This is a genomic window from Pseudomonas sp. SIMBA_067, assembly GCF_046534675.1.
Lineage (GTDB): Bacteria > Pseudomonadota > Gammaproteobacteria > Pseudomonadales > Pseudomonadaceae > Aquipseudomonas > Aquipseudomonas putida.
Window position 1 is genome coordinate 280,303 of the sequence record NZ_JAWRYH010000005.1, and the last position, 57,671, is coordinate 337,973.

At 63.0% G+C, this 57,671-nt stretch carries 46 protein-coding genes (1 of these 46 running past the window's edge); 25 read left to right on the forward strand and 21 right to left on the reverse strand.

What is annotated here, in order from left to right:
• From tldD to mreB, 8 genes are all read right to left on the reverse strand, one after another.
• Positions 1–1,226, reverse strand: partial view of a metalloprotease TldD gene (gene tldD, locus SB765_RS13955; RefSeq protein WP_341797650.1) — the 5' portion only. The gene continues 214 nt to the left of window position 1, outside the view; 1,226 of the gene's 1,440 nt are visible here — the first part of the coding sequence; the start codon lies at positions 1,224–1,226; the stop codon falls past the left edge of the window.
• A gap of 2 nt (positions 1,227–1,228) precedes the next feature.
• Complete coding sequence (locus SB765_RS13960) at positions 1,229–2,080, reverse strand: carbon-nitrogen hydrolase family protein (protein WP_341797649.1); 852 nt, start codon at positions 2,078–2,080, stop codon at positions 1,229–1,231.
• Positions 2,081–2,088: 8 nt separating this feature from the next.
• On the reverse strand, positions 2,089–5,910 hold the full coding sequence (locus SB765_RS13965) for a YhdP family protein (protein ID WP_410910800.1): 3,822 nt from the start codon (positions 5,908–5,910) through the stop codon (positions 2,089–2,091).
• A gap of 82 nt (positions 5,911–5,992) precedes the next feature.
• Positions 5,993–7,450, reverse strand: coding sequence for a ribonuclease G (rng, locus tag SB765_RS13970; RefSeq protein WP_049275123.1), 1,458 nt, complete (start codon positions 7,448–7,450; stop codon positions 5,993–5,995).
• A 54-nt stretch (positions 7,451–7,504) separates the two neighbouring features.
• Positions 7,505–8,116, reverse strand: coding sequence for a Maf family protein (locus SB765_RS13975; RefSeq protein WP_341797647.1), 612 nt, complete (start codon positions 8,114–8,116; stop codon positions 7,505–7,507).
• Between the two features lie 33 nt (positions 8,117–8,149).
• Complete coding sequence (mreD, locus tag SB765_RS13980; protein WP_016485021.1) at positions 8,150–8,638, reverse strand: rod shape-determining protein MreD; 489 nt, start codon at positions 8,636–8,638, stop codon at positions 8,150–8,152.
• Entirely contained in the window at positions 8,638–9,672 is a 1,035-nt protein-coding gene (mreC, locus tag SB765_RS13985) for a rod shape-determining protein MreC (protein ID WP_410910854.1), read from the reverse strand. The genes mreD and mreC overlap by 1 nt, the downstream gene beginning before the upstream one ends.
• A 196-nt stretch (positions 9,673–9,868) precedes the next feature.
• Positions 9,869–10,906: a rod shape-determining protein MreB gene (mreB, locus tag SB765_RS13990; RefSeq protein WP_003255163.1), complete on the reverse strand. Its 1,038-nt coding sequence runs from the start codon at positions 10,904–10,906 to the stop codon at positions 9,869–9,871.
• Positions 10,907–11,111: 205 nt separating this feature from the next.
• On the opposite strand from mreB, the gene gatC reads away from it, so the two are divergent.
• From gatC to SB765_RS14015, 5 genes are all read left to right on the forward strand, one after another.
• A complete protein-coding gene (gatC, locus tag SB765_RS13995) occupies positions 11,112–11,399 on the forward strand; it encodes an Asp-tRNA(Asn)/Glu-tRNA(Gln) amidotransferase subunit GatC (protein ID WP_341797646.1) in 288 nt (95 codons plus the stop codon).
• Positions 11,400–11,414: 15 nt separating this feature from the next.
• Positions 11,415–12,866, forward strand: coding sequence for an Asp-tRNA(Asn)/Glu-tRNA(Gln) amidotransferase subunit GatA (gene gatA / locus SB765_RS14000; protein WP_410931485.1), 1,452 nt, complete (start codon positions 11,415–11,417; stop codon positions 12,864–12,866).
• An 11-nt stretch (positions 12,867–12,877) separates the two neighbouring features.
• Positions 12,878–14,323, forward strand: a complete 1,446-nt coding sequence (gatB, locus tag SB765_RS14005; RefSeq protein ID WP_341797644.1) for an Asp-tRNA(Asn)/Glu-tRNA(Gln) amidotransferase subunit GatB — start codon at positions 12,878–12,880, stop codon at positions 14,321–14,323.
• 135 nt (positions 14,324–14,458) lie between these two features.
• The gene (locus SB765_RS14010) at positions 14,459–14,833 is read left to right on the forward strand and encodes a septal ring lytic transglycosylase RlpA family protein (protein ID WP_341797643.1); all 375 of its coding nucleotides are present in this window, start codon (positions 14,459–14,461) and stop codon (positions 14,831–14,833) included.
• Positions 14,834–14,893: 60 nt separating this feature from the next.
• Positions 14,894–15,937, forward strand: coding sequence for a calcium/sodium antiporter (locus SB765_RS14015; RefSeq protein WP_341797642.1), 1,044 nt, complete (start codon positions 14,894–14,896; stop codon positions 15,935–15,937).
• 94 nt (positions 15,938–16,031) lie between these two features.
• On the opposite strand, the gene SB765_RS14020 is transcribed toward SB765_RS14015, so the two are convergent.
• The 4 genes from SB765_RS14020 to SB765_RS14035 form a co-directional block, all read right to left on the reverse strand.
• Positions 16,032–17,390 carry an amino acid permease gene (locus SB765_RS14020; protein WP_016501356.1) on the reverse strand — a complete coding sequence of 453 codons (1,359 nt, stop codon included), beginning with the start codon at positions 17,388–17,390 and terminating at the stop codon, positions 16,032–16,034.
• Between the two features lie 56 nt (positions 17,391–17,446).
• The gene (locus tag SB765_RS14025) at positions 17,447–18,388 is read right to left on the reverse strand and encodes an AEC family transporter (protein WP_019473925.1); all 942 of its coding nucleotides are present in this window, start codon (positions 18,386–18,388) and stop codon (positions 17,447–17,449) included.
• Between the two features lie 216 nt (positions 18,389–18,604).
• A complete protein-coding gene (locus tag SB765_RS14030) occupies positions 18,605–19,165 on the reverse strand; it encodes a response regulator transcription factor (RefSeq protein WP_003255244.1) in 561 nt (186 codons plus the stop codon).
• Positions 19,165–20,421: an ATP-binding protein gene (locus SB765_RS14035; RefSeq protein ID WP_016501358.1), complete on the reverse strand. Its 1,257-nt coding sequence runs from the start codon at positions 20,419–20,421 to the stop codon at positions 19,165–19,167. Before SB765_RS14035 ends, SB765_RS14030 begins: the two co-directional genes overlap by 1 nt.
• 201 nt (positions 20,422–20,622) lie before the next feature.
• Between SB765_RS14035 and SB765_RS14040 the strand changes: the two genes are divergently transcribed.
• The 9 genes from SB765_RS14040 to SB765_RS14080 all read left to right on the forward strand — a co-directional run bounded on the left by SB765_RS14040 (position 20,623) and on the right by SB765_RS14080 (position 32,342).
• Positions 20,623–21,339: an SIMPL domain-containing protein gene (locus SB765_RS14040; protein ID WP_258655388.1), complete on the forward strand. Its 717-nt coding sequence runs from the start codon at positions 20,623–20,625 to the stop codon at positions 21,337–21,339.
• Between the two features lie 353 nt (positions 21,340–21,692).
• Positions 21,693–23,318, forward strand: a complete 1,626-nt coding sequence (locus SB765_RS14045; RefSeq protein WP_341797640.1) for an ABC transporter substrate-binding protein — start codon at positions 21,693–21,695, stop codon at positions 23,316–23,318.
• Positions 23,319–23,464: 146 nt separating this feature from the next.
• On the forward strand, positions 23,465–25,057 hold the full coding sequence (locus SB765_RS14050; RefSeq protein WP_410931486.1) for an ABC transporter substrate-binding protein: 1,593 nt from the start codon (positions 23,465–23,467) through the stop codon (positions 25,055–25,057).
• Positions 25,058–25,286: 229 nt separating this feature from the next.
• The gene (locus tag SB765_RS14055) at positions 25,287–26,666 is read left to right on the forward strand and encodes an OprD family porin (RefSeq protein ID WP_016501362.1); all 1,380 of its coding nucleotides are present in this window, start codon (positions 25,287–25,289) and stop codon (positions 26,664–26,666) included.
• Between the two features lie 79 nt (positions 26,667–26,745).
• On the forward strand, positions 26,746–28,356 hold the full coding sequence (locus SB765_RS14060) for an ABC transporter substrate-binding protein (RefSeq protein ID WP_410910796.1): 1,611 nt from the start codon (positions 26,746–26,748) through the stop codon (positions 28,354–28,356).
• 91 nt (positions 28,357–28,447) lie between these two features.
• Positions 28,448–29,458: an ABC transporter permease subunit gene (locus SB765_RS14065; protein ID WP_016485006.1), complete on the forward strand. Its 1,011-nt coding sequence runs from the start codon at positions 28,448–28,450 to the stop codon at positions 29,456–29,458.
• Between the two features lie 10 nt (positions 29,459–29,468).
• Entirely contained in the window at positions 29,469–30,395 is a 927-nt protein-coding gene (locus SB765_RS14070) for an ABC transporter permease subunit (RefSeq protein WP_016485005.1), read from the forward strand.
• 10 nt (positions 30,396–30,405) lie between these two features.
• Positions 30,406–31,374 (forward strand): ABC transporter ATP-binding protein, encoded by a 969-nt coding sequence (locus SB765_RS14075; RefSeq protein ID WP_016501365.1) that lies wholly within the window; start codon positions 30,406–30,408, stop codon positions 31,372–31,374.
• Positions 31,374–32,342, forward strand: coding sequence for a peptide ABC transporter ATP-binding protein (locus SB765_RS14080; protein ID WP_341797635.1), 969 nt, complete (start codon positions 31,374–31,376; stop codon positions 32,340–32,342). The genes SB765_RS14075 and SB765_RS14080 overlap by 1 nt, the downstream gene beginning before the upstream one ends.
• Before the next feature lie 223 nt (positions 32,343–32,565).
• Here the strand turns inward: SB765_RS14080 and SB765_RS14085 are convergent, their stop codons facing one another.
• Positions 32,566–33,465 carry a hypothetical protein gene (locus tag SB765_RS14085; protein WP_132844027.1) on the reverse strand — a complete coding sequence of 300 codons (900 nt, stop codon included), beginning with the start codon at positions 33,463–33,465 and terminating at the stop codon, positions 32,566–32,568.
• A 211-nt stretch (positions 33,466–33,676) separates the two neighbouring features.
• Here SB765_RS14085 and SB765_RS14090 point away from each other — a divergent pair, with 211 nt between their 5' ends.
• From SB765_RS14090 to SB765_RS14105, 4 genes are all read left to right on the forward strand, one after another.
• A complete protein-coding gene (locus SB765_RS14090; protein ID WP_410931487.1) occupies positions 33,677–34,477 on the forward strand; it encodes a helix-turn-helix domain-containing protein in 801 nt (266 codons plus the stop codon).
• Positions 34,478–34,541: 64 nt separating this feature from the next.
• Positions 34,542–35,948, forward strand: a complete 1,407-nt coding sequence (locus SB765_RS14095) for an NAD(P)/FAD-dependent oxidoreductase (protein WP_410910794.1) — start codon at positions 34,542–34,544, stop codon at positions 35,946–35,948.
• Between the two features lie 33 nt (positions 35,949–35,981).
• Positions 35,982–36,323, forward strand: coding sequence for a cupin domain-containing protein (locus SB765_RS14100; protein ID WP_341797631.1), 342 nt, complete (start codon positions 35,982–35,984; stop codon positions 36,321–36,323).
• A gap of 52 nt (positions 36,324–36,375) precedes the next feature.
• The gene (locus tag SB765_RS14105) at positions 36,376–37,455 is read left to right on the forward strand and encodes a polyamine ABC transporter substrate-binding protein (protein ID WP_016501371.1); all 1,080 of its coding nucleotides are present in this window, start codon (positions 36,376–36,378) and stop codon (positions 37,453–37,455) included.
• A 34-nt stretch (positions 37,456–37,489) separates the two neighbouring features.
• Here the strand turns inward: SB765_RS14105 and SB765_RS14110 are convergent, their stop codons facing one another.
• The gene (locus SB765_RS14110) at positions 37,490–39,073 is read right to left on the reverse strand and encodes a peptide chain release factor 3 (RefSeq protein ID WP_016501372.1); all 1,584 of its coding nucleotides are present in this window, start codon (positions 39,071–39,073) and stop codon (positions 37,490–37,492) included.
• Between the two features lie 557 nt (positions 39,074–39,630).
• Here SB765_RS14110 and SB765_RS14115 point away from each other — a divergent pair.
• The 4 genes from SB765_RS14115 to SB765_RS14130 are packed head-to-tail and all read left to right on the forward strand — an operon-like array spanning position 39,631 to position 43,076.
• Positions 39,631–40,344 (forward strand): ABC transporter permease, encoded by a 714-nt coding sequence (locus SB765_RS14115; RefSeq protein ID WP_016501375.1) that lies wholly within the window; start codon positions 39,631–39,633, stop codon positions 40,342–40,344.
• A 13-nt stretch (positions 40,345–40,357) separates the two neighbouring features.
• Complete coding sequence (locus SB765_RS14120; RefSeq protein ID WP_410910793.1) at positions 40,358–41,272, forward strand: glycine betaine ABC transporter substrate-binding protein; 915 nt, start codon at positions 40,358–40,360, stop codon at positions 41,270–41,272.
• A complete protein-coding gene (locus SB765_RS14125; RefSeq protein WP_016501377.1) occupies positions 41,269–41,922 on the forward strand; it encodes an ABC transporter permease in 654 nt (217 codons plus the stop codon). The genes SB765_RS14120 and SB765_RS14125 overlap by 4 nt, the downstream gene beginning before the upstream one ends.
• Positions 41,919–43,076, forward strand: a complete 1,158-nt coding sequence (locus tag SB765_RS14130; RefSeq protein ID WP_341797629.1) for an ABC transporter ATP-binding protein — start codon at positions 41,919–41,921, stop codon at positions 43,074–43,076. Before SB765_RS14125 ends, SB765_RS14130 begins: the two co-directional genes overlap by 4 nt.
• 36 nt (positions 43,077–43,112) lie before the next feature.
• Here SB765_RS14130 and SB765_RS14135 read toward each other — a convergent pair whose 3' ends face one another.
• From SB765_RS14135 to SB765_RS14145, 3 genes are all read right to left on the reverse strand, one after another.
• Positions 43,113–45,542, reverse strand: a complete 2,430-nt coding sequence (locus SB765_RS14135; RefSeq protein WP_341797628.1) for a TonB-dependent siderophore receptor — start codon at positions 45,540–45,542, stop codon at positions 43,113–43,115.
• Positions 45,543–45,650: 108 nt separating this feature from the next.
• Entirely contained in the window at positions 45,651–46,613 is a 963-nt protein-coding gene (locus tag SB765_RS14140; protein WP_410931488.1) for a FecR family protein, read from the reverse strand.
• Positions 46,614–46,633: 20 nt separating this feature from the next.
• Complete coding sequence (locus SB765_RS14145; RefSeq protein ID WP_341797626.1) at positions 46,634–47,131, reverse strand: sigma-70 family RNA polymerase sigma factor; 498 nt, start codon at positions 47,129–47,131, stop codon at positions 46,634–46,636.
• Positions 47,132–47,625: 494 nt separating this feature from the next.
• Between SB765_RS14145 and SB765_RS14150 the strand changes: the two genes are divergently transcribed.
• Complete coding sequence (locus tag SB765_RS14150) at positions 47,626–48,789, forward strand: type III PLP-dependent enzyme (RefSeq protein WP_016501382.1); 1,164 nt, start codon at positions 47,626–47,628, stop codon at positions 48,787–48,789.
• 94 nt (positions 48,790–48,883) lie between these two features.
• Here the strand turns inward: SB765_RS14150 and SB765_RS14155 are convergent, their stop codons facing one another.
• The gene (locus tag SB765_RS14155) at positions 48,884–49,633 is read right to left on the reverse strand and encodes a tetratricopeptide repeat protein (RefSeq protein WP_341797625.1); all 750 of its coding nucleotides are present in this window, start codon (positions 49,631–49,633) and stop codon (positions 48,884–48,886) included.
• A gap of 3 nt (positions 49,634–49,636) precedes the next feature.
• The gene (locus SB765_RS14160) at positions 49,637–50,317 is read right to left on the reverse strand and encodes a Fe2+-dependent dioxygenase (RefSeq protein ID WP_132844052.1); all 681 of its coding nucleotides are present in this window, start codon (positions 50,315–50,317) and stop codon (positions 49,637–49,639) included.
• A gap of 221 nt (positions 50,318–50,538) precedes the next feature.
• Between SB765_RS14160 and SB765_RS14165 the strand changes: the two genes are divergently transcribed.
• Positions 50,539–52,830 carry a TonB-dependent receptor gene (locus SB765_RS14165; RefSeq protein WP_410931489.1) on the forward strand — a complete coding sequence of 764 codons (2,292 nt, stop codon included), beginning with the start codon at positions 50,539–50,541 and terminating at the stop codon, positions 52,828–52,830.
• A gap of 102 nt (positions 52,831–52,932) precedes the next feature.
• Positions 52,933–55,488, forward strand: coding sequence for a sulfite reductase flavoprotein subunit alpha (locus tag SB765_RS14170; RefSeq protein ID WP_341797623.1), 2,556 nt, complete (start codon positions 52,933–52,935; stop codon positions 55,486–55,488).
• Between the two features lie 129 nt (positions 55,489–55,617).
• On the opposite strand, the gene SB765_RS14175 is transcribed toward SB765_RS14170, so the two are convergent.
• Both SB765_RS14175 and SB765_RS14180 read right to left on the reverse strand, forming a co-directional pair.
• Positions 55,618–56,409 carry an amidohydrolase gene (locus tag SB765_RS14175; RefSeq protein WP_341797622.1) on the reverse strand — a complete coding sequence of 264 codons (792 nt, stop codon included), beginning with the start codon at positions 56,407–56,409 and terminating at the stop codon, positions 55,618–55,620.
• Positions 56,397–57,545 carry a pyridoxal phosphate-dependent aminotransferase gene (locus SB765_RS14180; RefSeq protein ID WP_341797621.1) on the reverse strand — a complete coding sequence of 383 codons (1,149 nt, stop codon included), beginning with the start codon at positions 57,543–57,545 and terminating at the stop codon, positions 56,397–56,399. The genes SB765_RS14175 and SB765_RS14180 overlap by 13 nt, the downstream gene beginning before the upstream one ends.
• Positions 57,546–57,671 lie beyond the last annotated feature (126 nt).

Genomic DNA, 57,671 nt, shown 5'->3' on the forward strand with positions numbered 1-57,671 from the left:
AGGTAGGCCTCACTGGTCGAGAACACGAACTTGCCGCTGGTGATGTCCACCTGGCCACCGCCCAGGTTGGCGCAATAGATACCCTTCTTCACCGACGCGATGATTTCCTGCGGGTCGCTTTCGCCTGCACGCATGTAGGTGTTGGTCATGCGGGGCATCGGCAGGTGCGCGTAGGACTCCCGGCGACCGTTGCCGGTCAACGCCATGCCCATCAGGCGCGCGTTGAGCTTGTCCTGCATGTAACCCTTGAGCACACCGTTCTCGATCAGCGTGGTGCATTCGGTCGGAGTGCCTTCGTCATCCACGCTCAGTGAGCCACGGCGGCCCTCGAGCGTGCCATCGTCAACGATGGTGCACAGGCTCGATGCCACCTTCTCGCCAATGCGGCCGCTGAACGCCGAACTGCCTTTGCGGTTGAAGTCACCCTCCAGGCCATGGCCTACAGCCTCGTGCAGCAACACGCCCGACCAGCCCGAGCCCAGTACAACCGGCAAGGTGCCTGCAGGTGCCGGGATCGCCTCAAGGTTTACCAGCGCCTGGCGCAATGCCTCGCGGGCATAGCCCATTACCCGTTCTTCGGTGAAGAAACGGTAGTCGGTACGCCCGCCACCGCCCTGCCCGCCGCGCTCGCGACGGCCATTCTGTTCGACGATGACGCTGACGTTGAAGCGCACCAGTGGGCGCACGTCGGCGGCCAGGCTGCCATCGGCCGCAGCGATCAGGATGCGCTCCCAGACCCCGGCCATGCTCACGCTGACTTGCTGGATGCGCGGGTCCAGGGCGCGGGTGGCGACATCGACACGCTTGAGCAGCTCGACCTTTTCGGCACGGCTGAGTACATCCAGCGGGTTGTCTGCGGCATACAGGGCGGCCACTTCCTGACTGCGGAAAGCCTGGACCTTGCCGTTTTGCCCGGCACGTGAAATCGAACGGGCGGCGCGCGCCGCCGAGGTCAATGCCTCGAGGTTGATCGCATTGCTGTAGGCGAAGCCGGTCTTTTCACCGGACTGGGCACGTACGCCCACGCCCTGGTCCAGGTTGAAGCTGCCCTCTTTGACGATGCCGTCTTCCAGCGCCCAGGTTTCCGAGATCTGACCCTGGAAATACAGGTCGGCGGCGTCGATGCCGGGGCCGGCCAACTCACCCAGTACGCTCTGCAGGCTGTCCAGGGTCAAGCCGCCTGGGGCCAGGAGCTGCTCACTGACGGTGGATAACATCTGGCTCATAGTCACTCCGAGGTGTGCGCAGGCCGCAACGCGCCCTGCGAGAAAAAGCGCCGGTGCGATACCACCGGCATGCGCGCCCGGATGGACGCTTGTTCTTCAATGTCGCGCTCGGCAAGCAGTACTGCTTCGCCTTGCGCCTGTTGTGCGACGATGCGCCCCCAAGGGTCGACGATCGCCGCATGGCCATGGGTTTCCCGAGGGCCTGGATGGGTGCCGCCCTGCGCCGCAGCCAGCAGGTAGCACTGGGTTTCGATTGCGCGGGCGCGTACCAGCACCTCCCAATGTGCCGCCCCTGTCACGGCTGTAAAGGCCGCTGGGGCAGTGATCAGTTCCGCGCCGGCAGCACGCAGTGCGCTGTACAGCTCAGGAAAGCGCAAGTCGTAGCACACACTCAGCCCCAACCGCCCAACCGGCGTGTCAGCCACCACCACCTGGGCGCCATGGGCGTAGTCATCCGACTCACGGTACCGACCGCGGTTGTCGGCAACGTCCACGTCGAACAGGTGCAGCTTGTCATAGCGTGCCGCCACCTCGCCGTGTTCGTCGATCAGCAGCGAGCAGGCATGCGCCTTGGCCTCGGGCTGGCCGACCGGAGGCAAGGGCAAGGTACCGGCCACAACCCATAACTTGAGGTCGCGGGCGGTGCGTTTCAACCATGGGAGGATCGGCCCTTCCCCCAATGCTTCGGCGCGGCCGATGGCAGCGGCGTCCTTGCGGCCCATGGCGGCGAAGTTTTCCGGCAGCACCGCCAGCCGTGCGCCGCCAGATGCGGCCTGCTCCAACAGGGCACCGGCACGTTGCAGGTTGGCCAGCACATCATCCTGGCTGACCATCTGGATTACCGCTGCCTTCATGGGCACTCCTAGCGGGTTTTCTCGAAAGGTTTCACAAATGTGATTCTAGGCTCTTTCCACGGCCCTTCGACACGGTAGTGCACGCTGGCAAAGCGCGACACGCGGTCACCGATCAACCGGTCGACCAGGAACAGCGCGCCGCCTACGGCTGGCGCACCGATAATCAGTGCCGCCAGCGGCAGGTTGTTGGTCACCGGCAGGCTCACTTGCAGGTTGGCATCGACCCGGTCGCGCACCATGTCCAGGGTGCCCTCCAGCTCAAAGTTGCTCGACGGGCCAGTGACACTGATCGGCTCGCGGGTGACATAGACACCATTACTGGCCACGAGCAGGCCTTTGACCCGGTCATAGGCGAGGCCCTTTTCGAACAGGTCGGAGAAGTCCAGGCGCAGGCGCCGGCCAATGGAGTTGAAGTTGAGCAGGCCGAACACGCGCAGTGCCTGTGCACTGCCTTCGACTTCGACGAACTGGCCGGTGCGCAGCGCCGCGTCCATGCTGCCAGAGAAGCGCTTCAGGCCCACCGCAGCGGGCGAACCCGGCCAGCGGCCGTCCACATCCAGGCGGAAGTCACGGCTGGTCACAGTCGGAGCGAAGCCCCAGGCCTTGAGCACATCGGCCAGGTTCTTGCCGTCCAGGCGCCCTTTGTACCAGCTGCTGGTGCTGCCCTGCTGACCCTCCCAGCCGCCACCGCCGTCGATGCGCAGCCCTTTGAAGTCGAGGTCGATATCGCTGGCGGTCACGCCCCGCGCTGTCGGTCGCAATTTGATCGCCGCGCTGCCGAACAGGTCGTCGCCGCGGTAAAGCTTGTCGATGCTCAAGTCCAGCGCCGGTACCTTGCGCGGGTCGAACGAGGCCAACGGGTCCGGGCCCTCTTCGGCCTGAGCCTGGGCAGGGTCGGCAGCGGGCAGGCGCAGGGTCTGCATACGCACGACCATTGGCGCACCCTTGGCATCCGGCACACGGGCGTTGCCAATCACTTCCTTGCTGTCCAGGCGCAGGTCCCAGGCCGGGCCGCCACGGGCCATACGCACCACGGCCTGGTTCAGGTCCATGCCGAAGGCTTTCAGCTGGCCGATGCTCAGGTCGACACTTTGCAGGTTCTGTCGCGCGCTGCCACCTGGGTCGTCACCGGCAAGCCGGGCCGCCTGTTCTTGCCAGGGCGCCAGGTCCAGCGACTCCAGGCGCCCGCGTACCCGCAAACCCTGGCCAGCCGGGAGTTGGGCGTCACCAGTGCCCAACAGCAATTCACCACGCCCCTGCATGAGCTTGTCGGCCGGTGCGGCGTAGGCAAAGCGTGCAAGGTCGGTGTAAGCGGCATCGAACCGCCGCTCCTGGCCTTGCAGGCTCATGCTGAAACGGCTGTCGCGGGTGTCTGCTGCGGCTTTGCCGAAGGGCGCCGGCAGGTCGATGGCCAAGCCCTTCAGGTTCGAATTGACGCTCAGCCGGTTGTCCCGGCTACCCAGGCTGAGTTGCAACTGGTAAGGCAGGTCACCGGACGCTGGCAAAGCCTGTTTGAACTGCAGCCAGTCGGTCAGTGCCTTGAGCGATACCTGGCCATTGGCGTCGATGCGCGTCTGCATCTGCCCCGGCTGGCCTTCGGCAGTAATTTGCGCCGTCACCGGCTTGCCGAACGCCTGCAGGCTGATGCCCTTGCCACTCAGGCCTTTGTCAAAATCGAAGCTGAAATCACCCTTCAAGCGGCTCAACTCCAGGCTCGGCGGGGCAACTTTCAGGCGCGCATCGCTGGTGGCGAAATCCACCTGCACTTTCGGCCGTTCCCCACGAGCCAGCGGGATGTCGAGCTTGACCTTGCCCTTCAACGGCCCTTCGCCCTCCCAGCCGGCGAAGATCTCGCCCGTGCCGATCGGCGCTTCCTTGAGTATTTTCAGGCCATCGCCCAGGCTGCCGTCGAAGTCGCCATCCAGGTACAGGCGACTGTGCTGCTCACCCTCGACATGCGGGATATCAACGCTGACATCGCTCACCTTGGTGTCGAGCAACAGGCCACGCTGGGCCTTGATGCGCACACCGCTGTCCTCGATGAACACATCGCCATCTACGTGCTGAACCTGCGGCCAGCCAGGCTGGAAGTCCAGCGCCGCGTCCCGCACCTTGAAAAACAGGCTGATGCTGCGGGCTTGCGGTGCGGCGCCATGATTCAGCGAGCCCTGGTACTGGAAGTAGCCCTCATCCACCGTGCCTTTGACGATGGCGCTGCGCAGCCATTCGTCGAGGGCCGGGCTGAGCACCTCGGGCAGGTACTTGGCGGTGTAGCGGCCATCGCCCTCGGTGAGGCCGACACGCAGGTCCATGTAGTCCTCGCGGCCTTCTTCGAACAACAGGCGAATAAGGAAGTCACCAGCAATCTTGCCCTCCTCGCCCAACACCTTGAGGTAAGGCGCAACCAGGGTGAAGCCTTCCTTGTCCAGCGCCCAGGTGAGGCGCGCGTTGGCTTTCTGGTAGTGCCAGGGTTTAGCGAAGATCGGGTACAGGTGCAGCATGAATGCATCGGTATCCAGGCGCAGTTCACCATGCCCCAGGTCGCCGCTGATGCTGCCGCTGACGTTACCGGCAGCCGGGGCACCGTGATAGGCATCGAAACCGACCTTCTCCAGGTTGGCGTCGAATTGCAGGCGCTGGTCACCCTCGGCCTTGGGCCGGGCCTCCAGCCGTACATTGCGCAACGCGCCGGTTACCTTGAGGCCATCGACTACGGCCATGACATTGTCAGGCAGCGGTGCCAGGGCTTCGATCAGCGGGGTAAGGGGCGTAAGGTGCAGCCGGTCAGCCTGCAGCTTCCAGCTTTCATCAGCAGCGCTCTGGCCGGGACGCTGCTGCAACTGCAGGTGCGACTCCCAACGGGTCTTGCCGATGTCCATGGCCAGGGAGTCGACCACTACATCAAAGCCTTGGGCCTGGCGCTGGAACCAGGCGCCCACAGCCAGGTTGTTCAGTGTCGCGGACTTGCGCCCGGCATAACCGCCCTGCAGCTCGGGTGCATTGAGCCGCACCACTGCCTGCTGCAATTGCCCTTCGCGCCAGTCGACCCACAACTCGCCGCCCGCTCGCAGCGCCTCGGCATGCCACTGGCCCAGCAGGCGTGGGGGCAACCATCGCGCCCAGTCACTTTGCGGCAGGCTCAGGTAGGCATCTACCTGGGCGTCACGCCAGGCCTTTGCCGACGCACGGCTACGCAGGTTCAGCGCCAGGGGCTGGCCATCGGGCAGGGTCGCACTCAAGTCCAGGGCCTGGCGCGAAGCACCCGCCTGCAGGCCGGCGCTCACATACGTCAGGGTGAGCGGGTCTCGCTGCCACGGGTGCAAGGTGACCTGGCTGTTGAACACATCAATGCGGCCCAGCTGGCGCAGGCGCTGCAGCAGTTCGGCGGGGTCAAGCGGCGCATCGTCCTTCTTCGGCAGGCCTTCAAGGTCCCAGGCCCCCTGCTCGTTCTCACGCAGGATCAGTTGCAGGCCACCCAACTGTATACGCGCCAGGCGCACTTCGCGGGCACTGAGGCTGGCCCAGACATCGGGCACAACCTTGACGTCGTCCAGGCGCAGCGCCGTCGCGCCTTCACCCAGTTGCAGGTCACGCACACGCAGCACCGGTGCCAGGCCGCTCCAGCGCCCCTCAAGGGCACCGACATGCACCGGCAGCCCCAGCGCCTGCTCGGCTTTGCGTTCCACATCGGCACGGTATTCGGCCACCAGCGGTACCAGCTCGCGGCCGAGGCTGACATACAACGCCACCAATACCGCCAGCAGGGCGCAAAAGCCCAGCCCCCAGCGGGTCAAGGCGACAAGAACGCGGGTCAGACGTCCCATGGCCATGGCCCTCCAAGTCGTTTATCCATGATGGCCGGTAGTGGCGGTTTTGCCAGCCCGACCATCCAGTGGCGCGTTCGAGAAGACCTCAGAGCAGCACCACGTCGTATTGTTCCTGCGAATACATCGACTCGACCTGGAAGCGAATGGTTCGACCGATGAACGCCTCCAGCTCTGCCACGTTGCCCGATTCTTCATCCAGCAGGCGGTCGACCACCTTCTGGTTGGCCAGCACACGGTAGCCCTCGGCCTGATAGGCACGTGCCTCGCGCAGGATCTCGCGGAAGATTTCGTAGCAGATGGTCTCGGGGGTTTTCAGCTTGCCGCGGCCCTGACAGGCCAGGCACGGCTCGCACAGCACCTGCTCCAGGCTTTCACGGGTGCGCTTGCGGGTCATCTGCACCAGCCCCAGCTCGGTGATGCCGATGATGTTGGTCTTCGCGTGATCCCGTTCCAGCTGTTTTTCCAGTGTGCGCAGCACCTGGCGCTGGTGTTCTTCATCTTCCATGTCGATGAAGTCGATGATGATGATGCCGCCGATATTGCGCAGGCGCAGTTGCCGGGCGATGGCGGTGGCAGCCTCCAGGTTGGTCTTGAAGATGGTCTCTTCAAGGTTGCGATGGCCGACGAATGCACCGGTATTCACATCAATGGTGGTCATCGCTTCGGCCGGGTCGACCACCAGGTAGCCACCGGACTTGAGCGGCACCTTGCGCTCGAGGGCGCGCTGGATTTCGTCTTCGACACCGTACAGGTCAAAGATTGGCCGTTCGCCCGGGTAGTGTTCGAGGCGGTCGGCGATTTCCGGCATCAGTTCACCGACGAACTGCGTGGTCTTCTGGAACGTTTCACGCGAGTCGATGCGGATCTTCTCGATCTTCGGGTTGACCAGGTCACGCAGGGTACGCAGGGCCAGGCCCAGATCCTCGTAGATGACCATCGGCGCGCCGCAGGTCTTGATCTGGGCGCCGATCTGCTCCCACAGGCGGCGCAGGTAGCGGATGTCCTGCAAGATCTCTTCGGCACGAGCGCCTTCGGCGGCGGTGCGCAGGATGAAACCACCGGCATCCTTGATGTTTTCGCTTTCCATGCAGTTGCTGACCACCTGCTTGAGGCGGTCTCGCTCGGCTTCGTCTTCGATCTTCAGCGAAATGCCGACATGGCTGCTGCGCGGCATGTACACCAGGTAGCGGGAAGGGATCGACAGCTGGGTGGTCAGGCGTGCGCCCTTGGTGCCAATCGGGTCCTTGGTCACCTGCACCACAAGGGCCTGGCCTTCGTGCACCAGCGCCGTGATGGTCTCGACCGCCGAGCCTTCACGCTGAGAAATTTCCGACGCATGGATGAACGCAGCGCGCTCCAGGCCGATGTCGACGAAGGCCGCCTGCATGCCTGGCAGCACACGCACCACCTTGCCCTTGTAGATATTGCCGACGATGCCACGGCGCTGGGTGCGCTCGACGTGCACTTCCTGCAGTACCCCGTTTTCCACCACCGCCACGCGTGACTCCATCGGGGTGATGTTGATCAGGATCTCTTCACTCATGGCCGGCTCTCGTCAAAGGTCTTTTGTAATGATGGATGGCGTATGCCGTGCTGGCTACTGCGGGTTTGTTACCTCTGGCGTATGCACGGGCGATTGCCAACAGGCGATACCAAACGTGCCAAGCAACTCGGCCGTCTCACTGAGGGGCAGGCCTACCACGGCCGAATAACTGCCGGACAGACCGGTGACGAACACTGCGCCCAGGCCCTGGATGGCGTAGCCACCGGCCTTGTCCACAGGCTCGCCGCTGGCCCAGTAGCGTTGTGCTTCATCGGCGCTGATCGCCCGGAAGCGCACCTTGCTGGTGACGCACAGGCTTTGCGTATGCAGGCCGTCGCTGAGAGCAACCGCAGTCAATACCTGGTGCTCGCGGCCCGACAGGCCAGCCAGCATGGCCATGGCATCTTCGCGGTTTTCCGGTTTGCCCAGAATACGACCATCGAGCACCACGGCAGTGTCCGCCCCCAGCACCACAGCCGGGCCCTCGACACGGGCCAGACCAGCCGCAGCCTTGGCCCGAGCCAGGCGCTCAACGTAGGCCGGGGCGCTTTCGTCAGGCAGCGGGGATTCATCGATGGGTGCACTGACAACGGTGAAAGGCACACCGATCTGGGTCAGCAGTTCACGACGACGGGGAGAGCCAGAGGCCAGGTATAACGGGTTCATGCAGACATCTCCCTGTCAGTTGCGGCATCGCCGTCAGTTGATATGCAAGCGTCGGCGCAGGTCGCGCAGGGCGAAACTGATCCATGGCCAAAGCAAGGCACTGATGACCGCCGACCAGACCAGCGCCAGGGTAGGCAACCGGTTGCCGGTCAGGGCGCTGAGCCATAGCTGGATGAGCTGGGCGATGCCGAAAATGACCAGGATCACCAGGCTCTGCTGCCACATGGGGAACATGCGCAAGCGCTGCTGCAGGGACAACACCAGGAAGGTGATGAGGGTGAGGATCAACGCGTTCTGGCCCAGCAGGGTGCCGTACAACACGTCCTCGGCAAGGCCCAGCACGAACGCCGTGGTCATGCCGACCTTGCCCGGCACCGCCAGGGTCCAGAATGACACCAGCAAAGCCAGCCACATGGGCCGGAACACTTCCATGAACTGCGGCATGGGCGAGACGCTGAGCAGCAGGCCGATGGCGAAAGTCAGCCAGATGACCCAGCCGTTGTTGCGGCGCGAAGCAGCCATCATTGTCTCCGGGTGTGAGCGGGTGCGGCAGGCGCTGCGGCAGGCGTGGCAGGGTTAGCCGCCGGGGCTGCAGGCTGTACGGCCGGTGCTGTCGGCGCTGCGGGTGTGACTGGGGTTACAGGCGTAGTGCTGGCAGGTGTGCCCTGCTCGCCCGTACCCGCCGGTTGGCCGGGGACCGTGGTGCCCTTGCGGTCAGCCTCTTCCTGGGCGATGGCAGCATCAGTGGCGCGCTGCTCCGGGGTACGCCGGTCGCTGAACACCAGCAGCATGTAACGGCTGCGATTGAGCGCGGCGGTGGGGATGGCGCGCACGATGGCGAACGGCTGCCCGGAATCGTGGATCACCTCGTTGACCGTCGCCACCGGGTAGCCAGCCGGGAAGCGCTGGCCCATGCCGGAGCTGACCAGCAGGTCGCCTTCCTTGACGTCGGCGGTATCGGCCACGTGACGCAGTTCAAGGCGCTCCGGGTTGCCGGTGCCACTGGCAATGGCGCGCAGGCCGTTGCGGTTGACCTGCACCGGAATGCTATGGGTGGTATCGGTCAGCAACAGTACCCGCGAGGTGTAGGGCATCAGCTCGACCACCTGGCCCATCAGACCGCGCGCATCGAGCACCGGCTGACCAAGGAACACACCATCACGCTCGCCCTTGTTGATCAGGATGCGGTGGGTGAACGGGTTGGGGTCGACACCGATCAGCTCGGCCACTTCGACCTTTTCGTTGACCAGCGCCGAAGAGTTCAGCAACTCGCGCAGGCGCACGTTCTGCTCTGTCAGGGCTGCCAGTTTCTGCAGACGCCCCTGCAACAGCAGGGCTTCGGTCTTGAGCTTTTCGTTTTCGGCGATCAGTTCAGTGCGGCTGCCGAACTGGCCGGCCACGCCTTGCCACGCACGTTGCGGCAGGTCGGTGATCCAGTACGACTCCATCAGCACCATGCCCATCTGGCTGCGCACGGGTTTGAGCACGTCAAAGCGCGCGTCGACAACCATCAACGCGACCGACATCACCACCAGAACGAGCAGGCGAACGCCCAGCGAAGGGCCCTTGGAGAAAAGCGGTTTAATGGGCCGTTCCTCGTGGACGACTCAGGAGGTCATTGGACATGGAACTACGCACCAGCCTGGTTGCGGGTTGACGGATACGGCGCCCTTGACGGGCGCCAGCCCAGCACATACAGGTAGCACTGTGCGTGCTACCTGTAAACCGGGCGCTCGTGAACAGCGAGTGTGATCACTCGCTGGAGAGCAGGTCCATCGCGTGCTTGTCCATCATCTCCAGGGCGCGACCGCCGCCACGGGCGACACAGGTCAGCGGGTCCTCGGCGACGATCACCGGCAGGCCGGTTTCCTGGGCCAGCAGCTTGTCGAGGTCACGCAGCAGCGCGCCACCACCGGTCAGCACCAGGCCACGCTCGGCGATGTCCGAAGCCAGCTCGGGCGGCGATTGCTCCAGGGCGCTCTTCACGGCCTGGACGATGGTCGCCAGCGATTCCTGCAGCGCTTCGAGCACTTCGTTGGAGTTCAGGGTGAAGGCACGCGGTACGCCTTCGGCCAGGTTGCGGCCACGCACATCGACTTCGCGCACTTCGCCGCCCGGGTAAGCGGTACCGATTTCCTGCTTGATGCGCTCGGCGGTGGACTCGCCGATCAGGCTGCCGTAGTTGCGGCGCACGTAGGTGACGATGGCTTCATCGAAGCGGTCGCCGCCAACACGTACGGATTCGGCATAGACCACGCCGTTCAGGGAGATCAGTGCGATTTCAGTGGTACCACCACCGATATCGACGACCATCGAACCGCGAGCCTCTTCAACCGGCAAGCCGGCACCGATGGCAGCCGCCATTGGCTCTTCGATCAGGAACACTTCACGGGCACCGGCACCCAGGGCCGACTCGCGAATGGCGCGGCGCTCTACCTGGGTCGACTTGCACGGCACGCAGATCAGCACGCGCGGGCTTGGCTGCAGGAAGCTGTTCTCGTGAACCTTGTTGATAAAATATTGCAACATTTTTTCGCAAACGCTGAAGTCGGCGATAACGCCGTCCTTCATCGGACGAATGGCAGCAATGTTGCCAGGCGTACGGCCCAGCATGCGTTTGGCTTCGGTACCGACGGCGACAACGCTTTTCTGATTGCCATGGGTACGGATGGCAACAACCGAGGGCTCATTCAGGACGATACCGCGCTCACGCACGTAAATAAGGGTGTTGGCAGTACCCAGGTCGATGGAGAGATCGCTGGAAAACATGCCACGCAGTTTCTTGAACATGGGAAAGTGACCCTGGGGAAAGCGTGGGTAAAAAAGTGCGGCAAACTCTAACAATGGCAGGGATTTTGGGCAAGGAGCCAATATGTTAAATTGGCTGTTTTTCCGAGCATGCCAGCCGATGATCGCGGCCGTTGGACCGCCAGAAAGCTGACATGTTCCTCATCGCGGACCCAAATTCCGTTCTTTGTTTCCCTTGGAGATCTTCATGGCGCTTGAACGCTGCGACGTGGAAAAGATCGCCCATCTGGCCCGTCTGGGGCTGAATGATGGCGAACTGCCACGCATTACCGATGCCCTGAACAGCATCCTCGGGCTGGTCGACGAGATGCAAGCGGTCGATACCACTGGCATCGAGCCCCTGGCCCACCCGCTGGAGGCCAGCCAGCGCCTGCGCCCCGACCAGGTCACCGAAAGCAACCAGCGCGACGCCTACCAGGCTATCGCGCCGTCGACCGAAAGCGGTCTGTACCTGGTTCCCAAAGTCATCGAGTAAGGGATAGAGCCTGCCATGCATCAATTGACCCTGGCCGAGATCGCCCGCGGACTCGCCGACAAGTCGTTTTCCTCCGAAGAGCTGACCGGCGCCCTGTTGGCGCGCATCAAGCAACTCGACCCTCAAATCAACAGCTTCATCAGCGTCACCGAAGAGCTGGCCCTGGGCCAGGCGCGTGCCGCCGACGCCCGTCGCGCCGCAGGCGAAACCGGCACGCTGCTGGGTGCCCCCATCGCCCACAAGGACCTGTTCTGCACCAACGGCGTACGCACCAGTTGCGGCTCGAAGATGCTCGACAACTTCAAGGCGCCGTACGACGCCACCGTGGTCGCCAAGCTGGCTGAAGCCGGCATGGTCACCCTGGGCAAGACCAACCTGGACGAGTTCGCCATGGGTTCGGCCAACGAATCCAGCCACTACGGCGCGGTGAAGAACCCGTGGAACCTCGAACACGTCCCAGGCGGTTCGTCGGGCGGGTCGGCCGCTGCCGTGGCCGCGCGCCTGCTGCCGGCCACCACTGGCACCGACACCGGCGGTTCGATCCGCCAGCCGGCGGCACTGACCAACCTCACCGGCCTCAAACCGACGTACGGTCGTGTTTCGCGCTGGGGCATGATCGCCTACGCCTCCAGCCTCGACCAGGGCGGCCCGCTGGCCCGCACTGCCGAGGACTGCGCCCTGCTGCTGCAAGGCATGGCCGGTTTCGACGCCAAGGACTCCACCAGCATCGAAGAGCCGGTGCCGGACTACAGCGCCAACCTCAATGTTTCGCTGCAGGGCCTGCGCATCGGCCTGCCGAAAGAGTACTTCGGTGCAGGCCTCGACCCGCGTATCGCCGACCTGGTCCAGGCCAGTGTCAAAGAGCTGGAAAAGCTCGGCGCAGTGGTCAAGGAAATCAGCCTGCCGAACATGCAGCACGCCATCCCGGCCTACTACGTGATCGCCCCGGCTGAAGCCTCTTCCAACCTGTCGCGCTTCGACGGCGTGCGCTTCGGCTACCGCTGCGAAGCCCCGAAAGACCTCACCGACCTGTACAAGCGTTCCCGTGGCGAAGGCTTCGGCGTTGAAGTGCAGCGCCGCATCATGGTCGGCACCTACGCCCTGTCGGCCGGCTACTACGACGCGTACTACGTGAAGGCGCAGCAGATCCGCCGCCTGATCAAGAACGACTTCATGGCCGCCTTCAACGATGTCGACCTGATCCTCGGCCCTACCACGCCGAACCCGGCCTGGAAGCTTGGCGCCAAGAGCAGCGACCCGGTCGCCGCCTACCTGGAAGACGTCTACACCATCACCGCCAACCTGGCGGGCCTGCCGGGCCTGTCGATGCCGGCCGGCTTCGTCGACGGCCTGCCGGTCGGTGTGCAGCTGCTGGCGCCGTACTTCCAGGAAGGCCGCCTGCTCAACGTCGCGCACCGCTACCAGCAAGTGACCGACTGGCACACCCGTGCCCCCAACGGCTTCTGAGGAGTTCACACATGCAATGGGAAGTTGTGATCGGGCTGGAAATCCACACTCAGCTCGCCACCCAGTCGAAGATCTTTTCCGGCAGCGCCACCACCTTCGGTTCCGAGCCGAACACCCAGGCCAGCCTGGTTGACCTGGGGATGCCCGGCGTACTGCCGGTGCTGAACCAGGAAGCCGTGCGCATGGCGTGCATGTTCGGCCTGGCCATCGATGCCGAAATCGGCAAGCGCAACGTGTTCGCGCGCAAGAACTACTTCTACCCGGACCTGCCCAAGGGCTACCAGATCAGCCAGATGGACCTGCCGATCGTCGGCAAGGGTCACCTGGATATCGCCCTGGAAGACGGCACCATCAAGCGCATCGGGGTAACCCGCGCGCACCTGGAAGAAGATGCCGGCAAGAGCCTGCACGAAGACTTCAGCGGCTCCACCGGCATCGACCTCAACCGTGCCGGCACCCCGCTGCTGGAAATCGTCTCCGAGCCTGACATGCGCAGTGCCAAGGAAGCCGTGGCTTACGTCAAGGCGATCCACGCGCTGGTGCGCTACCTGGGCATCTGCGACGGCAACATGGCCGAAGGCTCGCTACGCTGCGACTGCAACGTGTCGATCCGCCCGAAAGGCCAGGTCGAGTTCGGCACCCGCTGCGAGATCAAGAACGTCAACTCGTTCCGCTTCATCGAGCGCGCGATCAACAGCGAAATCCAGCGCCAGATCGACCTGATCGAAGACGGCGGCAAGGTCGTGCAGGAAACCCGCCTGTACGACCCGAACAAAGACGAAACCCGCTCCATGCGCAGCAAGGAAGAAGCCAACGACTACCGTTACTTCCCCGACCCGGACCTGCTGCCGGTGGTGATCGAGGACAGCTTCCTCGAAACCATCCGCGCCGGCCTGCCGGAGCTGCCGCCGCAGAAGGTCGAACGCTTCCAGAGCCAGTACGGCCTGTCGGCCTACGACGCCAATGTGCTGGCATCCAGCCGCGAACAGGCGGACTACTTCGAAGAAGTAGTGAAAATTGGTGGCGACGCCAAGCTGGCGGCCAACTGGGTCATGGTCGAGCTGGGCAGCCTGCTTAACAAGCTGGGCATCGAGATCGACCAGTCACCGGTCAGCGCCGCGCACCTGGGTGGCATGCTGCTGCGCATCCGCGACAACACCATCAGCGGCAAGATCGCCAAGACCGTGTTCGAGGCCATGGCTGCCGGTGAAGGCGATGCTGACAGCATCATCGAAAGCAAAGGCCTGAAGCAGGTTACCGACACCGGTGCGATCGACAAGATGCTCGACGAAATGCTGGCAGCCAATGCCGAGCAGGTCGAACAGTACCGCGCCGCCGACGAGGCCAAGCGTGGCAAGATGTTCGGCTTCTTTGTCGGCCAGGCGATGAAAGCTTCCAAAGGCAAGGCCAACCCGGGGCAGGTGAACCAATTGCTCAAGGCCAAGCTCGAAGGCTGACCTGAATATGCTGCGAGGGCTCTGCCCTCGTTCGCGGGCTTGCCCGCTCCCACAGTACTGGACCGCTCTCACAGGCGGTGATATGCCTGTGGGAGCGGGCAAGCCCGCGAATGGCCGCACTGGAGCGCATCTGACTTGCTGAAAAGATCCCTGGGTACTCTCGCCCTCTTCTCCCTGCTGGCCGGCTGCGCCAGCCACGACATCGACCCGCGCGGTTACGACCAGACGGGCACCGCTTCCTATTACGGCTCGCGCCACCACGGTAAACGCACCGCCAGCGGCGAACCGTTCAACCAGCACGGCCTTACCGCCGCCCATCGCAGCCTGCCGTTCGGCACTCGCGTACTGGTAACCAACACGACCAACCAGCGCAGTGTGGTGGTGCGCATCAACGACCGTGGCCCGCACACCCGCGGCCGCCTGATCGACCTGTCTCGCGCCGCAGCAGAAAAAATCGGCATGCTCCGTAGCGGAACAGCGCGCGTGCGAGTACAAGGGCTTAGCGACTGACGCGACAGGAGTCCGACCATTTTCGACCTGGCCACCCTTCCCACCTTCAGCCTGCTGCAATTGGGCATTGCCCTGCTGTTGCTGGTCGGCGGCGCCGAATTGCTGGTGCGCGCAGCGCTGCGCCTGGCACAACGCCTTCATGTTCGCCCGTTGATCATCGGCCTGAGCCTGGTGGCTTTCGGCAGTACCGCGCCACAACTCACCGTCAGCCTGCAGGCCACCTACCAGGGTGCGCCGGATGTGGCGGTCGGCAGCGTGATCGGCAGCAACATATTCAACGTACTGGTCATTCTCGGCCTGGCCGCGCTGATCATCCCCTTGCGCGTGTCGCGCCAGCTGGTGCGCCTGGACATTCCGCTGATGATCGTCGCCAGCGGCCTGGTCTATGCCCTGTGCGCCAACGGTTACCTGGGCCGGGTTGAAGGAGGGCTGCTGCTGCTTGGCCTGGTCGGCTACCTGGTAATGCTCTGGCACCAGTCGCGCCACTACGCACGCACCTTCCCCGCGCCGGACACCGCCAAATCCAGCGCCAGGCGCTTCTGGTCAGGCACGCTGCTGCTGGTGTTGGCCGGCCTTGCCCTGCTGAGCCTGGCGGGGCACCTGCTGCTGGAGGCCGCCGTGGAGGTTGCCACCGACCTGGGGCTGTCCGAGCGCATCATCGGCCTGACCGTCGTCGCCATCTGCACATCCCTGCCAGAGCTCGCCGCCGCATTGATCGCTGCCCTGCGCGGTGAACGGGAAATTGCCGTGGGCACGGTCATCGGCAGCAACCTGTTCAACCTGCTGGCCGTGCTGGGCCTGACCGCCCTGATCACCCCTGAGCCGCTGTCGATCTCGCCCAACGCCCTGGCGTTCGACCTGCCAGTAATGCTCGGGGTTGCCGTGCTGAGCCTGCCGGTGTTCTATTCCGGTTACCGGATCACCCGCGCCGAAGGCTTGGTATTCCTCTGCCTGTACCTGGCGTACGGGCTGCACGTGGCGGCATTCACAATGGGCATGCCGCTGGCCGGGCGCCTGGAGCGGTTGATGCTGTTCTATGTACTGCCTGTGCTCGGCGTGGTGCTGCTGTATACCACTGTGCGTGCCTGGCGCCGGCAGCATTGATCGGGCCATGTCATCTGGCGCATGCCTTAAGCCTTGTGTCGCCCTTTAGATCGAGCGCCGCGCGGGCGGCGCTCGATCTCACAGGCGATACAATCTAACGGCGAACCTGCCGAGCCTTCTTCAGCTTGAAGGCCACCCACAGCACGGCAATCCATGCCGGGATCAGCATCACCGAGATGCGAATCGGCGGGGTCAGGTACATCACCACCAGAATCAGCACAATGAACGCCAGGCACAGGTAGTTGGTCAGCGGGTGCCCCAGGCTCTTGTAGAACGGGGTAATCCCGGCCGCCAGCTTGGCCTTGCGGAACTTCAGGTGGGTAATGCTGATGCTCGCCCAGTTGATCACCAGCGCCGACACCGCCAGGGCCATCAGCAAGCCAAAGGCCTCACCCGGCATCAGGTAGTTGATCACCACGCACAGCCCGGTAGCGAAGGCCGACACGCCCAGCGCAGTCAGCGGCACACCGCTGCGGCTGACTTTCAGCAACTGGCGCGGTGCATCGCCCTGGCTGGCAAGACCAAACAGCATGCGGCTGTTGGCGTATACGCAGCTGTTGTAGACCGACAGCGCGGCCGTCAGCACCACGATGTTGAGAATGGTCGCCACCAGGTCGCTGTCCAGTTCGTGGAAGATCATCACGAACGGGCTACCGCCCTGCACCACCTTCTGCCACGGGTACAGCGACAGCAGCACCGCCAGGGCACCGATGTAGAAGATCAGGATGCGATACACCACCTGGTTGGTGGCCTTGGGGATGCTTTCGCGCGGGTTGTCGGCCTCGGCAGCGGTGATACCCACCAGCTCCAGGCCACCGAACGAGAACATGATCACCGCCAGCGCCATCACCAGGCCGCTAACACCGTTAGGGAAGAAGCCGCCGTATTGCCAGAGGTTGGCCACGCTGGCATCCGGGCCGCCATGGCCACTGCTCAGCAACCAGGCGCCGAAGCCGATCATGCTGACGATGGCCACTACCTTGATCAGGGCGAACCAGAATTCCATTTCGCCGTAGACCTTGACCTGGGTCAGGTTGATCAGGTTGATCACCACGAAGAAGATCGCCGCCGTGGCCCAGGTGGGGAAATCCGGCCACCAGTACTGCACGTAGATACCCACAGCCGTCAGCTCGGCCATGCCCACCAGCACATACACCACCCAATAGTTCCAGCCCGACACAAAGCCTGCAAACTCGCTCCAGTACTGGTGGGCAAAGTGGCTGAAGCTACCGGCTACCGGCTCTTCCACCACCATTTCGCCCAGCTGGCGCATGATCAGGAAGGCCATCAGGCCCGCGATGGCATACCCCAGCAACACGGAGGGGCCGGCCAGCTGGATGGTCTGGGCGATGCCCAGGAACAAGCCGGTACCGATGGCCCCGCCCAGCGCGATCAGCTGGATATGGCGATTCTTCAGCCCGCGCTGTAGCTCGGGCGTGCTCTGGTCTTGCATGAAGTGTCCTTTAGCTCAGTGAGGCTGTGTTTTTTGTGTTGTTTGCAGTCAAGGATCTAGATCCATCCGCCCCACTGCAAGATGAAAATGCCGATATTGGTGGTGATTGCCGCCATTAGCGTAGTAATGACGATGATCGACGCAGCCAGCTCATGGTTGCCATTGGCTGCTCGCGCCATGACGTAACTGGCTGCTGCGGTAGGGCTGCCGATGTACAGGAACAGGATGCCTAGTTCGGCCCCGCGAAAGCCGCACAGCCAGGCCCCGAGGGTGCCGACCAGCGGTAGCCAGACCATCTTCACCAGGCTGGCGTCGATGGCCAGCCTGCCGCTGTCGCGCAATGCCGCCAGCGACAGGGTGCCGCCAATACACATCAGCGCCAACGGCAGGGTCATTTGCGCCAGGTAATCCCCCGAAGTCAGCAGCCAGTTGGGTAGCGGCACCTGGCCGTAAGCCATGGGTGTCGCGACCAGCACACTGATGATCAGGGGGTTGCTGAAGATGCTCTTGCAGATGCTCCACGGGTCGGACTTCAGGTCCGGGCTGTACACCGCCAGTACTACGGCCGACAGCGAGTTGTACATGAGGATGACCAGGCCGGCGAGCACCGCCCCCAGCGAAATACCGTAGTCGCCGTACAGGCTGGCAGCCAGGGCCAGGCCGATCACGCCGTTGTTGCCGCGGAACGCGCCCTGGGTATAGATGCCCCGGTCGGCCAGCGGGCTGCGCCAGATGGCCATGCCCCAGGCGACGGCGAAGCCAACCAGGGTGGCGGCAATGAAGTAGAGGATGACGCCGGGCTTTACCGCTGCAGCCAGGTCGGCGTGGTAGATACCGAGGAACAGCAGCGCCGGCATGCAGACGTTGAACACCAACTGCGAGGCGACACGGTTGAAATTGTCGTCGATCAGGTGGATGCGCTTGAGCAGCACGCCCATGAACAGCATGGCGAAGACAGGTGCCGTGATGTTCAGCGTCTGGATGAGAAGGGCGAGCATGCGCAAGCGATCCTGGAGAGGGTTGCCGTTAGGTGGCTAATGATACGCCAACGGCCGCTAGTTGCGGGGATCAGGTGCGATAAAGAGACGTTTCCGACAGTGCCGCCCCTATCGCCGGCAACCCGGCTCCCCTCAGGTATTGCATGCAGGCCGGAACCCGCGGGGTCCCTGTGGGAGCTGGCTTGCCGGCGATGAGGCCGGTACAGGCGAAAGGGATCAGCGCCGGACCGGGCGCTTCTGCAGCTTGCGCTGCAAGGTCCGCCGGTGCATGCCCAGTGCCCGTGCGGTGGCCGAAATGTTGCCCTCGTGCTCGTTCAGCACGCGCTGGATGTGTTCCCACTGCAGGCGGTCGACCGACATGGGGTTTTCCGGCACCAGGGTATCCAGGTCGGTGTGCTCCGACAGCAGCGCTGCCAGCACATCATCGGCGTCGGCCGGCTTGCACAGGTAGTTGCAGGCGCCGCGCTTGACCGCTTCCACCGCAGTCGCAATGCTCGAGTAGCCGGTCAGGATCACCACGCGCATTTCCGGGTCCAGCTCCAGCAGCTTGGGCAGCAGCACGAGGCCGGAATCACCGTCCATCTTCAGGTCCAGCGTGGCGTAGTCCGGCAAGTCCTGCTGCGCCAGGATCAAGCCTTCTTCGGCAGAACTGGCGGTGCTCACGCGGAAACCGCGACGGCTCATTGCCCGGGCCATGACCCGGGTGAAGGTGGCATCGTCATCCACCAACAGCAGGTGCGGCAGCTCTTCGCTTTCGACCTGGTTTTCTTCGCTCATCATTCATCTCCTCGCTTGCCATAGGGCAGGCGCAATTCGGTCAGGGTGCCACCCTGTTCATGACTATAGAGTTTTACCGAACCGCCCGCACGGGTCACGCTGGCCTTGCTCAAGAACAGGCCCAGGCCGAAGCCTTTGCCTTTGGTGGTAATGAAGGGTTTGCCGATGGCTTCGGCAATGGCCGGCGGCACGCCAGGGCCATGGTCGCGGATACTGATGACGATGTCCTGGGCATCCCAGTCCAGGTGCACCTCCAGGTCATCGGGGCAGGCATCGGCAGCATTGTTCAGCAGGTTCAGCAACGCCTGGGTCAGGTCTGGCGGCGGTGTCAGCCGCGGCACCTTGCCATCGCGCAGGCGCTGGAAGCGGTAGCTGGCTTCGGGGCGCATCAGGTGCCAACGGTTCAGCGCCTCGTCCAGCCAGGCGGTCACATCCTGCTCCACGATCGCCAGGCGGCGGTTGGCTTCGGCAGCGCGCACTAGCTGTTGCAAGGTCTCTTTGCACAGCTTTACCTGGTCCTGGAGGATCTGCAGGTCTTCCTGCAGCAGCGGGTCGGTATGGTCCTGGCGCATTTCGTTGATCAGCACACTCATGGTCGCCAGCGGCGTGCCCAGCTCATGGGCGGCACCGGCGGCCTGGGTGGCCACGGCCAGCAATTGCTCGTCGCGCAGGCTTTCTTCACGCCGTTCGGAGCGCAGCTGCTCCTGGCGGCGCAGCTCTTCGGCCATGCGCGCGGCAAAGAAGGTAATCACCGCCGCGGCGAGGGCAATGCTCAGCCACATGCCGTAGACCTGCATCTTGTCCCGCGCCATGGGCAGGCCTTCGAGCGGGTAGAACTGCACCAGCAGCAGGCTGTAGGCGGTCAGGGCGATACCCGAAAGTATCAGCGAATACAGCCACGGCAAGGTCACCGCGGCAATCGCCAGCGGTACCAGGTAATACGACACGAACGGGTTGGTCGAGCCGCCGGAGTAGTACAGCAAGGCACTGTGGATCAGCAGGTCGCAGGCCAGCTGCAGGGCGTACTCCATTTCGGTGACTGGCAGCGACAGGCGCAAGCGCAGCGCCGTAAAGGCACACAGCAGCGAGGACAACGCCAAGGTGCCAGCCAGCGACAGCCAGGGCAACGGCAGCAATTCGGTCCAGTAGGCGACGCCCACGGAGCCGGCCTGGGCAGCCAGGACCAGGACCCGAATGACGGTCAGGCGCCACAGGTTCTGGCGGGTAGCGGACAGCGGTTGTACGGCAGCGAGCATGAGCTCTCCTGATGAGTGCTCCAGAAAATCGGCTGGAGTATACCGAAGCCGGGCGCCTCACTGCAGCGATGCGGCAAAGCGCCACACTTTGTCACAGGTTGATGATGGCACTTTTGAACCCACTACACTGTTGCCGGTCTGATGGGCCATGCGTGGAATGGATGACCAGACCCCACGCCTTTTATTGCCAAGGAGTACCACATGCAAATCCCACGTCGCGGCGCCGCCCTGATCCTGTCTTGCGGCTTGCTCGCCAGCCTGCCGGCGCTGGCTGCCGATGAGCCACGTTACAACCAGGTATCGCTGCGTGCCGAAGTGAGCAAGGAAGTGGCGCGCGACCTGATGGTCGTGACCCTGTACAGCGAAGCGCAGAACACCGACCCGGGCAAGCTCGCCAAGCAGATCACCGAAACCATGAACAAGGCCGTGCAGCAGTCGCGCCAGGTCAAGGACGTGAAGATCAGCCAGGGCAGCCGCAACAGCTACCCGGTGTATGACAGCAAGGGCCAGAAGATTACCGGCTGGCGCGAGCGCGCCGAGCTGCGCCTGGAAAGCGACAACTTCCCGGCCTTGTCCCAGCTTACCGCCGACCTGCTGCAAGAGCTGAAAATGGGCGGCATGGACTTCTCCATCGCCCCGGCCACGCGCAAGGCAAGCGAGGATGCACTGCTCAAGGACGCGGTCGATGCCTTCAAGGCACGCGCGCAACTGGCCACCGAAGCCCTGGGCGGCAAGGGCTATAAAGTGGTCAGCCTGAACCTCAACAGCAGCGGTTACCCGCGCCCGTACCTGCGCAGTGCGCCGATGGCAATGAAAGCCATGGGGGCTGATGAAGCCGCGCCAGCGCCGGACATCGAGGCGGGTACCAGCGAAGTGAGCATGAATGCCGATGGCCTGATCGAAGTGCAGATGCCCTGACAGCCACAAGCTTCAAGCGGCAAGTTTCAAGTTGACGGTGAACCCGGTCTGCTTTGTCTTGTTGCTTGAAGCCTGCCGCTTGAACCTGCTTTTCAGACGTTTCCTACGCACCACCAAGGTGCATCCTACGCATACCCCCGCCTCGAAACATCCCGCAAAATGCCATCATTTTGCCTGCGCAAACGTTTAACTTCGTCGAAAGTTATAGCGATGCGACATCCATGTACGGTCGTACCACTTTTCCGGCGCCAACTATCCTTCTACCTGTTGCATTGGGAACATCCCCTGCATAAGTATCCGCAGGTCGGCTCACGAGGCCACCTCATCCAAAAAATGACAACAATGAGGCCACCATGCTCAAACACGCAGTCATTCCGTTCCTGCTTGGCGCAGGCTTACTCACCGGTGCACCGTCGGCCCTGGCCGCGTCCAACCTGGTGTTCTGCTCCGAAGGCAGCCCGGCCGGTTTCGACCCGGGGCAGTACACCACCGGGACCGACTTCGACGCCTCGGCAGAGACCGTGTTCAACCGCCTGACCCAGTTTGAACGGGGCGGCACTGCGGTCATCCCGGGCCTGGCGACCAAATGGGAAGTGTCCGACGACGGCAAGACCTACACCTTCCACCTGCGCGAAGGGGTCAAGTTCCATACCACCGACTACTTCAAGCCCAGCCGCCCCTTCAACGCCGACGACGTGCTGTTCACCTTCAACCGCATGCTCGACAAGGACAACCCGTTCCGTAAGGCCTACCCCACCGAGTTCCCGTACTTCACCGACATGGGCATGGACAAGAACATCGCCAAGGTGGAGAAACTCGACGAGAAGACGGTGAAGTTCACCCTCAACGAAGTCGACGCAGCGTTCATCCAGAACCTGGCCATGAGCTTTGCTTCCATCCAGTCGGCCGAATACGCCGACCAGTTGCTCAAGAATGGCAAGGCTGCCGACATCAACCAGAAACCGATCGGCACCGGCCCGTTCGTGTTCAGCAAGTACCAGAAGGACGCGCAGATCCGCTTCAAGGGCAACAAGGACTACTGGAAGCCCGATGACGTGAAGATCGATAACCTGATCTTCGCCATCACCACCGATGCCTCGGTGCGCATGCAGAAGCTGAAGAAGAACGAGTGCCAGGTCACCCTGTTCCCGCGCCCGGCCGACATCGAGCCGCTAAAGGCCGACCAAAATCTGCAAATGCCGCAGCAAGCCGGGTTCAACCTCGGCTACATCGCCTACAACGTGATGGGCAAGATCAAGGGCAGCAACGAGCCCAACCCCATGGCCCAGCTGAAAGTGCGCCAGGCGCTGGACATGGCCGTGGACAAGAAGAAGATCATCGAGTCGGTCTACCAGGGTGCCGGCCAGTTGGCAGTCAATGGCATGCCGCCAACGCAATGGTCCTATGACGACAGCATCAAGGACGCCGCCTTCGACCCCGAAAAGGCCAAACAACTGCTGAAGGAAGCCGGTATCAAGGAAGGCACCGAGATCACCCTGTGGGCCATGCCCGTACAACGGCCGTACAACCCCAACGCCAAGCTGATGGCCGAAATGCTGCAATCCGACTGGGCCAAGATCGGCATCAAGGCAAAGATCGTCAGCTATGAATGGGGCGAGTACATCAAACGCTCCAAGGGTGGCGAACAGGGCGCCATGCTGATTGGCTGGAGCGGCGACAACGGTGACCCGGACAACTGGCTGGGCACCCTCTACGGCTGCGATGCCGTCGACGGCAACAACTTCTCCAAGTGGTGCTACAAGCCCTACGACGACCTGATCAAGCAGGCCAAGGCCACCTCCGACCAGGCCAAGCGCACCGAGCTGTACCAAAAGGCGCAGCACATCCTCAAGGAGCAGGTGCCGATCACCCCGATCGCCCACTCCACCGTGTACCAGCCCATGAGCGCCAAGGTGAAGGACTTCAAGATCAGCCCATTCGCGCTGAACTCCTTCTACGGCGTCAGCGTGGACAAATAGGCTGACTGAGGCACCCGCTGAATCGCGGGTGCCCTTCACCCCCGCCACCTCTTCATGTTGTCCTGCGGCCAAACGCTGCGGGGTCGGCAAACTGTTGCCGCCATTCGTACCCGGAGGCGGCGCGAACAGATGAAAAAGGATTTGCCATGCGCCACGTTACCCGCCTTTCTGCGCTGCTGGCCCTGGGCCTGCTCAGCCAATCCCCTGTCGTGCTGGCCAATAACCTGGTGTTCTGCTCCGAAGGCAGCCCCGCCGGTTTCGACACCGCACAGTACACCAGCGCCACCGACAACGACGCCGCCGAACCGGTCTACAACCGCCTGGTCGAGTTCGAGCGCGGCGGTACTGCCGTGCACCCTGCCCTGGCGACCCGCTGGGAAGTCTCCGACGATGGCTTGCGCTACACCTTCCACCTGCGTGAAGGGGTGAAGTTCCACAGCAACAAGGCCTTCGAACCTGGCCGTGACTTCAATGCCGACGACGTGCTGTTCACTTTCAACCGCATGCTCGACAAGAGCCACCCGTTCCGCCAGGCCTACCCCACCGAGTTCCCTTACTTCATCAGCATGGGCCTGGACAAGAACATCGCCCACGTCGAGAAAATCGACCCACTCACCGTGGCATTCACCCTGAACACGGTCGATGCCGCGTTCATCCAGAATCTGGCCATGAGCTTCGCTTCCATCCTCTCCGCCGAATACGCCGAACACCTGATGGCCAGCGCAAGGCCGAGCGACATCAACCAGCAGCCCATTGGCACCGGGCCGTTCGTGTTCCAGCGTTACCAGAAGGATTCGCAGATCCGCTACAAGGGCAACAAGGATTACTGGGCACCGGATGAAGTGAAGATCGACAACCTGGTGTTCTCGATCAACATCGACCCTTCGGTACGCATTCAGAAGCTGCGCCGCAACGAATGCCAGGTCACCCTGCACCCACGCCCCGCCGACCTGCCGGCGCTCAAGGCCGACCGTTCGCTGCAGGTGCTGCAGCAACCGGGCTTCAACCTCGGCTACATCGCTTACAACACACAGCACCCACCCTTCGACCGGCTGGAGGTGCGCCAGGCGATGGATATGGCTGTGAACAAGAAAGCCATCCTGCAGGCGGTTTATCAGGACTCCGGCCAACTGGCGGTCAACGCCATGCCGCCCACCCAGTGGTCCTATGACGAAAGCCTCAAGGACGAGCCCTACGACCCCGAAAAGGCCAGGCAGCTGCTGCAGCAGGCGGGCGTCAAACCGGGCACCGAAGTCACCCTGTGGGCCATGCCGGTGCAACGCCCGTACAACCCCAACGCCAAGCTGATGGCCGAAATGCTCCAGGCCGACTGGAACAAGCTTGGTTTCAAGGTGCGCATCGTCAGTTACGAATGGGGCGAGTACCTCAAGCGCATGAAAAGCGGCGAACACGACATCGCCCTGATTGGCTGGACCGGCGACAACGGCGACCCGGACAACTGGCTGGGCACCCTCTACAGCTGCGATGCCATCGGCAGCAACAACTACTCGCTGTGGTGCGACCCGCAGTACGACAGCCTGGTCAAGCAGGCCAAGCAGGTCACCGACCAGGCGCAGCGCAGCGCCCTGTACCAGCAGGCCCAGCAGCGGCTCAAGCAGCAGGTGCCGATTACCCCGGTGGCGCACTCCACCGTGAACCAGCCGCTCAGCGTCAAGGTTTCCGGGTTCAAGGTCAGCCCGTTTGGGCGCAATGATTTCTCCGGCGTGAGTGTTGACTGACTTTTAGCCTTCAAGGGCCTCTTCGCGGGTAAACCCGCTCCCACAAGTACCCCCATCAGCCAGGGCCTGCACAGGTCCCTGTGGGAGCGGGTTTACCCGCGAAAAGGCCGGTACAGGTAGCACAACGCCCCCGATTTAGCCCGGCGACCCCGGGCAACCCTGGCAACACCGCAACAACCATCCGGCCCACAAGGCCGGCAATGACTAGAAAAAAATGGGAGCTTCAACCTTGAGAGTATTCACCCTGACCGCACTGGCCTTATCCATCAGTGCCTTTTCCACCGTGGCCCAGGCCGATCCGCAAAGCCAGGCCTTCATCCCGCTCACCCTCAAAGCCAGCAGCGAGCAGGCGCAAGCCAGCGGCTTCATCGACGGCCAGAGCCTGTCCGGCACCACCCGCAACTGGTACGCCCGTGAACGCGCCGCACGCGCGCCGCTGTGGCGCTACTACAAGAGCGACGGCACCCGCCACCCCACCCACAGCCGGGAAAACTGGCTGCAAGGCACCATCCTCAACTACAGCTCCGGTTTCACCCAAGGCACCGTGGGCATCGCCGTCGAGGCCGCAGCCTACAACGCCATTGCCCTGCAACAGAACCGCCAGGCCGTCGCCGGCCCCAACAACCGCACCCTGACCCACAGCGATGGCGACCCCATCGGCCAGTGGAGCAAGCTGGGCCTGGGCAATATCAAGGCGCGTGTGTCCAACACCACCCTTACCCTCGGCCGTCAGTCGGTGGACACGCCGATGATCGCCTACATCGGCAACCGCGCCTTGCCATCGAGCTTCCAGGGCGCGTTCCTGCACAGCGCCGAGTTCGACAACCTGAGCTTCGACCTGGGCACCTTCGACCGTGTCTCGCCACGTACCGAACAGAGCCTGAGCAAGTTCCGCAGCGAATACAGCGCCACGGGTGTGGAAACCGACCGCGCCAGCACCGCCGGCATCAACTACCAGCCGTTCAGGAGCCTGAGCACCAGCCTGTACGCCACCCAGGTCGACGACTTCTGGAACCAGTACTACTTCGGCGCCAACCACGTGCTCGGCGACAGCGCAGTGCTCAGCCTGAGCACCGGCCTGAACTACTACAAGACCGTGGATGCCGGCAGCCAGAAAATGGGCAAGATCGACAACGACACCTACAGCCTGTCGCTCGACCTGACCCACCAGGCCCACACCCTCGGTGCCTCCTGGCAGCAGGTGAACGGCAACGAGTACTTCGACTACCTGCACGAAACCAACGGCATCTACCTGGCCAACTCGCTGCTGTCGGACTTCAACGGCCCCAACGAAAAATCGCTGAAGATCTCCTACGTACTGAACATGGCGCCCTACGGCGTGCCCGGCCTGAAGTTCAACCTGTACAACGCCCGCGGCTGGGGCATCGACGGCACCCACTACCGCGGCACCGCCTACGACGTGAATGGCCTGAACGGCGAAACCCACTACGAGTGGGGCATCGGCACCAGCTACGCGGTGCAGAGCGGGCCGCTGAAAGACACCAGCGTCCGCGCCACCTACACCACCCACCGTGCCAGCAAGGCCCAGGGTGACGGCAGCCTGGACGAGTTCCGCGTGGTCACCACCATTCCATTCAACATTCTTTGACCGCTGGCGCCACGGCCCCTTCGTGACGGGCCGTGGCGGCTACGCTGGAATCAATGCAAAAGCAGGGAGTCTTCAACCCATGCAGAGAGCTTTCATCAAATCGCTACCGCTACGCCTGGCCCTGGCCGCGCTGGTGCTGGGCAGCGCCGCGCAGCTTGCAGCCAAACCGCTGGTGGTGTGTACCGAGGCCAGCCCGGAAGGATTCGACGTTGTCCAGTACACCACCGCCGTCACCTTTGATGCTTCGGCCGAGACGCTCTTCAACCGCCTGGTCGACTTCAAGCCCGGCACCACTGACATCCAGCCAGCCCTGGCCGAGCGCTGGGATATCTCGCCAGACGGCCTGACCTACACCTTCCATCTGCGCCAAGGGGTGAAGTTTCACACCACCGACTACTTCAAGCCAACCCGCGACTTCAACGCCGACGACGTGTTGTGGAGCCTCAACCGCCAACTGGATCCGAACCATCCGTGGCACGACAAGACCAGTGTCGGTTACCCGTATTTTGAAAGCATGGCCTTCAAAGAGCTGCTCAAGTCGGTGAAAAAGGCCGACGAGCGCACCGTGGTGATCACCCTAGCCCGCCCGGAAGCGCCCTTCCTGCATGACATGGCCATGGGTTTCACCTCGATCTACTCCGCCGAGTACGGCGACCAGTTACTCAAGGCTGGTAAAACCGCTGAGCTGAACAGCAAGCCGATCGGCACCGGCGCGTTCATTTTCCAGCGCTACAACAAGGACGCGCAGGTGCGCTTCAAACCCAACCCGGACTACTTCCGCGGTAAACCGCCGGCCGACGCCCTGGTGTTCGCCATTACCTCCGACAGCAACGTGCGCCTGCAAAAGCTGCGCGCCAATGAATGCCAGGTCGCCCTGTATCCCAAGCCGGATGACGTGCCATCGATCAAGACCGACCCAAAGCTCAAGGTCGCCGAAATCGAAGCCCTGGTCACCGGCTACATCGCCATGAATACCGAGCACAAATACCTCAGCGATGTACGCGTGCGCAAAGCCATCAATATGGCTTTCGACCGCCAGACCCATGTTGACCAGCTGTTTGGCAAAGGCAACGCGCTGGTGGGTGTGAACCCCTACCCGCCGACCATGCCTGGCTACAACACTGCAAACCAGAACCCGCCCCGTGACCTCGCAAGAGCACGCGCCCTGCTCAAGGAAGCTGGCGTGCCGGACGGCACGGTGATGACGCTATTCACCCGCAACGGCGGCGGTATGACCAATCCCAACCCTCGCTTATCTGCCGAAATGCTGCAGGCCGACCTGAAACAGATCGGCCTGAAGCTGGATATCCGCGTGATGGAGTGGGCCGAAATGCTGCGCCGCGCCAAGAAGGGCGAAGCCGACATGGTGTCCACCGGCTGGGCGGGCGACAACGGCGATCCAGACAACTTCCTCACCCCACTGCTTAGCTGCGACGCGGCCAAGACCGGCGAGAACTATGCCCGCTGGTGCAACTCGAAATTCCAGGAACTGATCACCCGTGCCCGCGAGGTGGTCGACAACGAGGAGCGTGCAAGGCTCTATAGCGAGGCATTGAAGGTGTACGATGACGACCAACCCTGGATCAGCATGGCCCATCCAAAGATGTTCACCGCCATGCGTGACAACGTGGAGGGCTACGTGATCAGCCCTCTGACCAACAATAACTTCGCCACCACCAAGGTGAAGTAGAACAACAACGACCGCCGGCAGCCCATACGGGAACCGGCGGCACTGCCGTAGCGGGCGGATCGCCCCACGGCCTGATGAGGTAACCCCGACAATGTTGAGTTTTATTGCCCGGCGCCTTGGCCTGTTGATACCGACCTTTTTCGGCATCACCTTGCTCACCTTCGCGCTCATACGCCTGATCCCCGGGGACCCGGTGGAAGTGATGATGGGCGAGCGCAGGGTCGACCCCGAAATGCACGCCCAGGCCATGGAACGCCTGGGCCTTAACAAGCCGCTGCCGGTCCAGTACCTGGACTACGTCGGCAAGCTCGCCCAGGGTGACCTCGGGGAATCGCTGCGCACCCGCGAAAGCGTGTGGACCGAATTCCTCACGCTGTTCCCGGCCACCCTCGAACTGGCCTTCGCCGCCCTGCTGTTCGCCGGCATCGTCGGCCTGCTGGCCGGGGTGATTGCCGCGCTCAAGCGCGGCTCACTGTTCGACCACGGGGTGATGGGCATATCCCTGGCCGGCTACTCGATGCCGATCTTCTGGTGGGGCCTGATCCTGATCATGTTCTTCTCGGTAAGCCTGGGCTGGACCCCGGTGTCCGGGCGTATCGACCTGCTTTACGACATCGAGCCGAAGACCGGCTTCATGCTCATCGATACCCTGCTCAGCGACGAAGAAGGCGCGTTCAAGGACGCGGTGATGCACCTGATTTTGCCAGCCATCGTGCTGGGCACCATCCCGCTGGCGGTAATCGCCCGCATGACCCGTTCGTCGATGCTTGAAGTGCTGCGCGAAGACTACATCCGCACCGCTCGCGCCAAGGGCCTTTCGCCCGCCCGGGTGGTGTTCGTGCATGGTCTGCGCAACGCCCTGATTCCGGTGCTCACGGTGTTCGGCCTGCAGGTCGGCACACTACTGGCCGGTGCAGTGCTGACCGAAACCATCTTTTCCTGGCCGGGCATCGGCAAGTGGCTGATCGAAGCCATCGGTGCCCGTGACTACCCCGTGGTCCAGAACGGCATCCTGTTGATTGCCTGCCTGGTGATCCTGGTCAACTTCGTCGTGGACATCCTCTACGGCCTGGCCAACCCACGCATCCGTCATCAGCGCTGAGGCCTTTGCCATGACTAGCCCGATTGCAAAATCCGTGTCGCCGGCCAGCCCGGTGGACCAGAGCCTGCTCTACCCCTCGCCGTACAAAGAATTCTGGCAAGCCTTTGCGCGCAACAAAGGCGCAGTGATGGGCCTGGCCTTCATGTGTCTGGTGGTGTTCTGCGCACTGTTCGCGCCATGGGTTGCCCCCCATGACCCGAGCGAGCAGTACCGCGACTTCCTGCTGACCCCGCCGGTATGGCTCGAAGGCGGCACCTGGCAGTTCATCCTCGGCACCGACGAACTGGGCCGCGACCTGCTTTCGCGCTTGATCCAGGGGGCGCGGCTGTCGCTGCTGATCGGCCTGTCGTCGGTGGTGATGTCGCTGATCCCGGGCATCCTGCTGGGCCTGCTGGCAGGCTTCTTCCCGCACATCCTCGGCCCGTCGATCATGCGCCTGATGGACGTGATGCTGGCCCTGCCCTCCCTGCTGCTGGCCGTGGCCATCGTTGCCATCCTCGGCCCAGGGCTGATCAATACGGTGATCGCCATCGCCATCGTCTCCCTGCCCTCCTACGTGCGCCTTACCCGGGCTGCGGTGATGGTCGAGCTGAACCGCGACTACGTCACCGCCGCACGCCTGGCAGGTGCCGGGCTGCCACGGCTGATGTTCGTCACCGTGCTGCCCAACTGCATGGCGCCGCTGATCGTGCAGGCCACCCTCAGCTTCTCCTCGGCGATCCTCGACGCTGCCGCCCTGGGCTTCCTCGGCCTGGGCGTGCAACCGCCGACCCCGGAGTGGGGCACCATGCTGGCTTCGGCCCGTGACTACATCGAGCGTGCCTGGTGGGTGGTGAGCCTGCCCGGCCTGACCATTCTGCTCAGTGTGCTGGCAATCAACCTGATGGGCGACGGCCTGCGCGATGCGCTGGACCCGAAACTCAAGAACGCCGCCTGAGGAGAACGCCATGTCACTGTTGCAAATCAAAAACCTGAACGTGCGCTTCGGCGATGCCAATGCGGTACCCGTGGTCGATGGCCTGGACCTGTCGGTGGACGCCGGGGAAATCCTGGCCATCGTCGGCGAATCCGGCTCGGGCAAATCCGTGACCATGATGGCCTTGATGGGCCTGATCGACGCCCCCGGGCGCATCACCGCCGACACCCTCAGCTTCGACGGCACCGACATGCTCAAGCTCAGCGGCCGCCAGCGGCGCAAGGTGGTGGGCAAGGACATCGCCATGGTCTTCCAGGACCCGATGACCGCGCTCAACCCCAGCTATACCGTGGGCTACCAGATCGAAGAAGTGCTGCGCCAGCACCTGGGCCTGAAGGGCAAGGCCGCGCGCCAGCGTGCCCTTGAACTGTTGAAAAAGGTCGAGATCCCGGCAGCGGAAAGCCGCCTGGACGCCTACCCGCACCAGCTGTCTGGCGGCATGAGCCAGCGCGTGGCGATTGCCATGGCCATTGCCGGCGAGCCCAAGCTGCTGATCGCAGACGAGCCGACCACCGCGCTGGACGTGACCATCCAGGCGCAGATCATGGAGCTGCTGGTCAACCTGCAGAAGGAGCGCAACATGGCGCTCATCCTGATCACCCACGACCTTGCCGTGGTCGCCGAAACGGCCAGGCGGGTATGCGTGATGTACGCAGGCGAAGCCGTCGAAGTGGGCCAGGTGCCGACGCTGTTCGACGTGCCCGCCCACCCTTACAGCGAAGCCTTGCTGGCGGCGATCCCCGAGCACAGCATCGGCGCCGAGCGCCTGGCCACCCTGCCCGGCATCGTCCCCGGCCGCTACGACCGCCCGGTCGGCTGCCTGTTGTCGCCGCGCTGCCCCTACGTGCAGGACAACTGCCGGCGCCAGCGCCCGCCTCTCGATCCTCAGGCCCACAGCCTGGTGCGTTGCTTCTATCCGCTGAACCAGGAGGTGGCGTGATGGCCGTCGTTTTATCTGCACGGGACCTGACCCGGCATTACGAAGTCTCCCGCGGGCTGTTCAAAGGCCACGCCCTGGTCCGCGCACTGAATGGCGTGTCGTTCGAACTGGAAGCCGGCAAGACCTTGGCGGTGGTCGGCGAGTCCGGCTGCGGCAAGTCGACCCTGGCCCGTGCCCTGACCCTCATCGAAGAACCGTCGTCCGGTTCGCTGCAAATCGCCGGTACCGAGGTGACAGGCGCCAGCAAGGCGCAGCGCAAGCAACTGCGCCGCGATGTGCAAATGGTGTTCCAGAGCCCTTACGCCTCGCTTAACCCACGGCAGAAAATTGGTGACCAGCTGGCCGAGCCACTGCTGATCAACACCTCTCTGAGCAAGGCCGAGCGGCGCGAGAAAGTGCAAAAAATGATGGAGCAGGTGGGCCTGCGCCCGGAACACTACCAGCGCTACCCGCACATGTTCTCCGGGGGCCAGCGCCAGCGCATTGCCTTGGCCCGGGCGATGATGCTGCAACCCAAAGTGCTGGTGGCGGACGAGCCGACCTCGGCGCTGGACGTGTCGATCCAGGCACAGGTGCTGAACCTGTTCATGGACTTGCAGAAGGAGTTCGACACCGCCTACGTGTTCATCTCGCACAACCTGGCGGTGGTGCGACATGTGGCCGATCACGTGCTGGTGATGTACCTGGGGCGCCCGGTGGAAATGGGGGCCAAGGATGATATCTACGAGAAACCGCTGCATCCCTACACCCAGGCGCTGCTGTCGGCGACGCCAGCCATTCATCCCGACCCGCTGAAGCCGAAGATCCGCATTGTCGGGGAGCTGCCCAACCCGCTGAATCCACCGGATGGGTGCGCGTTTCACAAGCGTTGCCCGTATGCGACCGAGCGGTGTGCCAAGGAGGTGCCGGCGTTACGGCAGGTGAGTAGCCGGCAGGTGGCTTGCCACTATGCCGAGCAGTTCCTGTAGATGACCGGGGGCGCTTTGCGCCCCATCCGCAGCACAAGGCTGCTCCTGCAAGGGATCGCGATAACAGGGGATATCGCGGTCGTCTGTAGGAGCAGCCTTTTGCTGCGAAAGGGCCGCAAAGCGGCCCTCTCGGTCAATGCATGAAAATGGCGATGAGGATGATGACCGGGATCGGTACACCAAGCATCCAGAGCAGTATCGAGCGCATGTCGGTTCTCCTTGCTTAACGTTGAATGGTGCGATGTGCGACGTACTCACCTTCCAGCCACTGCACCTGGTCACGACGGCGACCACCGTAAAGCGCTGCAAGGCTGGCGAAGAAGGCGCCACACAGCAGCGCGACGAAGGTCCACAATGCTGTCCAGGCAGCTACTTTGGCGGCGGTATCAGCGGCTTGCTTGGCCTGCACTTTCAACTGTTGCACCTGGGCCATCACCTGATCGACACGGGCTTCGGCCTCGGCTTGGGTCAGACGGGTGCGCTGGGCCACCAGCTGCGCCAGGTAGGTGCGGTCCTCGGCAGGTAGCGCACCATCGCTGGCAATGCCTTTGGCCAGGATGCGTGCGGCCACGCCGTTTGCTGCATCGTCGCTCACGGGTGCAGGGCCATCGCCACGGAACAGGCTATCGACGAAATAGCCCATCGAATCGTTGTTGTCACCGGACGCCGCCGCACCACCGGCAGCCGCCGATACTGTGGCCGCCTGCGAAGCCGCGCTGGCACCAGCGCCCACCAGGTTGCCCGCAGCGCCCAGCACCAGCATGGCCGTAACCAGGGTAGCTACAGCCCAGGACAGGAAGCCATGCGCGGTGTCGCGGAAATACACTTCATCGCCATGCAAGTTGGCCCATTTCACCCGCAACCGACCGGCAATGTAGCCGCCCAGGCCCGAAGCGATGATCTGCGTCAGCAGCAACCATACGATGGTGGAAATGCCCAGGGCCTTGGCACTGGCCCCCTCGTCTGCCCAAGGGGAAGTAGCTGCGAAGCCAAGCCCTGCACCAAGGACCACCAGGATCAGGGACAAGGCAGCTGCGGTAGCGGCACCAGCGAAAATCGCAGCCCAGGAAACACCTGAGCGGCTTTGTGAATCGACAGCGGGATAGTCGGCAGGGGTGATCATGATGTTTTCGCCTTAAGTGGTTAGCGACAAGTCCATTCGCGCAGTAACCACTGCAGCGGCTGTGCCATTTGCGAAAAAAAATTACACCCTTATAAAACAATGAGTTAGAAATAGCGGCTTGTTCATAATCGTGCAAATTGCGCGACTTGGCGCTGTGCATCAGGTGTTCTGCATTCTTGTAGCAAGCTTTGCGCCGAGGCATCATTCCCCCATGACGCTCCCTGATGGCCCTGCCCAGACCCCGATTACCGCCGACACGGTGCTGCGCTACCACCTGTGCTGGAAGCATCGCAACCTCGACGGCGTCATTGCGCTGTACCACCCCGACATCCAGTACCAGGACTTCTTCCAGAACCGCGTGCTTGGCTACGTTGAGTTGCGCGACTACGTGCGCGCCTGCCTGCCCCATGAAGCCGGCGAAGATATCGTTCACAGCGACCGAATCCGCGTAGATGGCTGCACCGCATTCATCCAGTACCAAGTCACCGTCCAGGGCGGTGACGGCCTGGTGGCGTTCCAGTCCAGTGAGGCGATCACCGTCAAGGACGGGCTGATCTGGCGGGTCAACGAATACGCCACGCTGGTTCGCCAGAACGGCAGCGGGCACGGCCGCAGCGGCCCGCGCCCGGCCACCAGCCGCCTGGGCCTGTCGCCGCGGCAGCTGTCGACCATGGCCCAGGACCTGGAGCACTACTTCCAGCGCCAGCGCCCCTACCTGGACCCGGAGCTGGACCTGCAGCAGGTGGCCGACGCCAGCGGCTACAGCCGCAACCAGATTTCCTACCTGCTGAACCAGGTGCTCGGGCAAAGCTTCTACCGCTACGTCAACCAGGCCCGCCTGCAGCACCTGATGGCCAGCCTCGACGACGACAGCGTCGAGGCGACGATCGACGAGCTGGCGTTCAGCGCCGGTTTCAACTCGCTGTCGGCGTTCTACAAGTGCTTCCGCGAGCACACCAGGCTCACGCCCAAGGCCTACCTCAAGCAAATTTCTCTGCGTGCACGCACGTAAGACAGCCACTGGCTGACAGCACTAGGATCGCCCACAGACCTTGACCGATGTGGAGCCGAACCCGATGCAACCCCTGCGCACGCTCAGCCTGTGGATGGACCAGCTCGAAGAGCCATTGTGCGCCCGCCCGGCCCTGCACGAAGACCTGGCAGTGGATGTGTGCATCATCGGTGCCGGCTACACCGGCCTGTGGACCGCCTACTACCTCAAGCGCCAGGCGCCACAACTGAGCATCGCCGTGATCGACGCCAACATCGCCGGCTTCGGCGCGTCCGGGCGCAATGGCGGCTGGCTGATGGGCAACCTGCTGGGCGAAGACCGCCTGCTCGCCACCCTGTCGCCACAACAGCGCCGCGCCAGCATCGACCTGCTGCACGGCATTCCCGATGAAGTGCAGGGTGTGTTGCAACGCGAAGGCATCGACTGCGACTACCGCAAGGGCGGCGTGCTGTACTGCGCCGCGCGCTACCCGGAGCAAGAACGCAGCCTGCGTGCCTACCTCGATGACTTGTATCGCCAAGGCATGACCGAGGACGACTACCGCTGGCTACGCCCCGAGCAACTGGAAAACCAGCTGCGGGTCAGTAATGCATTTGGTGCCATCTACAGCCCGCACACAGCGACCATCCAGCCGGCCAAGCTGGTGCGTGGCCTGGCGCGGGCCGTGGAAGCGCTGGGGGTGCCAATCTACGAAAACGCCCCGGCCATCGACTGGCAACCCGGCGAGGTGCGCACCCCGCTGGCGCGGATTCGCTGCCAGTGGATGGTGCCGGCCGTCGAAGGCTACGCCGCCAGCCTGCCGCCGCTGGGCAAGCACCAGTTACCGGTACAGAGTTTGCTGATAGCCACCGAACCGCTGCCGGAATCGACCTGGGAGCAGATCGGCCTGAGCCAGGGCCAAGCCTTCAGCGAGAGCAGCCGCCAGGTCACCTATGGCCAGCGCACTGCCGACAACCGCCTGGTATTCGGCGCACGCGGTGGTTATCGCTTCGGTGGCCGCCTGCGCGAAAACTTCAACCTCCAAGAGCACGAAATCGAACTGCGCCGCTACCTGTTCAGCGAGCTGTTCCCGCAGCTCAAGCATGTGCGCATCACCCACTCCTGGGGCGGCAACCTGGGCATGGCGCGGCGCTTCCGCCCGCACATGCTCTGCGACCGTCAGCGCGGCATTGCCCTGGCCGGTGGCTACGGTGGCGAAGGCGTCGGTGCCACCAACCTGGGCGGACGCACCCTGGCGGCGCTAATCCTTGACCAGCACAACGAACTGACTGCGCAACCTTGGGTACTGGACAACCGCCCGGTATCGAGTCTGGCCAGCTGGCCGCCAGAGCCCTGCCGCTGGCTGGGCTACAACGCGATCATCCAAAGCTTCGTCCACGAGGACCGGACCCTCGCCAACCCCGCCAGCGCGCCGTGGAGGCGGCGCCTGGCCAGCTCGCTTGCGGACTTCATGGAAGGCTTCATGCACTGACTTCCCTTATCAACTGCACAGGATCCACCGGTCATGAGCATTACCCAGTTCAAGAACACCGACAGCGCTGTGCTCGACAGCTCCAACCCGGTCGCGGTGCCGCTTGGCGAACCCGTGGCGGTGACATCTGTCACCTGCGTGGAACGCAGTGATGGCGTCGAAACCGGCATCTGGGAGTGCACCCCGGGGCGCTGGCGGCGGCAGATCGTGCAACAGGAGTTCTGCCATTTCATCAAGGGCCGCTGCACCTTCACCCCCGACGGTGGCGAGCCCCTGGTTATAGAAGCCGGAGACGCATTGATGCTACCGGCCAACAGCACCGGCATCTGGGACATCCAGGAGACCGTGCGCAAGACCTACGTACTCATTTTCTGATCCGCTGATCGCCTGCCTTCGATAACAACAGACAAAGCAAGGTAAACCCGACATGCGCACGCTCCTTCTCGCCCCCCTGATGCTGGCCGCCAGTGTGGCCGGCGCCGCCGAAACGGTGAAAATCTACAACTGGTCCAGCTACGTCGCCCCCGACACGCTGAAGAACTTCCAGCAAGCCAGCGGCATCGTGCCCACCTACGACGTGTACGACAGCAACGAAACCCTCGACGGCAAGCTGATGACCGGCAACTCCGGCTACGATGTGGTGTTCCCTTCCAACCACTTCATGGCCCGGCAGATCCAGGGCAAGGCCCTGAAGAAGCTGGACAAGTCGCAGCTGCCCAACTGGCAAAACCTCAACCCGGTGCTGCTCAAGGCACTGGAGGTGAACGACCCGGGCAACCAGTACGGCTTCCCGTACCTGTGGGGCAGTACCGGCATCGGCTACAACATCGACAAGGTCAAGGCGGTGCTCGGCGACAACGCGCCGGTGGACTCGTGGGACCTGATCTTCAAGCCCGAGTACATGAGCAAGCTGAAAAGCTGTGGCGTCGCCGTACTGGACAACGGCCCCGAACTGCTGCCGATTGCCCTGCACTACCTGGGCCTGCCGCACCACAGCCAGAACCCGGCGGACTACGACAAGGCCAAGGCGTTGTTGATGCAGGTGCGGCCTTACATCAGCTACTTCCATTCATCGAAGTACACCGGCGACCTGGCCAATGGCGATATCTGTGTGGTGGTGGGCTTCTCGGGGGATGTGCTGCAAGCGAAAAACCGTGCCGAAGAAGCGAAGAACGGGGTGAAGGTGGGCTATTCGATACCCAAGGAAGGCGCGCCCATGTGGTTTGACATGGTGGCCATGCCGGCCGATGCTCCGGACGAAAAAGCCGGGTATGCCTACATGAACTACCTGCTGCAGCCAGAGGTGATGGCCAACATCAGCAACCATGTGCAATACGCTAACGGCAACCTGAAAGCGGACGGGCTGGTGGAGCCGGCCATGAAGGGCAATACGATGATTTACCCGAGCGAAGACATGATGGGTAAATTGTATGCGCTGGAAGCGATGCCGGCGAAGATCGACCGCATTCGCACCCGGATCTGGACCAGTATCAAAGCCGGAAATTGAAATGGGGCCGCCTAGCGGCCCCCGATTTCAGGCCTTAATGGTGTTCGCGGGTCGCGCGGAACTTGACGTCCGGCCAGCGCTCTTCCATCAGTGCCAGGTTGACCCGGGTCGGCGCCAGGTAGGTCAGGTGCCCGCCACCGTCGATGGCCAGGTTCTCCATGGCCTTGGTCTGGAATTCCTCGAGCTTCTTCTTGTCATCGCAGCTGATCCAGCGCGCCGACCACACGGTGATTGGCTCGTAGGCGCATTCGACCTTGTACTCTTCCTTCAGGCGGCTGGCGACCACATCGAACTGCAGCACACCGACCGCCCCGAGGATGATGTCGTTGCTGCGCTCCGGGAAGAACACCTGGGTTGCACCCTCTTCGGCCAGCTGCTGCAGGCCCTGGCGCAGCTGCTTGGACTTGAGCGGGTCCTTCAGGCGCACGCGGCGGAACAGCTCCGGGGCGAAGTGCGGAATACCCGTGAAGCCCAGCGCCTCACCTTCGGTGAAGGTGTCGCCAATCTGGATGGTGCCGTGGTTGTGCAGGCCGATGATGTCACCGGCAAAGGCCTCGTCCAGTTGCTCGCGCTCGGAGGAGAAGAAGGTCAGCGCGTCACCGATGCGCAGGTCCTTGCCGGTACGCACGTGGCGCATCTTCATGCCCTTCTCGTACTTGCCCGAGCAGATGCGCATGAAGGCGATACGATCGCGGTGTTTCGGGTCCATGTTCGCCTGGATCTTGAACACGAAGCCTGTGAACTTCTCTTCCACCGGCTCCACGGTACGCTCGTGGGCGACACGGGCCAGCGGGCGCGGCGCCCAGTCGACAACGGCATCGAGCACATGGTCGACACCGAAGTTGCCCAGCGCCGTACCGAAGAACACCGGGGTCAGTTGGCCATTGATGAACTCGTCCTGATCGAACTCGTGGCATGCGCCCTGTACCAGCTCAAGCTGTTCGAGGAAGCGATCATATTCGTCACCCAGGTGCGCGCGGGCTTCATCGGAGTCGAGCTTCTCGATGATCTTCACCTCGGTACGCTCATGGCCGTGGCCCGGGGTGTAGACGATGATGTAGTCACCTTGCAGGTGGTACACACCCTTGAAGTCACGGTAGCAGCCAATCGGCCAGGTGATCGGCGCAGCCTTGATCTTCAGAACGGCTTCGATCTCGTCGAGCAGTTCGATCGGGTCGCGGATGTCACGGTCGAGTTTGTTGATGAAGCTGACGATTGGCGTATCGCGCAGGCGGCACACGTCCATCAGGGCGATGGTACGCGGCTCTACACCTTTACCGCCGTCGAGCACCATCAGCGCCGAGTCCACCGCGGTCAGGGTGCGGTAGGTGTCTTCCGAGAAGTCTTCGTGGCCGGGGGTGTCGAGCAGGTTGATCATGTGCTCGCGGTACGGGAACTGCATCACCGAGGTGGTGATGGAGATGCCGCGCTGCTTCTCCATTTCCATCCAGTCGGAGGTGGCGTGGCGGTCGGACTTGCGCGACTTCACGGTACCGGCGACGGCAATGGCCTTGCCCATCAGCAGCAGCTTCTCGGTGATGGTGGTCTTACCGGCGTCGGGGTGGGAAATGATTGCGAAAGTGCGGCGCTTCGCGACTTCGGCGGCCTGGTTGGTCATGGGAAATCGCCTGACTGGGGGATTCAAAAAGGGGCGATATCATACCTGAAGTTGGGCTGGGACCAAAATCTGCTGAACCAGCGGCACTTGTTCCAGCCTCTTCGCGGGTGAACCCGCTCCCACAATGACTGCGCTGTTTTCAAGCCTTGAGCAGTACCTGTGGGAGCTGGCTTGCCGGCGACAGGGCCAGCCCGACAGCAAAAAATCATCAGGCAATCGCTTTATCACGACAAATGGCCAAAGCGCAGTTATTTCAACGCCTGCAGCGCATTACGCTGCTGTTTTTTCTCGCCAAAATTCCTGAGACCCAGTGATTAACGCTGGCCAAATGCCGCCTCAGATGGGAACCTTTGCGCCCACGGAGGCGTCCATTCCCCTGCAACCCGCTTCGGTTGGGGACTGGTTTCATCAGCATTTTCGGGCCCGACGGGGTTCGGCTCATGGCCTGATCGCAGCCTTCGGCGTGCGTCACGCTGCTACTCGCGAACACACCAACCGCCGCCAGGACTGGCCGGCAAAAAAGAAGTGTGCTCGCCGACAACACAAGGAGTCCGCCTGTGGCTAAACGCTACGGAAAAGGGCTGTTGGGATGCGCCACCGTGCTCGTCATCCTGGCCCTGCTGGTCCACTGGATCGGCATCGACACGATCGCGCGTTACCGCGACGATCTTGGGTTCTACCTGCAAGCGCACCTGGTTCTGGTGCTGGCTTCGATGGCGGCGGCGTTGGCCGTGGGCATCCCGGCTGGCATTGCCCTCAGTCGACCGCACCGGGTCGACAAAGCCGAGCGCTTCATGCAGTTTTTCAACGTTGGCAACACCATTCCTCCCCTGGCCGTTCTGGCCATCGCGCTCAGTATCCTGGGCATCGGCGCCGGGCCTGCGATCTTCGCGCTGTTCCTCGCCTCCCTCCTGCCCATCGTGCGCAACACCTACGAGGGCCTGAAAAATGTCCCCGCCTCGCTCAAGGAAGCCGCCACCGGCATCGGCATGACCCCGCGCCAGCAGCTCTGGCAGGTGGAGCTACCGAATGCCGTGCCGATCATCGTCGGTGGTGTCCGTGTGGCCTTGGCATTGAACGTGGGCACCGCACCGCTGGCCTTCCTGATCGGCGCCAACAGCCTGGGTAGCCTGATCTTCCCCGGCATCGCCCTGAACAACCAGCCACAGCTGCTGCTGGGTGCCGCCTGCACCGCACTGCTGGCACTGGTGCTGGACGCGGCGGTGAGTTTCTCCAGCAAGCGCTGGCTGGAACGTGGCCTGGCCCAATAAGGATAGGGAACGTATGAACAAGAGAATCGCCTTGCTGCTGGGCGCGGCCCTGCTGTTCGCAGGATTTGCCCAGGCAGTGGAAAAACCGCTGGTGCGCATCGGCGCGCGGGTGTTCACCGAGCAGACCGTGCTCGCCGAAATCACTGCGCAATACCTGCGCGCCAATGGCTTTGACGTGCGTGTCACCAGCGGCCTTGGCAGCAACATCGCGCGGCAGGCCCAGGAGACCGGCCAGCTCGACCTGATGTGGGAATACACCGGGGTTTCGCTGGTGTCGTACAACCACATCGACGAGCGCATGCCCAGTGCCGAAGCCACCTTCGCCAAGGTCAAGGAGCTGGATGCAAAGAAGGACCTGATCTGGCTGACCCCGTCGAAGTTCAGTAACACCTACGCGCTGGGCCTGCCCAAGCAAGTGGCCGAGGCCTACCCGCAGGTCAACACCATCAGTGACCTCAACCAGGTACTGCGTGACGAAAGCCAGCACAACCACCTGGTGGCGCTGGACACCGAGTTCGCCAACCGCCCCGACGGCCTCGTTGGCCTGCGCGAGATGTACGGCCTGCCGCTGGACCGGCGCAACATCCGCCAGATGGACGGTGGCCTGGTGTACACCGCCATGCGCAACAACCAGGTATTCGCCGGGCTGGTGTACACCACCGACGGCCGCCTGAGTGCGTTCAACCTCAAGCTGCTGGAAGACGACAAGCACTACTTCCCCGATTACACCGCAGCGCCCGTGGTGCGCAAAGCCGTGCTCGACGCAAACCCGCAACTGGCCGCACTGCTCAAGCCACTGGCCGAGCAGCTGGATGACGAAACCATGCGCCAGCTCAACGCCAAGGTCGACGTGGAGCACCAGAACCCGACTGCCGTGGCCGCCACCTTCCTGCGCGAGCACCCACTGAACAGCGAGGGCCAGCCATGAACCTGATCGATACCTTCAGCCACCTGGACTGGGCCCAGGTGCTGCAACTGACCTGGCAGCACATCATGCTGGTGGGCGTTGCGGTGAGCCTGGCCATTCTCGTCGGCGTGCCGCTGGGCATCCTCATGACCCGCTTCCCGGCCGTTGCCGGGCCGCTGCAAGCCAGCGCCACGGTGCTGCTGACCATCCCGTCGATTGCCCTGTTCGGCCTGCTGCTGCCGTTCTATTCCAAGTTCGGCCAGGGGCTGGGGCCATTGCCAGCGATCACTGCGGTGTTCCTCTATTCGCTGCTGCCGATCCTGCGCAACACCTACCTGGCCCTGACCAACGTAGAGCCCGGTATCCGTGAAGCTGCGCGCGGCATCGGCATGACCTTCGGCCAGCGCCTGCGCATGGTCGAGCTGCCCATCGCCGTGCCGGTGATCCTCGCCGGTGTGCGCACTGCCGTGGTCATGAACATCGGCGTCATGACCATTGCCGCCACCATCGGCGCCGGCGGCCTGGGCGTGCTCATTCTTACCTCCATCAGCCGCAGCGACATGTCGATGCTGCTGGTCGGTGCCGTACTGGTCAGCCTGCTGGCCATCATTGCCGACCTGCTGCTGCAAACCCTGCAACGTGCCCTGACTCCAGAAGGACTGCGCCCATGATCGAACTGAAGAACCTCAGCAAAACCTTCAACGTCAACGGCAAGGACGTCAAAGCCGTCGACGCGGTAAGCCTCACTGTCAACGAAGGGGAAATCTGCGTGTTCCTCGGCCCCTCGGGCTGCGGCAAGAGCACCACGCTGAAAATGATCAACCGGCTGATCACGCCTACTTCGGGCCAGGTGTTCATCAATGGCGAGGACACCACCGGGCTGGACGAAGTCACCCTGCGCCGCCATATCGGCTATGTGATACAGCAGATCGGCCTGTTCCCCAACATGACCATCGAAGAAAACATCACCGTGGTCCCGCGCCTGCTCGGCTGGGACAAGCAAAAGTGCCATGAACGCGCCCGCGAGCTGATGCACATGATCAAGCTCGAACCCAAGCAGTACCTGCAGCGCTACCCGCGCGAGCTGTCCGGTGGCCAGCAGCAGCGCATCGGCGTGATCCGCGCGCTTGCCGCCGACGCACCGGTATTGCTGATGGACGAGCCATTCGGCGCAGTCGACCCGATCAACCGCGAGATGATCCAGAACGAGTTCTTCGAGATGCAGCGGGCGCTGAACAAGACCGTGATCATGGTCAGCCACGACATCGACGAAGCGATCAAGCTGGGCGACAAGATTGCCATCTTCCGTGCCGGCAAACTGTTGCAGCTGGACCACCCGGACACGCTGCTGGCGCACCCGGCGGATGACTTTGTCAGCAACTTCGTTGGCCAGGACAGCACGCTCAAGCGCCTGCTGCTGGTGCGTGCCGAGGATGCAGCGGACAACGCGCCGTCGGTGAGCCCGGAGACCCCCGTGAGCGATGCACTGGAGCTGCTGGATGAGCACGACCGCCGCTACGTGGTGGTGACCGATGCACAGAACAAGGCACTGGGCTATGTACGCCGACGTGACATGCACCGCCAGCAAGGGACGTGTGGCGACTTCCTGCGGCCGTTCAATGCCACGGCCTCGCACGATGAGCATTTGCGCATCCTGCTGTCGCGCATGTACGAGTTCAACCGGGCGTGGTTGCCGGTGCTGGACGCTGAGCAGGTGTTTTTGGGCGAGGTGACGCAGGAGTCGATTGCGGCGTACCTGAGCTCGGGCAGATCGCGCGGGGGCAAGACCAGCATTGTTTCGCCGGCTGACGCGGTGGTTTCCTAGAAAGCCGGGGGCGCTTCGCGCCCCAGCAATCTCGAGTCAGAACCCTACGCTGGCCTGCACATAAAAGGTCCGCGGCTCACCTACATAGATGCCGGCATTGTTGTCGCTGGAGCGGGTGAAGTACTGCTTGTCGAACAGGTTCTTCACCCCCGCCGCCAGCTTCAGGTTGGACATCTCGGGCCCGAATTCATACCCGCCACGGGCATGCCAGGTCACGTAACCCGGAATATCGCCATACTGCCCATCCGCACTTGGCTCGGTGATGTAGTCGCCGTTGAAGCTGCCATCGGCGTTGATCCCGGTCCCCGGCGCGCGCTGTTTGGATTGGGCGTAGGCGTCCAGGTTCCAGGTCCAGCGGTTGACCGCGTAACGCACGCCGGCGGTGGCCACCTGACGTGAATAGAACGGCAAGTCACGGCCCTTGAAACCCGGGATCTCACCTTCATATGTGGCGCGGGTAAAGGTGTACCCACCGCTCACCGAAAGCCCTTCCAGGCGCGGGTCCAGCCCGGCCAGGTCGTAGCGCACCGACGCCTCGATACCCTGGTGCTTGGTCGCCCCGAGGTTGGTCCAGCCCACATCGTTGCTGATGTACTGCAGCTCGTCATCGAAGTCGATGTAGAACGCCGTCAGCTCGCCGGCAAAGCCACCATTGTCATAGCGCGTGCCGATTTCGTAGGTCTTGGCCTTTTCCGGCTCCAGGCCATTGGCCGTGCTGTTGCCGGTACCGCCCTGGCCCAGCTGGAAGTACTGCAGGCTACCGAACGAGGTTTCGTAGTTGGCAAACACTTTCCATGCGTCGGAGATGTGGTACATCACGCTCAGCGCCGGCAGCGGCTCGTTGCTGGTGATGCTGCGCTTCTTCTCCGCCACCGGGCGGTTGTTGGCATCCAGCACCGGGCGGTCGCGCCAGTCGGTATTGATGTGCTCGAAGCGCACGCCCGGGGTGATGGTCCAGTTGCCCACATCGATCTTGTCGTCGATGTAGTAGGCGCTGGCCTCGGTACCCCCGCTGCGGTCCTGGAACACGTGGCCGTCAGAGGTCGGCGTCACGGTCGGCACGTTGTCGATCAGCGCCAGGCGGGTCGACTGTTCGCGCATCGCTTCCTTCAGGTAGCGATAACCCACGCTGACTTCCTGGGTGGTCGGGCCGGCAAAGAAGATGCGCGACACCCGTGGCTCGATGGCGAAGGTGTGATAGTTGCGCGGGTACGACGACAGGGTCTTCATGTCACGCGAGGCGATGGCGCTGCCGCGGAAGCTGTCGGTGTAGTAGGTCAGCACTTCGAACTGGGTGGCATCGTCAAGCTGGCGCTGCCACTTGAACGACACATCCTTGCGCCGACCGGCGAAGTAGTCATAGTCGCGCAGCGACTGGTACGGGTTGCTGTCGTACTGGGCCTGGGTCAGGCCGCCGGGCATGTCGGCACGGCCATCGTAGTAATGGAAGTTGAGCCAGAACTCATCGACATCGGTGGGCGCCCAGTGGGTCTTGAGGATGACGTCGTCGATGTCGTTGCCATTGTTGCTTTCACGGTAACCGTTGCCGTTCACCCCGGTGTACAGCAGCGCCACGCCCATGCCGTTGTCAGCCGTGCCGCCGACGAAAGCCGACTCGGTGTGCTTCCAGCCGCCGTGCTGGGAGGTTTCCAGGGTGGTGGACAGTTCCGCTGATGCCTTTTCCGGAATCGCCCGGGTGACGAAGTTGATCACCCCTCCCACGTTCTGCGGGCCATAGCGTACCGAGCCGGCTCCACGCACCACGTCGATGCTGTCGAGGTTGCCCGAGGAGATCGGCGCCATCGACAGCTGTGGCTGGCCATACGGCGCGAAGGCGGCGGGGATGCCGTCGATCAATACGGTGGAGCGCGGCGACAGGCGCGAGGTCAGGCCGCGTACGCCCACGTTCAGCGACAGGTCGCTGCCGCCGGTGCCGTTGGAGTCCTGCACCTGCACACCCGGGATGCCGCGCAGTACGTCGCGCACGTTCATAGCGCCCTTCTCCACCATCGCCTCGCGGCGCACCACGGTGCGCGCACCGGGGTGGTTCTGCACCACGCTCTGCTGGGCATCGCCCAACCAGTCACCGACCACCTTGATGTCGGTGGGCGCCAGCTCCAGGCTGCCGCTGCCCAGGTCGAGGGTAGTCGGCAGCGGCTTTACCACGACGGTGTCCTGGGACATCTCGAAGGTCAGCCCGCTGCCTTGCAGCAACTGTTGCAGCGCCTGCACCGGCGCCAGGTTGCCGGACACCGCCGGGGCCTGTTTGCCGGCCACCAGCTCGGGGCTGAAGAACAGCTGCAGGTTGGTTTGCTGACCCAGCTGATTCAGGGCCGAGGCGAGCGGTTGGGCCTGGATCTGGATGGTGTTGCCCGCCTCAGCAGCCTGGCTGTTGACGGCCACGGCGCTGACCGCCAGGGCCAGCGCCAGGGCGCGGAAGCGTGGGAAGGGTTTGTTGTTGTTCACGTCGTCGAAACATCCTGGAGTGCGGAATAAACGCCAACCGCGTGCAAATGGAAATGCTTGGCAGTTGCAGCTGGCGAGGAAGACGAACGAGCGAAAAAAAACCTGAATCTATTTCGCAATTATTTCGCGAGAGCCGTCTTCATGGGCCTTGATGGCCACCGGCAGGATGCTCGGCAAGGCCCGCAACAGTGCGTCGGTGTCGTCGGTGCTGAAGGTGCTCGAAAGGCGCATCTGGGCGACTTTACCGGGGGCGACCCGCAGCGGTTGGCTACGATAGCGCGAGGCTTCGGCCACCACCTCGGCGAGGGTGGCGTTGTCGAACACCAGCTTGCCCTGGCGCCAGGCTGTCACGGCAGCGGTGTTGACGGCGTAGGGCGCAGCCACCCCGCCCTGTGCATCTATATGTGAACCCTGGCCGGCCGTAAGCTGCGCCAGCGCGTCGCCCTTGCCCTGCACACGCACCGAACCCTGCTCCACCGCCACCCGGGTGCTGACAGGGTCCTGGCGCACGTCAAAGCGGGTACCGGTTACCGTCACGCTGCCCTGGGCGGTGTCGACCACAAACGGCCGGGCACTGTCGTGGGCGACGTTGAACATCACCTCGCCGGCACTTAGGCGGATATGCCGCTGGCCGGCGCTGAAGTCGACCTGCAGCTGTGTGCTGCCATTGAGATCCAGCAAGGAGCCATCCGGCAGTTTGACCTGGCGGCGTTCATTGAAGGCGGTCTGCAAGCTACCCTGGTGATTCAGTTGCTGGTAGTGCCAGCCGCCCCAACCCAGGCCCAACGCCAACACCGCGACACTGGCGGCCAGGGCCTGACGCACGAAGCGCCGACGCGGCAGTTGCTGCACCGGGTCCGGCTGGCACAACGCTTCAAGGCGCTGGCGTGGAATGAAGTCGGCGGCCTGCCACACGCGGCACAGGTGCTGGTACTCCTCCCGGTGACGCTCGTCGCTGGCCAACCAGGCGCGCAACTGTTTCTGCAGCCCGGCATCCCGAGGCGCATCCTGCACGCGGGCAAACCATGCGGCCGCCTGCTCGCGGACGGTATCGGTACCGTGCTGTTTCATCGAAAAGGTCTCCTGACTCATCATGCCGACACATCCAGGTGCTCACGCAAATGCCGGAGCGTGCGGATCATATACTTTTCGACCATGTTCTTGCTCAACCCCATCCGCTCGGCGATCTCGGCCTGGGTCAGGCCTTCGAGCTTCTGCCAGATGAACACCTGCCGGCAGTTGAGCGGCAACTCGGCCAGCGCCCGCTCGACGCTGTCGGCCAATTCCAGCGCATGCACGTAGGCCTCCGGGTCATCGCTGCCACCAGTGCCCTCGTCGAACGCTTCCAGCGCCAGGGCCTGGCGGCGGTCTTCGCGGCGCAAGCCATCCACGGCAATGTTACGTGCGGTCTGGTGCAGGTAGGCGCGGGGCTGCTCGACCTGGTCGCGCGGGTTTTCCAGTACCCGGACGAAGGCATCGTGGGTGAGGTCTTCAGCCTGCTGGCGATTACGCAGTTTGCGCGTCCAGGTGCCGATCAGCTCATGGTAATGGTCGAGGAAGCCTTTGTGTCCGGACACGGTCTGGGTCATCAGGGAGGCGGATAAGGGTGCGAATAGTAATGTTTCTCATCAAAACCAGCAAATCCGCCAGTCGGTAACAAAAAATTTATGGGCCATTTCCTGCACGTGGGTACCAGGAAAATGTGGCCATAAATATGAACACCTCTGGCCCCTTCCCGGGGGACCCCGCCCACCCGAGAATTGCGAAAAGCCTATGGGAGCGGGTTTACCTACAAAGGGACCAACACGGTCTATTCCACAATATTTAACGCTTGAAACATCGCGGGGAACATCAGCCGGTCACATGAGTCGGTTATTCAAATGGCTGGTCGTCGATCCACGCCGATCACGCCCGGATTGCCTGTTGATTCTGCATTCTTCACGCCCTAAAGTGCGCGCCGAACGTCCATGCTGGAAACGATCCATCCGGCTCAAGTACTGAGTAGGCGAACCAAAGTGGGGATACGGAGGACGTTCAGTTTGCAGCCACTTATTCTTTTTGTTTGCCCATGGAGTCCCTGAGCATGTCGATCCAGGTCGAAGACTATTTCGCGCGTGACACCTTCCAGAAAATGAAGGCGTTCGCCGACAAGCAGGAAACCCCGTTCGTACTCATCGATACCCAGATGATCAGCCAGGCCTATGACGACCTGCGCGCCGGTTTCGAATTCGCCAAGGTCTACTACGCGGTCAAGGCCAACCCTGCCGTCGAAATCATCGACCTGCTCAAAGAGAAAGGTTCGAGCTTCGACATCGCCTCGATCTACGAACTGGACAAGGTGATGGACCGCGGTGTCAGCGCCGACCGCATCAGCTACGGCAACACCATCAAGAAGTCCAAGGACATCCGCTACTTCTACGAGAAGGGCGTGCGCCTGTTCGCCACCGACTCGGAAGCCGACCTGCGCAACATCGCCAAGGCCGCACCGGGTTCGAAAGTGTATGTGCGTATCCTGACTGAGGGCTCCACCACTGCCGACTGGCCGCTGTCGCGTAAATTCGGCTGCCAGACCGACATGGCCATGGACCTGCTGATCCTCGCCCGTGACCTGGGCCTGGTGCCTTACGGCATCTCCTTCCACGTGGGCTCGCAGCAGCGCGACATCAGTGTGTGGGACGCCGCCATCGCCAAGGTCAAAGTGATCTTCGAGCGCCTGAAGGAAGAAGACGGCATCGAGCTGAAGCTGATCAACATGGGTGGCGGCTTCCCGGCCAACTACATCACCCGTACCAACAGCCTGGAAACCTACGCCGAAGAAATCATCCGCTTCCTCAAGGAAGACTTCGGTGACGAGCTGCCGGAAATCATCCTGGAGCCAGGCCGTTCGCTGATTGCCAACGCCGGCATCCTGGTCAGCGAAGTGGTGCTGGTTGCGCGCAAGTCGCGCACTGCCGTCGAGCGCTGGATCTACACCGACGTGGGCAAATTCTCCGGCCTGATCGAAACCATGGACGAAGCCATCAAGTTCCCGATCTGGACCGAGAAGAAAGGCGAAACCGAAGAAGTCGTCATCGCCGGCCCGACCTGCGACAGCGCCGACATCATGTACGAAAACTACAAGTACGGCCTGCCGCTGAACCTGGCCATCGGTGACCGCCTGTACTGGCTGTCGACCGGTGCCTACACCACCAGCTACAGCGCAGTCGAATTCAACGGCTTCCCGCCGCTGAAGGCTTACTACCTGTAACGCAAAACGGGGCCGCAAGGCCCCGTTTTCATGTGTGCTCCGCTGTACCGGCCCCTTCGCGGGCTTGCCCGCGAAGAGGCCAGCACAGGCAACTTCAATCCCCGCGCCGTTCGATCTCTTCGGCATACCGCGCCGCAAAGGCCATCAACACCGGCCCTGCACCCTGCAAGGTTACCAACGCAGCACGCAGGAAATTCATGTTCCCCTCAACCCGCGCCTGCTCCAGCCATTGCCCTGCTTCGGCCAGCTGCCCGCGCTCGACCAGCACCAGCCCCAGGCTGAACATCCCACGGAAATCCCCCGCCTCGGCCGAGCGCCGATACCAGCGCACCGCCCGCGCCGGGCTGGGCGCCGTGGCAATGCCCTGCTCCAGGTAACGCCCATACAGGTTCATCGACTTGGCATGCCCCAGCTGCGCAGCCTTCTCGTAACACTGCAGCGCCTGTGCCTGGTTGGCCGGCACCCCGCGCCCGGTGGCCAGCAGGTTGCCCAGGTTGTAAAGGCCCCAGTCCAGCCCGGCGTCGGCCGCACGCGCATAATGAATGGCCGCCTGCGTCAGGCTTGGCTCACCGCCCCAGCCATGCTCCAGGCAACGCCCGAGCATGTTGTGCGCCATGGCACTGCCGCCCTGTGCGGCGATGCCGAACCAACGCCGGGCCACGGTGGCATCTTCTTCGATACCGCGCCCATCCAGCAGGATCTGCCCCAGCAGCAACTGCGCCTCGACCGCGCCCTGCCCCGCCGCTGCCAGGATTGCCTGGGCAGCTTTGCCGGGGCTCTCCTCTAGCATGGACTGCAAGCCAGCCACATCCACCACTTCCTCACGTCGCAACTGATAGGACACGGTTCAGACCTCGGCCCAGCGGCGTAGCAGGTTGTGGTAGGTGCCGGTCAGCTGCAGCAACGAGGGGTGCTCGGGTACATCGGCAGTCAGTTGCTGGATGGCATTGTCCATCTCGAACAGCAGCGCCCGCTGGCTGTCCTCGCGCACCAGGCTCTGGGTCCAGAAGAACGCGGCGTAACGCTGGCCTCGGGTCACCGGGTTGACCTTGTGCAGGCTGGTACCGGGGTACAGCACCAGATCACCGGCCGCCAGCTTCACCTGCCGCTCACCATAGGTGTCCTGAATCACCAGTTCACCGCCGTCGTAGCTGTCCGGGTCGCTGAGGAACAACGTCGATGACAGGTCGGTACGCACCCGCTCCGGGCTGCCCTTGGGCTGACGCAAGGCGTTATCGATGTGAAAGCCGAAATTGCCGCCCTCGCGGTAGCAGTTGATCAACGGCGGGAACACCTTGTGCGGCAGGGCCGCCGACATGAAGCGCGGGGTTTTCCACAGGCGGTCGATCAGCGCAGTGCCGATCTCCTTGGCCAACGGGTGCCCTTCCGGCAACTGCAGGTTGTGTTTGGCCTTGGCCGACTGATAACCGGCAGTCACCTTGCCATCAGCCCAGTCGGCCTGCTCCAGCGCCTCGCGGATACGGGCCAGTTCGTCAGCGTCAAACAGGCCTGGGATGTGAAGCAACATGGCGACAGCACCGTTAGGAAATGTAAAGGTGGCAATGATATTGATTCCCTTTTGCGCTGCACAAGCCTTTTCGCCGCTTAAGACGTTTCAGCTTGATGAAACCGTAAAGGCCAAATGTAAAGATTGTAAATTCTTCACGAATGGTAACTACTCTCAATTGTTAGTCACAATTGCTTACATTAAGATCCGCCGCCTCAACACCTTGGGGAAGGTCCTTAGCAATGCGCCAGTACGTACCATCTGCAGTGAGTTCGCCACGCCTGATCGTATCCGCCATCGGCGTCGCGCTTAGCGCCACATCGGTGTATGCCGCCGACCCGGCCGCCAATAGCGCGATCACCCTCGACGCTACCAGCGTCAACGGCAAGGCTGAACAGGCCAGCACCGATTACAAAGTCGAGAAGGCCGCCTCGCAGAAGTACACCGCGCCGCTGGTAGACACCCCGCGCTCGGTCACCGTCATCCCGCAGCAAGTGATCAAGGACACCAACGCCTTGACCCTGCAGGACGCCCTGCGCACCGTGCCAGGCATCACCTTCGGCGCCGGCGAAGGCGGCAACCCGCAAGGCGACCGCCCGTTCATCCGCGGCTTCGACGCCCAAGGCGATACTTACCTGGACGGCGTGCGTGACACTGGCGCGCAAACCCGCGAAATCTTCGCCATCGAGTCGGTAGAAGTGGCCAAGGGCCCGAACTCGGCCATCGGTGGCCGTGGTGCTGCCGGCGGTACCATCAACCTGGTGAGCAAGCGTGCGCACCTGGGCAACTCGCTGGACGGCGCCTGGACTTGGGGCAGTGACCAGACCCAGCGCTACACCTTCGATGGTAACTACCAGTTCAGCGATACCGTTGCCGGCCGCCTGAACCTGATGACCCACGAAAGCAACGTCGCCGGCCGCGACAAGGTCAACTACGACCGTTGGGGCATCGCCCCGTCGCTGGCCTTCGGCCTGGGCACACCGACGCGCGTCAACCTCGACTACTACCACCTGGAAAGCGACGACCTGCCGGATTCGGGCATCCCGTACACCATCCCGACCAACGGCAGCGGCGGGCGCACCTCGGCACACCCGAGCAAGCCGAATGACGGCGGCGACAGCGACAACTTCTATGGCCTGACCGGCCGTGACTTCCGCAAGAGCCGTGTAGACATCGCCACCTTCGCGATCGAGCACGACCTGACCGACTCGCTGACCATCAAGAACACCCTGCGTCACGGCAACAGCATGCAGGACTACATCCTGACCCAGCCTGACGACAGCAAGGGCAACGTTAACAACGGCAGCGTCTGGCGCCGTGCCAACACCCGTGTTGGCAACACCGCCACCACCACCAACCAGACCGACCTGTTCGGCGAGTTCTACGTCGGTGGTCTGAAAAACAGCTTCTCCACCGGTATCGAGCTGAGCCGTGAAGAGAGCGACCGTTCGTCCTACACCGTCGACACCGACACCGTGCCAGGCGGCGCCGCCAACACCAACTGCACCCCCGGCATGATCGGCGCCACCAGTGGCTACAACTGCACCTCACTGAGCAACCCGAACCCGGATGACCCGTGGAACGGTACCATCTCGCGCAACTACGCCGGCACCACCACCAATAGCAAGACCCGGGCGATCTACGTGTTCGACACTCTGGAGCTTACCCCCGAGTGGCTGGTCAACTTGGGCCTGCGCTACGACCACTTCGATACCGACTACAAGACCTACAACGCCGCTGGCACCACCACCGCCAAAGGCAAGGATGTCAGCGAGTTCGTAACCGGCCAACTGGGCCTGGTGTGGAAACCGGCCGAAAACGGCAGTATCTATGTTTCCTACGCCACTTCTGCAACGCCACCAGGCTCGATGCTCGGCGAAGGTACAGAAGGCAACCCGCTGGGTGGCACCCCGGATCGTAACGGCAACCTGTTGGCCAGTGACATGGAGCCAGAGGAAACCACCAACTACGAGATCGGCACCAAGTGGGACCTGCTCGACCAGCGCCTGTCGCTGACCGCAGCGCTGTTCCGGACCGAGAAGGAAAACGCCCGCGTCCAGGTGGACACCACCACCTACGAAAACGTCGGCGAAACCCGCGTACAGGGCATCGAGCTGTCGGCCAGCGGCAAGATCACCGACAAGTGGCAGGTGTTTGCCGGCTACACCTACATGCAGGCTCGCCAGATCGACGGCGGCCCGCTGGGCAAAGCCAACGATGGCAACCAGTTGCCGAACACCCCGAACAACAGCGCCAGCCTGTGGACGACCTACTCGATCACGCCAAAGCTGACCGTGGGTGGTGGTGCGTTCTACGTGGATGACGTGTATGGCAGCGTGGCCAACACCACCATGGTCGACAGCTACGTACGCTACGACGCCATGGCCGCCTACAAGCTGACCAAAAACGTCGACCTGCAGCTGAACGTGCAGAACCTGACCAACGAGGTGTACTACGACAAGGCCTTCTCCACCCACTTTGCCAATCAGGCGGCCGGGCGGACTGCACTGTTGACCACCAGCGTCCACTTCTAAAGCAACAACCAAGGGCCCCGTTCATTCCAGTGAGCGGGGCTTTTGCGTATCAAGGCATAATGCACGCCGCGCAGTCTGCGGCAGCAACACAAGGTGATCGATGTGGTGAAGAAGACGCTGTTCCAATTGCACTGGTTCTTTGGCATCACCGCTGGCCTGGTGCTGGCCTTGATGGGCATCACCGGGGCCCTGTATTCGTTCCAGGAAGAACTGCTGCGCGCGTTCAATGCCGATGTGCTCAAGGTAGAAGTGCGCGCCGAAGGCGTACTGCCGCCGGCCGAGCTGGTGCAACGGGTCGAGGCCCAGCAACACGACAAGGTGTCGATGCTGTGGGTGGACGTGCGTGAAGGCAATGCCGCACGCATCTTCTTCATGCCGGCACCGGGCGAGCGCCGTGGCGAGCTGCGCTATGCCGACCCGTATACGGGCGAACTCAAAGGTGAAGTGGCCGGGCAAGGCTTCTTCAACCTCATGCTCAACCTGCACCGTTTTCTGGCCATTGGCGACACCGGCCGGCAAATCACCGGCGCCTGCACCCTGATGCTGGTGTTCTTCTGCCTGTCCGGCCTGTACCTGCGCTGGCCGCGCAAGGCGCTGGACTGGCGTACCTGGCTGACCTTCGACTGGGCCAAGAAAGGCCGAGCCTTCAACTGGGACCTGCACGCCGTGGCTGGTACATGGTGCCTGCTGTTCTATCTTCTGTTCGCCCTGACCGGCCTGTTCTGGTCCTATGAGTGGTACCGCGAAGGCCTGAACAAGCTGCTGGCCGACGCGCCGGCAGCCGGCCAGCAACAAAAACGCGGCGAAGGCCGTGGCCGTCACGGGCCACAGAAGGTCGACAAGAACGCCCCGCCGCTGGTGGTCGACTACGACGCCATCTGGGCCAACCTCAAAGACGCCGCAGGCCCAGGCCTTGCCGCCTACAACCTGCGCCTGCCACCGGTTGGCGGCCAGCCGGCCAACCTCTTCTACCTGCTGGAGAGCGCCGATCACCCGCGCGCCTTCAACACCCTGGAACTGGACCCGGCAACCGGCCAGGTGAAAAGACACGACCGCTACTCCGACAAATCCTTCAAGGCCCAGCTGCTGCAGAGCGTCTACGCGCTGCACGTGGGCGAATACTTCGGCCTGCCGGGGCGCATCATCGTCACCATCGCCAGCTTGACCATGCCACTGTTCTTCGTCACGGGCTGGCTGCTATACCTCGACCGCCGCCGCAAGAAGCGCCAAGTCCGCGCAGCCCGTGGCAACGTCGCCACCGGCACCGGCAGCGGCGACAGCTGGCTGATCGGCTTTGCCAGCCAAAGCGGCTTTGCCGAACAACTGGCCTGGCAAAGTGCCGGCCAGTTGCAGGCAGCCGGCCTACCGGTGCAGGTTCGCGCACTGGCCGAACTGCGTGAAGACGACCTGCGCCAGGCCCGCCGCGCGTTGTTCGTGGTCAGTACTTTCGGCGACGGCGAAGCACCCGACAGCGCCCGCGGGTTCGAGCGCAAGGTGCTCGGCCAGCCTTGGGCGCTGAACAACCTCAACTACGCCCTGCTCGCCCTCGGCGACCGCCAGTACCCGCACTTCTGCGGCTTCGCCCGTCGCCTGCAGGCGTGGCTGGGGGAGCGCGGTGCCAGCAGCGCGTTCAGCCCGGTGGAAGTGGACAACGCCGACCAGGCCGCCCTGCAGCAGTGGCAGCAGGAGCTGGCGCAACTGACCGGCGCCCAGCCAGTGGCCGCCTGGCAGCCGCCAAGCTTTGGCAACTGGTCACTGGTGCGTCGCGAACTGCTCAACCCGGGCAGCCAGGGCCAGCCGGTGTACTTGCTTGGCCTGCTGGCTGAAGAGCCTGCCAGTTGGGAAGCCGGCGACCTGGTTGAAATACTGCCGCTCAATGGGCAGCCACGGATCGACGCGTTCCTCAAGGGCATGGCGCTGGACGCCAGCGCCCCGGTACAGGTGAATGGCCTGGGCGAAACACTTGCCCAAGCCCTCGCTGGCCGCCAGTTGCCGGCGCGCCGTGATCACCTGATCGGCTTGCAGCCGCAAGCGCTGGTAGACGCCCTGGTGCCGATCGGCAGCCGCGAATACTCCATCGCCTCAATCGCCAGTGACGGCGCGCTGGAGCTGATCGTGCGCCAGGAGCGCCATACCGATGGCAACCTGGGCCTGGGCTCCGGCTGGCTCACCGAATACCTGCCACTGAACGGCACGCTGAGCTTGCGCCTGCGGCGCAACAGCGGCTTCCACCTGCCGGAGACCGCAGCACCGATGATCCTGATCGGTAACGGCACCGGCCTGGCCGGCCTGCGCAGCCTGATCCGCGCACGGGTGAATGCTGGCGAACAGCGCAACTGGCTGCTGTTTGGCGAGCGTAACCGGGCGCATGACCTGCTGTGTGGTGACGAGCTTCAAGGCTGGCTGCAGAGCGGCGACCTGGCACGCCTGGACCTGGCGTTCTCGCGGGATCAGGCCGAGAAAGTGTATGTGCAGGATGTGTTGCTGCAGCAAGCCGAGGAATTCAAACGCTGGGTGGCGGATGGCGCCTGTGTGTATGTCTGCGGCAGCCTGCAAGGGATGGCTGCGGGGGTGGATGCGGCGCTCAACGGCATGCTTGGTGAAGCCGCTGTGCAGCAGTTGATCGAGGATGGGCGGTATCGGCGGGATGTGTACTGATCATCCATTGATGTAGCCGGTGCTGGCCCTGTCGCCGGCAAGCCGGCTCCCACAGGTAACCCACTGCCCTCGGGCCCAGTGCTGTACCTGTGGGAGCCGGCTTGCCGGCGACAGGGCCGGTACAAGCTGTCAGTGTAAATCGAAGGTATCGGCATCCAGGTTGGCCGGGAACTTGGCCCTGTACGCCGCCAGTTCCGACGCACTCAGCACGGCGGTAAACACCCCGTCTGCCTCGCCTGCACTGAGCAGGCTCTCGCCCTGGAAGTCCAGCACCTGGCTGTCGCCCGAATAGGCAAAGCCCTTGCCGTCCGTGCCCACCCGGTTCACCGCTGCCACATAGCACAGGTTCTCGATGCCCCGCGCCGGTAGCAGACGGTTCCAGTGCTGGCGGCGCGCAGCCGGCCAGTTGGCGGTGTACAGCAGCAGGTCAGTGTCCTGGGCGTCACGGCTCCACACCGGGAACCGCAGGTCGTAGCAGATCAGCGGGCGAATTCGCCAACCCTTGAGCTCGAACTGCACCTGGCGTTCACCGGGGGTGTAGTGCTTGTGCTCACCGGCCATGCGGAACAGGTGGCGCTTGTCGTAGTGCAATATCTCGCCGTCCGGCCGCGCCCATAGCAGGCGGTTGCGGTGGCTGCCATCGGCGGCCTGGATGATCACGCTGCCGGTGATCACCGCGTTGTACTTCTTCGCCTGGGCCTTCAGCCATTTGTAGCTCGGGCCATTTTCCGGTTCGGCCAGGCTTTCGGAGTCCATCGAAAAACCGGTGGTGAACATCTCTGGCAGGATCACCAGGTCCACCTCCCCTACCTGCTCCAGCAACACCTCGAAGTGTGCATAGTTGGCCTCGCGGTCGTGCCAGGCCAGGGTGGTTTGCACCAGGGCGACTTTCAGGTTGGGCAGAGTGCTCAGATCGCGCATAGTCGTTCCGCTGCCTCACGCAGCGTCTCCTCACGTTTGGCAAAGCACAGGCGTACCAGGCGTTGCTCGGGGATGGGTTGCTGGTAAAACACCGATACCGGGATGGTCGCCACACCGTGCTCACGGGTGAGCCATAGCGACATGTCGACATCGTTCAGGTCCGGGCGGATCTGCGAGTAGTCCACCAGCTGGAAATAAGTGCCCGCCGTACGGGTAAAGTTGAAACGCGAGCCTTCCAGCAAGCCGCAGAACAGGTCGCGCTTGGCCTGGTAGAAGGCCGGCAGCTCATCGATATGCTCAGGGTGCTCGGCCATGAAATCAGCCAGGGCGCATTGCAATGGCGTCACGCCACAGAAGTTGACGTACTGGTGCACCTTGCGCAGCTCTGCGCTCAGCGCCGGGGGCGCGATTACGTAGCCGGTCTTCCAGCCGGTAACGTGGTAGGTCTTGCCGAACGAACTGACCACAAAGGCACGTTGATACAACTGCTCGTAGGCCAGCACGCTGGCGTGGTGAACGCCGTCGTAAACCAGATGCTCGTAGACCTCATCGCTGATGAGGTAGATATCGCGGTCGGCAATAAGCGTTGCCAACTGCTCAAGGTCTTCGCGAGTGATCAGAGCGCCGCTGGGGTTGTGCGGCGAATTGAGGATGACCATGCGGGTGCGCGGGCTCAGGGCATCACTGAACTTCTGCCAGTCGATACGGAAGTCGCCGTCGCTCAGTTGCACATGCACACAGCGGCCACCGGCCAGTTCCACCGACGGCTCGTAGCTGTCGTAGCACGGGTCGAAGACAATCACCTCGTCACCGGCGTGGACCACCGCCTGGATGGCACAGAAGATCGCCTCGGTAGCCCCGGGGGTGATGGTCACTTCCTGGTCGGCATCCACCTGTGCGCCATACAGTCGCGCCACCTTCGCCGCCACTTGCTGGCGCAAGGCCGGCAGGCCGGTCATTGGCGAATACTGGTTGTGCCCGGCAGCCACATGCCGGCCCACTGCATCGAGCAGGGCCTGCGGGCCGTTGAAATCAGGGAAGCCCTGGGACAGGTTGAGCGCGCCGGTCTGCACGGCGAGCTGGGACATGGTGGTGAAGATGGTCGTGCCGACATTCGGCAGTTTGCTGCGGATCATGGAGCCCTCTTTCCTGGGGTGTATCCGGCACGGGGTGGAGACCGAGCATAGCGGATCAAGCAGTCAGGAAAAAGGTTGAAACAATAGGGGGATTGCTTTGGATCAAAGGGCCTCTTCATGGGTGAA

Coding starts and splice junctions, on each gene's coding strand:
- SB765_RS14125 (WP_016501377.1), top strand. CDS start 41,269: ATGAACCTGATCGATACCTTCAGCCACCTGGACTGGGCCCAGGTGCTG.
- SB765_RS14175 (WP_341797622.1), bottom strand. CDS start 56,409: ATGCGCGATCTGAGCACTCTGCCCAACCTGAAAGTCGCCCTGGTGCAA.
- gatA (WP_410931485.1), top strand. CDS start 11,415: ATGCATCAATTGACCCTGGCCGAGATCGCCCGCGGACTCGCCGACAAG.
- SB765_RS14050 (WP_410931486.1), top strand. CDS start 23,465: ATGCGCCACGTTACCCGCCTTTCTGCGCTGCTGGCCCTGGGCCTGCTC.
- SB765_RS14060 (WP_410910796.1), top strand. CDS start 26,746: ATGCAGAGAGCTTTCATCAAATCGCTACCGCTACGCCTGGCCCTGGCC.
- SB765_RS14075 (WP_016501365.1), top strand. CDS start 30,406: ATGTCACTGTTGCAAATCAAAAACCTGAACGTGCGCTTCGGCGATGCC.
- SB765_RS13960 (WP_341797649.1), bottom strand. CDS start 2,080: ATGAAGGCAGCGGTAATCCAGATGGTCAGCCAGGATGATGTGCTGGCC.
- SB765_RS14130 (WP_341797629.1), top strand. CDS start 41,919: ATGATCGAACTGAAGAACCTCAGCAAAACCTTCAACGTCAACGGCAAG.
- SB765_RS14140 (WP_410931488.1), bottom strand. CDS start 46,613: ATGAAACAGCACGGTACCGATACCGTCCGCGAGCAGGCGGCCGCATGG.
- SB765_RS14070 (WP_016485005.1), top strand. CDS start 29,469: ATGACTAGCCCGATTGCAAAATCCGTGTCGCCGGCCAGCCCGGTGGAC.
- mreD (WP_016485021.1), bottom strand. CDS start 8,638: ATGGCTGCTTCGCGCCGCAACAACGGCTGGGTCATCTGGCTGACTTTC.
- SB765_RS14105 (WP_016501371.1), top strand. CDS start 36,376: ATGCGCACGCTCCTTCTCGCCCCCCTGATGCTGGCCGCCAGTGTGGCC.
- SB765_RS14035 (WP_016501358.1), bottom strand. CDS start 20,421: ATGCTCGCTGCCGTACAACCGCTGTCCGCTACCCGCCAGAACCTGTGG.
- SB765_RS14160 (WP_132844052.1), bottom strand. CDS start 50,317: ATGTTGCTTCACATCCCAGGCCTGTTTGACGCTGACGAACTGGCCCGT.
- SB765_RS13975 (WP_341797647.1), bottom strand. CDS start 8,116: ATGAACCCGTTATACCTGGCCTCTGGCTCTCCCCGTCGTCGTGAACTG.
- rng (WP_049275123.1), bottom strand. CDS start 7,450: ATGAGTGAAGAGATCCTGATCAACATCACCCCGATGGAGTCACGCGTG.
- SB765_RS14025 (WP_019473925.1), bottom strand. CDS start 18,388: ATGCTCGCCCTTCTCATCCAGACGCTGAACATCACGGCACCTGTCTTC.
- SB765_RS14110 (WP_016501372.1), bottom strand. CDS start 39,073: ATGACCAACCAGGCCGCCGAAGTCGCGAAGCGCCGCACTTTCGCAATC.
- mreB (WP_003255163.1), bottom strand. CDS start 10,906: ATGTTCAAGAAACTGCGTGGCATGTTTTCCAGCGATCTCTCCATCGAC.
- SB765_RS14100 (WP_341797631.1), top strand. CDS start 35,982: ATGAGCATTACCCAGTTCAAGAACACCGACAGCGCTGTGCTCGACAGC.
- SB765_RS14045 (WP_341797640.1), top strand. CDS start 21,693: ATGCTCAAACACGCAGTCATTCCGTTCCTGCTTGGCGCAGGCTTACTC.
- SB765_RS14090 (WP_410931487.1), top strand. CDS start 33,677: ATGACGCTCCCTGATGGCCCTGCCCAGACCCCGATTACCGCCGACACG.
- SB765_RS14180 (WP_341797621.1), bottom strand. CDS start 57,545: ATGATCCGCAGCAAACTGCCGAATGTCGGCACGACCATCTTCACCACC.
- gatC (WP_341797646.1), top strand. CDS start 11,112: ATGGCGCTTGAACGCTGCGACGTGGAAAAGATCGCCCATCTGGCCCGT.
- SB765_RS14030 (WP_003255244.1), bottom strand. CDS start 19,165: ATGAGCGAAGAAAACCAGGTCGAAAGCGAAGAGCTGCCGCACCTGCTG.
- SB765_RS13965 (WP_410910800.1), bottom strand. CDS start 5,910: ATGGCCATGGGACGTCTGACCCGCGTTCTTGTCGCCTTGACCCGCTGG.
- SB765_RS14120 (WP_410910793.1), top strand. CDS start 40,358: ATGAACAAGAGAATCGCCTTGCTGCTGGGCGCGGCCCTGCTGTTCGCA.
- SB765_RS14145 (WP_341797626.1), bottom strand. CDS start 47,131: ATGACCCAGACCGTGTCCGGACACAAAGGCTTCCTCGACCATTACCAT.
- SB765_RS14150 (WP_016501382.1), top strand. CDS start 47,626: ATGTCGATCCAGGTCGAAGACTATTTCGCGCGTGACACCTTCCAGAAA.
- SB765_RS14085 (WP_132844027.1), bottom strand. CDS start 33,465: ATGATCACCCCTGCCGACTATCCCGCTGTCGATTCACAAAGCCGCTCA.
- gatB (WP_341797644.1), top strand. CDS start 12,878: ATGCAATGGGAAGTTGTGATCGGGCTGGAAATCCACACTCAGCTCGCC.
- SB765_RS14040 (WP_258655388.1), top strand. CDS start 20,623: ATGCAAATCCCACGTCGCGGCGCCGCCCTGATCCTGTCTTGCGGCTTG.
- SB765_RS14080 (WP_341797635.1), top strand. CDS start 31,374: ATGGCCGTCGTTTTATCTGCACGGGACCTGACCCGGCATTACGAAGTC.
- SB765_RS14020 (WP_016501356.1), bottom strand. CDS start 17,390: ATGCAAGACCAGAGCACGCCCGAGCTACAGCGCGGGCTGAAGAATCGC.
- SB765_RS14065 (WP_016485006.1), top strand. CDS start 28,448: ATGTTGAGTTTTATTGCCCGGCGCCTTGGCCTGTTGATACCGACCTTT.
- SB765_RS14165 (WP_410931489.1), top strand. CDS start 50,539: ATGCGCCAGTACGTACCATCTGCAGTGAGTTCGCCACGCCTGATCGTA.
- SB765_RS14095 (WP_410910794.1), top strand. CDS start 34,542: ATGCAACCCCTGCGCACGCTCAGCCTGTGGATGGACCAGCTCGAAGAG.